The 57,671-nt window shown below is 39.2% G+C and carries 39 protein-coding genes and 1 tRNA gene (2 of these 40 cut by a window edge); 16 read left to right on the forward strand and 24 right to left on the reverse strand.

The annotated features are described in order from the left end of the window. The 3 genes from Q0954_RS00250 to Q0954_RS00260 all read left to right on the forward strand — a co-directional run. On the forward strand, positions 1-376 hold the 3' portion of the coding sequence (locus Q0954_RS00250; RefSeq protein ID WP_299452138.1) for a DNA starvation/stationary phase protection protein. 110 nt of this gene lie to the left of the window's left edge; 376 of the gene's 486 nt are visible here — the last part of the coding sequence; its start codon lies beyond the left edge, outside the window; its stop codon occupies positions 374-376. A gap of 133 nt (positions 377-509) precedes the next feature. Then, positions 510-914: a VOC family protein gene (locus Q0954_RS00255; protein WP_299452140.1), complete on the forward strand. Its 405-nt coding sequence runs from the start codon at positions 510-512 to the stop codon at positions 912-914. 176 nt (positions 915-1,090) lie between these two features. Beyond that, positions 1,091-1,894: an arylamine N-acetyltransferase gene (locus Q0954_RS00260; RefSeq protein ID WP_299452142.1), complete on the forward strand. Its 804-nt coding sequence runs from the start codon at positions 1,091-1,093 to the stop codon at positions 1,892-1,894. 80 nt (positions 1,895-1,974) lie between these two features. On the opposite strand, the gene Q0954_RS00265 is transcribed toward Q0954_RS00260, so the two are convergent. Then, entirely contained in the window at positions 1,975-2,403 is a 429-nt protein-coding gene (locus Q0954_RS00265; RefSeq protein WP_002697598.1) for a DUF1987 domain-containing protein, read from the reverse strand. A gap of 203 nt (positions 2,404-2,606) precedes the next feature. Beyond that, positions 2,607-3,158: a SiaB family protein kinase gene (locus tag Q0954_RS00270; protein ID WP_299452146.1), complete on the reverse strand. Its 552-nt coding sequence runs from the start codon at positions 3,156-3,158 to the stop codon at positions 2,607-2,609. Between the two features lie 319 nt (positions 3,159-3,477). Here Q0954_RS00270 and Q0954_RS00275 point away from each other — a divergent pair, with 319 nt between their 5' ends. Together Q0954_RS00275 and porV are read left to right on the forward strand one after the other, a co-directional pair. Next, a complete protein-coding gene (locus Q0954_RS00275; protein ID WP_299452148.1) occupies positions 3,478-4,704 on the forward strand; it encodes an oligosaccharide flippase family protein in 1,227 nt (408 codons plus the stop codon). A gap of 896 nt (positions 4,705-5,600) precedes the next feature. Further along, the gene (gene porV, locus Q0954_RS00280) at positions 5,601-6,803 is read left to right on the forward strand and encodes a type IX secretion system outer membrane channel protein PorV (RefSeq protein WP_299452150.1); all 1,203 of its coding nucleotides are present in this window, start codon (positions 5,601-5,603) and stop codon (positions 6,801-6,803) included. A gap of 63 nt (positions 6,804-6,866) precedes the next feature. On the opposite strand, the gene Q0954_RS00285 is transcribed toward porV, so the two are convergent. From Q0954_RS00285 to Q0954_RS00305, 5 genes are all read right to left on the reverse strand, one after another. Beyond that, the gene (locus Q0954_RS00285) at positions 6,867-7,340 is read right to left on the reverse strand and encodes a hypothetical protein (protein ID WP_299452153.1); all 474 of its coding nucleotides are present in this window, start codon (positions 7,338-7,340) and stop codon (positions 6,867-6,869) included. 306 nt (positions 7,341-7,646) lie between these two features. After that, positions 7,647-8,303 carry a TetR/AcrR family transcriptional regulator gene (locus Q0954_RS00290; RefSeq protein WP_299452156.1) on the reverse strand — a complete coding sequence of 219 codons (657 nt, stop codon included), beginning with the start codon at positions 8,301-8,303 and terminating at the stop codon, positions 7,647-7,649. 158 nt (positions 8,304-8,461) lie between these two features. Then, positions 8,462-10,180, reverse strand: a complete 1,719-nt coding sequence (locus Q0954_RS00295; RefSeq protein WP_299452157.1) for a glycosyltransferase family 39 protein — start codon at positions 10,178-10,180, stop codon at positions 8,462-8,464. A 117-nt stretch (positions 10,181-10,297) separates the two neighbouring features. Next, entirely contained in the window at positions 10,298-11,155 is an 858-nt protein-coding gene (locus Q0954_RS00300; RefSeq protein WP_299452159.1) for a cyclopropane-fatty-acyl-phospholipid synthase family protein, read from the reverse strand. Between the two features lie 211 nt (positions 11,156-11,366). Further along, positions 11,367-12,092 carry a glycosyltransferase family 2 protein gene (locus Q0954_RS00305; RefSeq protein WP_299452161.1) on the reverse strand — a complete coding sequence of 242 codons (726 nt, stop codon included), beginning with the start codon at positions 12,090-12,092 and terminating at the stop codon, positions 11,367-11,369. A gap of 839 nt (positions 12,093-12,931) precedes the next feature. On the opposite strand from Q0954_RS00305, the gene Q0954_RS00310 reads away from it, so the two are divergent. After that, positions 12,932-15,331: a GAF domain-containing protein gene (locus Q0954_RS00310; protein ID WP_299452164.1), complete on the forward strand. Its 2,400-nt coding sequence runs from the start codon at positions 12,932-12,934 to the stop codon at positions 15,329-15,331. 90 nt (positions 15,332-15,421) lie between these two features. Here Q0954_RS00310 and Q0954_RS00315 read toward each other — a convergent pair whose 3' ends face one another. From Q0954_RS00315 to Q0954_RS00325, 3 genes are all read right to left on the reverse strand, one after another. After that, a complete protein-coding gene (locus tag Q0954_RS00315; RefSeq protein ID WP_299452168.1) occupies positions 15,422-15,928 on the reverse strand; it encodes a DUF6702 family protein in 507 nt (168 codons plus the stop codon). Positions 15,929-16,034: 106 nt separating this feature from the next. After that, complete coding sequence (rseP, locus tag Q0954_RS00320; RefSeq protein WP_299452171.1) at positions 16,035-17,345, reverse strand: RIP metalloprotease RseP; 1,311 nt, start codon at positions 17,343-17,345, stop codon at positions 16,035-16,037. 177 nt (positions 17,346-17,522) lie between these two features. After that, entirely contained in the window at positions 17,523-18,677 is a 1,155-nt protein-coding gene (locus Q0954_RS00325) for a 1-deoxy-D-xylulose-5-phosphate reductoisomerase (RefSeq protein ID WP_299452174.1), read from the reverse strand. Between the two features lie 467 nt (positions 18,678-19,144). Between Q0954_RS00325 and Q0954_RS00330 the strand changes: the two genes are divergently transcribed. Then, positions 19,145-19,786 (forward strand): SAVMC3_10250 family protein, encoded by a 642-nt coding sequence (locus Q0954_RS00330; RefSeq protein ID WP_299452176.1) that lies wholly within the window; start codon positions 19,145-19,147, stop codon positions 19,784-19,786. A 41-nt stretch (positions 19,787-19,827) separates the two neighbouring features. After that, positions 19,828-20,445 (forward strand): hypothetical protein, encoded by a 618-nt coding sequence (locus tag Q0954_RS00335; protein WP_299452179.1) that lies wholly within the window; start codon positions 19,828-19,830, stop codon positions 20,443-20,445. A gap of 67 nt (positions 20,446-20,512) precedes the next feature. Here Q0954_RS00335 and Q0954_RS00340 read toward each other — a convergent pair whose 3' ends face one another. Further along, the gene (locus tag Q0954_RS00340) at positions 20,513-21,004 is read right to left on the reverse strand and encodes a septum formation initiator family protein (protein WP_299452182.1); all 492 of its coding nucleotides are present in this window, start codon (positions 21,002-21,004) and stop codon (positions 20,513-20,515) included. A gap of 65 nt (positions 21,005-21,069) precedes the next feature. Continuing rightward, a complete protein-coding gene (locus tag Q0954_RS00345) occupies positions 21,070-23,541 on the reverse strand; it encodes a M1 family metallopeptidase (RefSeq protein WP_299452184.1) in 2,472 nt (823 codons plus the stop codon). A 257-nt stretch (positions 23,542-23,798) separates the two neighbouring features. Between Q0954_RS00345 and Q0954_RS00350 the strand changes: the two genes are divergently transcribed. Then, the gene (locus tag Q0954_RS00350; protein ID WP_299452187.1) at positions 23,799-24,320 is read left to right on the forward strand and encodes a biotin/lipoyl-containing protein; all 522 of its coding nucleotides are present in this window, start codon (positions 23,799-23,801) and stop codon (positions 24,318-24,320) included. A gap of 76 nt (positions 24,321-24,396) precedes the next feature. On the opposite strand, the gene Q0954_RS00355 is transcribed toward Q0954_RS00350, so the two are convergent. The 3 genes from Q0954_RS00355 to Q0954_RS00365 all read right to left on the reverse strand — a co-directional run bounded on the left by Q0954_RS00355 (position 24,397) and on the right by Q0954_RS00365 (position 33,101). After that, a complete protein-coding gene (locus Q0954_RS00355) occupies positions 24,397-27,261 on the reverse strand; it encodes a S8/S53 family peptidase (RefSeq protein ID WP_299452190.1) in 2,865 nt (954 codons plus the stop codon). A 152-nt stretch (positions 27,262-27,413) separates the two neighbouring features. Further along, positions 27,414-32,315 carry a PKD domain-containing protein gene (locus tag Q0954_RS00360; RefSeq protein ID WP_299452193.1) on the reverse strand — a complete coding sequence of 1,634 codons (4,902 nt, stop codon included), beginning with the start codon at positions 32,313-32,315 and terminating at the stop codon, positions 27,414-27,416. A 336-nt stretch (positions 32,316-32,651) separates the two neighbouring features. Next, positions 32,652-33,101, reverse strand: coding sequence for a hypothetical protein (locus tag Q0954_RS00365; protein ID WP_299452196.1), 450 nt, complete (start codon positions 33,099-33,101; stop codon positions 32,652-32,654). Between the two features lie 512 nt (positions 33,102-33,613). On the opposite strand from Q0954_RS00365, the gene pyrH reads away from it, so the two are divergent. Further along, positions 33,614-34,324 carry a UMP kinase gene (pyrH, locus tag Q0954_RS00370; protein WP_002697640.1) on the forward strand — a complete coding sequence of 237 codons (711 nt, stop codon included), beginning with the start codon at positions 33,614-33,616 and terminating at the stop codon, positions 34,322-34,324. A gap of 73 nt (positions 34,325-34,397) precedes the next feature. Next, entirely contained in the window at positions 34,398-34,961 is a 564-nt protein-coding gene (gene frr, locus Q0954_RS00375; protein WP_299452200.1) for a ribosome recycling factor, read from the forward strand. 102 nt (positions 34,962-35,063) lie between these two features. On the opposite strand, the gene Q0954_RS00380 is transcribed toward frr, so the two are convergent. Genes Q0954_RS00380 through Q0954_RS00390 form a run of 3 tightly spaced genes read right to left on the reverse strand, consistent with a single transcriptional unit; the run spans position 35,064 to position 38,314 of the window. Further along, a complete protein-coding gene (locus Q0954_RS00380; protein ID WP_299452203.1) occupies positions 35,064-35,831 on the reverse strand; it encodes a hypothetical protein in 768 nt (255 codons plus the stop codon). Between the two features lie 52 nt (positions 35,832-35,883). Then, entirely contained in the window at positions 35,884-36,282 is a 399-nt protein-coding gene (locus tag Q0954_RS00385) for a hypothetical protein (protein WP_299452206.1), read from the reverse strand. 43 nt (positions 36,283-36,325) lie between these two features. Then, positions 36,326-38,314, reverse strand: a complete 1,989-nt coding sequence (locus tag Q0954_RS00390) for a dehydrogenase E1 component subunit alpha/beta (protein ID WP_299452208.1) — start codon at positions 38,312-38,314, stop codon at positions 36,326-36,328. A gap of 965 nt (positions 38,315-39,279) precedes the next feature. Between Q0954_RS00390 and Q0954_RS00395 the strand changes: the two genes are divergently transcribed. Continuing rightward, positions 39,280-39,810 carry a ferritin gene (locus Q0954_RS00395; RefSeq protein WP_299452210.1) on the forward strand — a complete coding sequence of 177 codons (531 nt, stop codon included), beginning with the start codon at positions 39,280-39,282 and terminating at the stop codon, positions 39,808-39,810. Between the two features lie 62 nt (positions 39,811-39,872). Here Q0954_RS00395 and Q0954_RS00400 read toward each other — a convergent pair whose 3' ends face one another. Continuing rightward, positions 39,873-40,184, reverse strand: a complete 312-nt coding sequence (locus Q0954_RS00400; protein WP_299452213.1) for a (2Fe-2S) ferredoxin domain-containing protein — start codon at positions 40,182-40,184, stop codon at positions 39,873-39,875. A gap of 304 nt (positions 40,185-40,488) precedes the next feature. Here Q0954_RS00400 and Q0954_RS00405 point away from each other — a divergent pair, with 304 nt between their 5' ends. Together Q0954_RS00405 and Q0954_RS00410 are read left to right on the forward strand one after the other, a co-directional pair. Further along, a complete protein-coding gene (locus tag Q0954_RS00405) occupies positions 40,489-41,382 on the forward strand; it encodes a hypothetical protein (RefSeq protein WP_299452215.1) in 894 nt (297 codons plus the stop codon). Between the two features lie 219 nt (positions 41,383-41,601). Next, entirely contained in the window at positions 41,602-42,504 is a 903-nt protein-coding gene (locus tag Q0954_RS00410; protein WP_299452217.1) for an OmpA family protein, read from the forward strand. A gap of 161 nt (positions 42,505-42,665) precedes the next feature. On the opposite strand, the gene Q0954_RS00415 is transcribed toward Q0954_RS00410, so the two are convergent. From Q0954_RS00415 to Q0954_RS00435, 5 genes are all read right to left on the reverse strand, one after another. Then, positions 42,666-42,750 (reverse strand) — tRNA-Ser (locus tag Q0954_RS00415). Positions 42,751-42,911: 161 nt separating this feature from the next. After that, positions 42,912-46,784, reverse strand: coding sequence for a PAS domain-containing protein (locus Q0954_RS00420; protein ID WP_299452219.1), 3,873 nt, complete (start codon positions 46,782-46,784; stop codon positions 42,912-42,914). 118 nt (positions 46,785-46,902) lie between these two features. Then, positions 46,903-47,916 carry a DUF6089 family protein gene (locus Q0954_RS00425; RefSeq protein ID WP_299452221.1) on the reverse strand — a complete coding sequence of 338 codons (1,014 nt, stop codon included), beginning with the start codon at positions 47,914-47,916 and terminating at the stop codon, positions 46,903-46,905. A 242-nt stretch (positions 47,917-48,158) separates the two neighbouring features. After that, a complete protein-coding gene (locus Q0954_RS00430; protein ID WP_299452223.1) occupies positions 48,159-53,105 on the reverse strand; it encodes a gliding motility-associated C-terminal domain-containing protein in 4,947 nt (1,648 codons plus the stop codon). 35 nt (positions 53,106-53,140) lie between these two features. Then, positions 53,141-55,684, reverse strand: a complete 2,544-nt coding sequence (locus tag Q0954_RS00435; protein WP_299452225.1) for a TonB-dependent siderophore receptor — start codon at positions 55,682-55,684, stop codon at positions 53,141-53,143. A gap of 744 nt (positions 55,685-56,428) precedes the next feature. Between Q0954_RS00435 and Q0954_RS00440 the strand changes: the two genes are divergently transcribed. Then, complete coding sequence (locus Q0954_RS00440) at positions 56,429-57,427, forward strand: hypothetical protein (RefSeq protein ID WP_299452227.1); 999 nt, start codon at positions 56,429-56,431, stop codon at positions 57,425-57,427. A gap of 63 nt (positions 57,428-57,490) precedes the next feature. After that, positions 57,491-57,671, forward strand: partial view of a hypothetical protein gene (locus tag Q0954_RS00445; protein ID WP_299452229.1) — the 5' end (the start) only. Its footprint extends 923 nt past the window's final position; only the first 181 of its 1,104 coding nucleotides appear in the window; its start codon is at positions 57,491-57,493; its stop codon lies beyond the right edge, outside the window.

Raw genomic sequence — 57,671 nt, forward strand, 5'->3', positions numbered from 1 at the left:
GCGTGGTTTTCACTGGAATATCAAAGGAAAAAACTTTTTTGAGTTACATACTAAATTTGAAGAGTTGTATACCGATGCCCAGGAAAAGATAGACCAAGTTGCCGAGCGTATACTTACTTTGGGTTTTACTCCTCTACATGCTTTTTCTGATTATTTGGAGCATGCCCAAATCGTTGAAGGCAAAAACGTACTGGAAGACCAAGAAGCAGTAAACATGTTAATACAAAGCATGCAAACACTTATTACCATAGAGCGTCAAGCATTAGAGCATGCTGCCAATTTACACGATGAAGAAACCGTGGCCATGCTGAGTGACTTTATTGCCACTCAAGAAAAAACAGTTTGGATGTTTTCTGCCTGGTTAAATAATAGCTGATATGGTGTCATTGCCATTCAATAGAATACAAGCCGACAATGCCTTGACAAAGACAGTTTAAACTGTTTAGGTTGGATTTTTTTAAAACAAATCACACGCTTGATGTGAGCCATGATAATAAACATTGATAACTATGAACCTAAATCAAATTACAGTATCGAGTACTAATATTGCAAAGTCAGTTGATTTTTATACTACATTGGGGCTTGAACTTATAGTAGATACTCCCCACTATGCCCGCTTTTTAGTGCACCAGGGGCAGGCTACTTTTTCGGTAGCCCTCCGCAATGAAGCGATCCCACAAAATGGTACGAAGGTATATTTTGAATGTGACAATTTAGATGCTAAGGTAGCCAAGTTACAAACTGAGGGGCTAGAGTTTACCGAGTTGCCCACCAACAAGCGCTACCTTTGGCGCGAAGCCCATATCAACGACCCTGATGGCAATGTCATATGTCTTTATTATGCAGGCGAAAACCGAATTAACCCACCTTGGCGGGTACAAAATAATGAAAGTAACCTGACCAAAAATATATAAGGAATTGTTCAAAAATAAATTTACACTCTAAGGGGTGATTTTTCGCCTTGATACTTCGTTATTTTTATTGCCCGTAGCGCTGCTATGGGCGCAAAAAATAGCCTCGTCTCAAAACAAAACCTCTACCTCAAGAATGGTAATTTAATTTCTCACCATTCCTAAGGCAAACCAACGCAATGGATTTACACAAATACCTTTATAGAATAGGTTTTAAAGGAAGCAAAATGCCTTTGGCTAATTTAGAAACTTTAAGGTTACTTCATTATGCCCACATGAACCAAGTACCCTTCGAAAATCTCGACATTCATTACAACCGTTACATAGAGGTAGACATAGAAATGTTTTACCAAAAAATAGTAAATGAGAATAGAGGAGGTTTTTGTTTTGAGTTAAATGGTCTGTTCAATTGGGCACTTAGGCAACTAGGGTTTGATGTTATTATATTGGCAGCTGCTGTCATCAACGATCAGGGCGACTATGGTATACCACTAGGGCATTTGACTAATTTGGTGACGTTAGAGGGTAAAAGATGGTTGGTAGATGTAGGGTTTGGTGATAACTTCGTTTATCCGATTGAGTTTGTACCAGACAAAGTCCAAGTGCAAAAAGGGCGGTATTATTGCCTAAAGCAACTAGATGAGACATATTATCAATATGCTGTATCGGACGATGAAGGTGCGAATTATAAGCATTGGTGGAAGTTTACCTTAATCCCTCGCCAACTAGATGATTTTAAAGATGCTTGTCATTATATGCAAACATCACCTGATACCCATTTTACACACAATCGGGTTTGTTCTGTTTCTACCCCAAAAGGACGAATCACTTTGAGTGATTTGAACTTTAAAACCCGCGTGGGCAAAGAACAAACCGTAGTTGCACTAGCCGACGAGCAAGAGTTTTTGAGGGTTTTACAAAAGCAGTTTAGCATTGTCTTGCATCAGCCATATCAACCACCTTTTGGTATCAAAGCAAAATAAAACAGTATCTTTGATAACATAACAGCCCCATCAATAAAAATACTGATGGGGCTGTTTTAACTTTGTTCTTTGATAAACGTTTAATCCAGGGTAAATTCATCCTCTTCTTCGTCTTCATCTTCAAGTATATAAGGAATCAAGTTAATTTGCAAACCACTATCTTCTATAAAATCTTCACCTTCGGCAAGCAAATCATCGTTATCGTCAGGATAATACCAGTTGATTACTACTTTGCCTCCTTGTTTTTCATAGTTTTTAAGTGTTTGCAAAAGATTCAATATAGTTTTAGAAGAGCTTGTATTGAAATATACCAGACGAAAGTCCCACGTAAGTGTCCCCTTAACCTCTTTGACATAAGTATCAATCCAGTTAAGGATAGGCTCATAAAATTGAGGTGCATCCTCAATGTATGACTCACCTAGAATCTCACACTTGCCCGTTTTGGCGTTCAAACGTATAGTTGGTGTGAAAAACACTCCCTTGGTCCCTTCTATATACAAATCTTTCATGATCTAACCTTTATTTATTCTTTTATATACATTATCCATCTTACTTTAATTGGTGAGGTATAATAATCAATGAATAATCATTTTATTATTTATGATAATGTAAGGTTTAGATCATAAATATAAAAAAAATAGCTTTAAAAATAGAAAATGGGAAGGAACTTTCTTTTGAGGCATATGATTGCAAGGTGATAGTCTGATGAAGCTTATTTCATCACTTTTACACAAAACCCAAGATAGGTAAATTCATCGTTTATTCTCTCTGCTATTACCTGTAGTCCGTGTCCAGAGAGCAGCGCCATTTGTACTAATCCAATACCTGCCCTTTTATTTTTCTGATCCTTGTCTTTCTTGCGTAAGTCTCGTTTAAACTTTCTGAGTCCATCTCTGTCCAAAGAATTAATGTATTCGCAACGTTCGAGAAGTGTTTCTACAGAGGAGTTGCTTACAGTATTGCCTGTAATAAGTAAGTAGCAATCATCTCGTTCGTCTATAATAAGGGTGCCTACCGATTCGTTGCCAATAAATGTGTTTTGTTCCTCTGAGTAAACAATTACATTTTGAGCTAACTCTATAAATATTGCTAATAGCTTGTAGTGGGCTTTGGTTTTTTTAAAGGTGCGTTGAATATAACCCTTAATTTTGGCAATTAATTCATGCGTAATAGGCCCCTTGTAGGTAATAATAGGTGCCTGTACCTGGAAGTCAGTATGATACATAAAAGAATTAGCCATGCAAATATCAATGGTCGCCAACATTAGTATAACTAGTTTGAATAGTTTTTCTGCATATTCATCAGCTTGAGCTACGTAAATTGAACATACATAAAAAAATATGAATATATAAAGTTAAAACTACGCTTTTTGGTTTTTAAACATAATCACTCCCATAAAAGTAACCTAGTGGTAGATATTGAAGGGTTTTATCAAAAATTGTGCGAAATTCAGGCCATCATTTTGTTTTTAAAGTGAAGTGCTCGGTGTTTTATTAAGCGTTTTTTAGTAGATATAGTACAGGTAGTATAATCACAATGATAGTTTGAGATATATAGGTAAAATATTGTTTTTTGATAAAAAGATGATTGAAAATTTCGCTTCAATGTCTTTTCTGAAATTAAGTAACCTTGTCCTTGGCTGGCTACTTTATCCTTATATCATACGTTTGATAGGTACCGACAACTTTGGTTTACTCATTTTTGCTCAAAGCCTGATGCTTTACCTGGTGGTATTTACCAACTACGGTTTTTCATTGTCTGCCCCGCGTGAAATAGCCCGTTTATATAAAACCAAACCTAAAGAGTGTCTTCAAAAAGTAAGTGATTTTTTTTATACACAAATCTTTTTGGGGTTGGTATCTTTTTTTTTATTGTTTCTATTAGTGCAAGCGATCCCATTTTTGGGTAATAATAGCCGACTGATTTATGGCAGTTTTGCCATTGTATTAGGGCAAATTTTATTACCTGTATGGTTTTTTCAAGGGATTGAAAAAATGCCCTACCTTGTTTACTTTAACTTATTTGCCAAAATCCTTTTAATTGTAGGGGTTGTACTGTTTGTACGCCAAAAGTCAGACTATATTTTCATCAATTTGTTTTGGGGTTTGGGTAGTATGATTGCTGGTTTGGGAGCGTGGGGAATAATGATTGTTCGTTTCAACGTTCGTTTCTATAAGCCTTCTTATCAATCTATTTATCATATACTGAGACAAGACTTCCACTTGTTTGTGGCAAATATTACCAACATTATTACCTTTAATTCTACGGTGATTATTATGGGTTTGTTTGCTACTAAAGAAACTTTAGGTTTATATAGTATTGTTGATCGTATATTTATGATTGTACGGCAAGTAGTAGTGGTGATTCATCAAAGTATTTACCCTAGAGTAGCACAGCTTGCCAACGAGTCGTTATGGGAGTTGAAGCGTTTTTTTAAAAGATTTTTGCAGTTAATGTTGGTATTTGTGGTGCCATCTACAGGCATACTTTATTTTTTCGCCCCTGAAGTAGTGTATCTTTTTGCTGGTAAAGCATTGTCTGAGGTATCATCTTTTGTGCAAATATTGAGTTTTACTCCATTGTTGGCAATAGCTAATTTACCTGCTTGCCAGGTTTTGTTAGTTATGAACAAAGAGTTTACATATACTGTTTTGTCAATGATAGGGGCAGTTTTTCACATTATATTAAGTTTGATATTGATTTATAACTTTGCTGGGTATGGGGCAGTTTTGGGTTTGTTTTGCACTGAATTGTTTTTGTGGCTTATATTTAACTTTAAGCTTTATCAATTAAACAGCAAACTAGAATGACTTTTATTTATGCAGTGGTTGTAGGGGAGAGTGTTGCTCAAACAACTCTATACTATTATAGCACATCAATTAGTGTTGTTTTGGGTAAACTTCAAGTAATTAAACTTGGATTAAAGAGTGATTTGATGATATAAACACTTGTATTTTTTGCTTATAAGAAATATTTATGGCAAATATATTATATAATTGAATTTATCGTATTTATATTTGCACTCAGTAGGGTATTTGTAGTTGTTTTTATGAATATGCCACAAAATACTTTATCTTTAAGAACAATATATTTGAAACGAACTTACATACGTAATTATATTTTAACTTTGAATATCATAGTGAAAAGCATATATCTGTTTTTCTTCTAACCACATACAAAAACATAATACAACTGTTTAAATAGGCTTGGTAGCAATACTTGTTATCCTATTTCAGAATATGTATTATCTACAAAAAGCTTATCTGAATATCATTTTAGGTGATATTAGGCTGGAACCTGATTTCATCCTTTAAAGTTTTTCCAAATCTCTAAAACCTTACTCTATAGATATACACCTCTACTGTTAATTAATATTCGGAACACAGGTAATCATTAAAAACCAATTGTATCCATCGCTAAGTAATTTGTTCAAAGTAAGCGTTCAGGTTTTAGAAAAAATTTCGAAGTTAGACAAGGCAAAGAAATTTGAAGCTAAACCAGATGGCTATTGCTAAGGTTTACTAAACCCCTCTATGGGTAGACATGTTACTAAAAGCATTGATGGTATTGAAGAAACTTTAGTTTTATCAATGCTTCAGTAATAGCCATCAACCAACGGGTATAATAGGCTGGATGTGATTACTAAAGCAGTTGGCTATAAAAATTGTTTGTAGGAAACTGTTTTGTAAAATTAAACATTGTGATAATGCTGCATAAATCTGCCACATTATTTGTATGGGCATTGGTTATGATCACTCAGGCTTATGGTCAGGTTCAAAGGCAAAACTTTACCACCCTCATTGGGCAAAATACTTCACAAAGAGCAGTAAGAAGCGCAGTACCTTTTCTCACTATAGCACCTGATGCGCGAAGTACAGGAATGGGAGAAGTAGGAGTGGCTACCAAGTCAGATGTAAATGACATATATTGGAACCCTGCCAAACTAGCTTTTATAGACAACAAAGCCTCGTTTTCGTTTGCTCAAACCCCTTGGTTACAGGTGATGACAGAAGGGCTTTATCTCTACCACCTAACGGGTAACTATAAGATTTCGCCGAATCAAAGCATGGGCATTGCAGTACGTTATTTTGATTTAGGAGATTTGGACTTTGTAAACGCCTCTGGACAAATCAGCCAGCAAGTCTCTCCCCGTGAATTTGCCGTTACCTTTGCCTACTCTCGTAAATTATCTAATCATTTTAGTGCGGCGGTTAGTGGTCGCTTTATCCATTCTAATGTTAGTGCTGATGTATTGAGTGCCACTCAACTTCAGAACCAGGCAGGAGCCACTGGATCAGGGGATATTTCGGTCTTTTATAAAAATGAAGGAAATTTTGGCACCGTTCCGGTAGATTGGGCTGTAGGTGCGCATATTTCTAACATAGGACCTAAAATTTCGTATGATAATAAAGCAATCAGAGGAGTAATACCCACCAACTTTCGGTTAGGCACCTCTGTTGGTTTGCATTTAGACGCTCTTCAGTTATTAACGGTTGGGGTAGATTTCAATAAGTTGTTGGTACCTTCTCCTCCAGTAGTTACCCCAGAAGGTGTAATTATTAAAGGAAGCACTCAAGATAAACCTGTGATTAGAGGCATTGTCGAATCTTTTGCTGATGCTCCAGAAGGCTGGCGCGAAGAATTGCAGGAAATTACTTGGGCAGTAGGTCTAGAATATTGGTATGACAATACAGTGGCTGCTCGTTTAGGTTATTTTTCTGAAAACCCCACCAAAGGTGATCGTCGCTTTTTTACCTTAGGTATGGGAGTAAAATATAAAGCTGTGCAGGTAGATGTTTCTTATGTTTTAACTGCGCAGCATCAACACCCGTTGTCAGATACTTTCAGAATAGGAATGATTGTGAATTTTGGTGAACCTGAAGTCACCATTGATGAGAGTGATGATTAAAAAAAGTAGTGATATATGTTATTCTATAAAGAAAGCCCTGACTGCTAACAGTCAGGGCTTTCTTTATAGAGTTTTCAAATAAGGAAACAATTGTTTGGATTGGATGGTGTGTGGGTTATTGTACTGTTTCTGAAGCACCAATTTGTGTTGTTTGTCAACAATAAATAGTTGCATAGGTGGAATATCATTACCAATTTTTATACCTGCCTTTCTAAAAAAACGATTGTTTATATGCATCCCTTGTTGGCTGTTCAAAGATGCATGGGTAGCCGATTTTTGTTGGTGTTCTGCTACAAAAAAAACTGTTTTTATTTTCTTCCCTTTAAATATTTTGGTCAAAACCTCTTGGTATTGATTTGCATTATCATTTATAAAAGCAATGGCTGTATATTGGTCAGTTCCATTTTTTGACAGTTGGCTGACAAATTGTTGTTTTACCTTTTGTTGCTTACTTGGCGTATGTGCCGAAGAAATAAAGTATACAATAGGAGCTACGATTAGGTAAATAACAAATAAGATTTTTGTTTTTTTGTTCATGTGTTTACTTGTGGTGTATGGTTATTTAATTTGTACTATTTTATTAAAAACATCCTTAATACGTTCTGAAGGGTGTTTTATTATATGATAAATCAAAGAAGACCCTCATGCGTTCTTAGTCCGTATGTCTTAACGGTAACTTTGGTATAAAGTTCTTGTTTTTTTAATAAAAAAGTTTAAGGAAATGTAGGATGCAAGTTTCACTACAAAAAAGTAGTACTATAGGAGAGAAAAAATGATAGAAGGGTGATATAACTGGCAGAAGGAGTAGTACAGTGTAGGTTTGGTATAAAATGGAAGTAGTTTTCAAGCTATTCCTTCGTTTACCAACAAGGTCAGTTGTGAGGCAAAAATATGTGCGACTTCCCGCAAACTAGTTCCTGTTTTGCTTTTAGAATTTTCATTTTCAATAAAAGCTGATGGGTGGTTGTTCAAAAAATAATCTCTAATACCCCAGCCAAGTTGTACTACCAAAAATGTCAGCATTTCCAATGGAATGTCTGACCTAACATTGCCTTTTTGTTGTTGATCATGCAAGATTGCCCGATAATGGTTACAAGCTTGTTTCTTTAACAACTGGGGGAGGTTGCCTAGCTCATGGTGAGGATGTTCGCGGTGTACACAATACAAAAAACGACTCAATACTGGAAAATCAACTTCAAATCGTGCTGTACTTGTGTAGATTTGTAACAAAACCTCAGATAGTTCATCATCACTGGACTGTTGTAATAGCCGATCGATGGTTTGATATTTCTTTGTAATGGCATATTCGACCAAAAACAAGTACAAGTCTTTTTTGTTTTCGAAATACTTGTAAAGAGTACCTTTGGCTATTCCAATTTGTTGGCTGATGTACTTGACTGAAACGTTCTCATAGCTCTGGTTTGAAAATTCTTCGATAGAAGTTTCAATGAAGTGATTTTGCTTCGCAAAGGGTAGTTTCCAAAATGCTGTTTTTGGCATAGCTACTAAATAAATTTAAGAACATGTGAAATAATAAAACTCCTATTTTTTATACGGTGTATACTTAGTGGAGTTAGGCTTATGTCATATATTTGTTAAATTCGTAATATTAGCCAGGCCTTAGTGATTGTTGTTAATATATTAGTTTAGACAAAATATTATTTAGCTAAAGAGAACTTCACCAAAAATACTTTTGTCACCTCTTTGTCTCTTAATTTGGGGTTTAAGAAGGGAAGCGTGATCATAGATACGGGAAATTTCTCAAGTTTTTTGATCACTACTGCCTTTTGTCGTAGGTTTTTAATTTCTGCCAAACCTTTCTCGTTGGTATAAATCCAGCATGTACCTTCTTGTGCCAAATCTAATAAATCTTTTGAGTTTACCAAGTCTTTGGTAAACCCTGGACGGTAAAAGTCAAGCGAACCAAAGTGTAAGTCTTGCCCAAATACATAAAAACGGTGGAGCTTGATTTCTCTTGTTTGTGCCACATATTTAGATATAACCGAGCCTGTTTGATACTCAAATAGATTGCGGTATACATGGGTATTCATTAAAAAGTTAACTCCCATGATAGTCATCAGTGAGGGCATGATAAGGGCCTGAAATGCATTTTTTTGGGTAATAAGAAAATACACACTGGCAGCCAGGGCTACAATAGCTACCCCCCATATTAGTATATTTTGTAAAGGAAAAGCCCAAGTTGAAAGAATAATTGCCAGTGCCCAAAGGATAACGATAGTAAAAATCTGTAGCCCCATATTTAACCGCATCCATTTACTCCTGTAGGCTGGTTCGTACAATACCTTATGTAAATAACGAGCTTGTATAATAGCGGCCAGTGGAAATACAACAAAAGTGTAGTGAGGCAACTGATATGAGGATAATGACAAAGCTAGAAACGGCAACACAAACCCCCCAGTAGTAATGCCTTCTGGCAATTGTTTATGCTTATCAGTATGCGATATTTTGAATTTTTGTCGGAATAATTGGCGAATATTTTGAAATAGGGCAGGTACAAATATCAATACCCAAGGTAGAAAACTCCATAAAAAATTTTGAGCTAAAAAGTATATAGGAGGATTTTGGGCATCATTGGAAGCAAAAGTGTTTTCGCCGGTAAGCCTGCCAAAACTTTGTTTCCAGAAATAAAAATAGAGACCAGAGCTTTTGTCTGGATGGTTTACATAAGCAGGGTTAGCATCAAATTGCATGTATAAACCAATGCTCATAAGGAGTAACATCAATGCCACAATAACGAGCCCTACCAACCATTGCCAACGAAAAAAGCTTATCCAGCTACGTTTGAGAATAAAATGCACCGAAAAAGCCAGCACAGGTACCATCAGTCCTATAGGACCTTTGGCAAGCATAGCTATACCAATGCCTACAAAGCCAAGAATAAGATTGCGCCATTTTTTATACTCATTAAACTCTGCAATTTGCCAAATAGCAAATATAGTAGCTGCAGTGAGCATAGTGTCAGTGCGAATGTCATGGTTCATTAAAAACATTGCCTGGCAAGAGGCTAGCACCAGTGCTGCCAAATAACCTATTCTGGTATTGTAATAAAGTTTGCCTAAGCGATAAGTAGCATAAAAGCCTATAAAAGAAGCGATAATAGGAACAATTCGGAATACAAAGTTTGATACGCCAAATAACTTAAAGAACAAAGCAGAAACCCAAAATAATAGAGGGGGTTTGTCGAGGTAGTCTTGTGAGCGCTCTTTTACCTGTAGGTATTCGCCAGTTTCCATCATTTCCTTTGACATAGCAGCATATTGAGAGGCGTCAATATCCATTACATCTAAAAAAGCACCAGCAATATATACGATGCCAATGCCTACAAAAGGTAAATAATTTATATACTTCTTTATCATTTATTCTTTTCGTCTCTTTGTTGTGTAGCAGCGTGCGCCAAATACAATTTTTTTGATATAAGTACCAATACCTGTAACATAAGTTTACAGGTACTGACCATATTATATATACACTGACTAATTAGCGCGCTTTTGTAACAATATCAATCGGTAAGTTTTAAACTTCTTAAAATTGGCCTCGTTACGTTCGCCTTTAAAATGTTTTTCTCTTGTTCCTGCTAGTTTTTTCTTAAACTTCCAGTTTACAAAACGATGTATTCTTGGGAAACGATCTTGGAATAAATCCATGCCCAGTTCAAACGAAGGGCGAATGGCTTCCATCGTAAAAGTGTTTACTACAGTCATTGTAGGGGCAATTTTGTCAGTAATATCCTCATCTTTGATTATATCAAATGGATGTTTGGCTAAAATTTCCTTGTATTGGTCTAGCCAATGTCCTCCTCCCAATGGACGATGGTTGTGCTCTTGATACCTGAAAAAATCACAAATTAGAATATGCCCACCTTCTTTGAGGTACTGTGCTGACTTCTCAAAGTTGGTTTGCATGTCAATATACTGAAAGCTTTCGCTGAAAAGGATCATGTCATATTTCTTATCAATTTTTACATCCTCATAGCGTCCATGAAAAACTTCTGCTTTGTTGCCCAGTAATTCTTTAATCCGGGCAGTCAAACGTTTGGAGGGTGATACACAATCTACCTTATAGCCTTTCTCTATCAGTTGCTCTGCTACTTTGCCTGTACCACTACCTACATCCAAAATTGTTTTTACTCCTTCGGGAATGTGACTGAACAAATGATTGGTATAGTTGATTTGAGCAGCACGCAAGTTTTTTACTTCAGGCTCAAGCCCATTTTCCCAAAACCCATAGTGAAGGTATTCTGTATCTAAGAAAAACTTGAGAAAAATCATACCTATGTCCAAGCCTACTTCCTGTGAATCAAGTTTTTTTTGTCTTTTTTTGAATAAACCCATGATAGTTGTGAGTAAAATATAATTGTTTAGAGTGTCTAATTTTAGAGCTTGTTTAAATTTTCGGTCATAGGAGATTCTATGATGAGTTTTCGGATTAGATGCATCAAATTTTGAAGAACCGACGGCACAGCTAAATTTGACAAAATATAATCATAAAAGTCGCATAAAAGATCTAATTAATGAATTTTAAACAAGCTCTTAAAGCGTAATATTATTTTCTTGAAAAGATGTTATATTTAAGGATACAGTAAATTGCTCTGAAACCATCTTTCCAGTTAATTTTTTTGCCTTCAGCATAAGTCCGCCCATAATAAGAAATACCTACTTCGTAAATTCTCACATCTTTTATTCTGGATACTTTGGCCGTTACTTCAGGCTCAAACCCAAACCTTTTCTCTTTTAGATTGATATTTTGAATCATATCAGTTTTGAACAACTTATAGCAAGTCTCCATGTCTGACAGGTTAAGGTTTGTAAACATGTTAGATAGAAAGGTCAGGAATTTATTACCGATGGTATGCCAAAAGAAGAGAATTCGGTGAGGGTTGTGCCCCATAAACCTTGAACCATATACTACATCGGCAAAACCCTCAAGCACAGGTTTAAGCAACATATTATACTCGCGGGGGTCATACTCCAGGTCGGCATCCTGAATAATCAGGTATTCTCCGCTGGCTTTTTGGATTCCTGTGTGCAAGGCAGCACCTTTTCCCTGGTTTTTTTCGTGTTTAAAATAACTAATATGAAGCTCAGGATTTGCCTCTATATATTTCTGAATAGCCTCTTCAGTGCCATCTTTAGAGCAGTCGTTAACAATTACAATTTCTTTCTTGATATTATCTAACAGCTGAACATCTTTTACCTTGTTAAGAATAAGGTGAATTGTTTTCTCCTCATTATAAGCTGGAATAATGACTGATAGCTTATTAATTTTCATTTGTATAAAAATTTTCCCGTTAAAATGGGGATGATAAAAAGCCAGCAAACCTTCATTACTTTGTGGTTTTTCAACAAAGAGTAGAAGAGAAAGGGAACCCCAAACTAATTTTGCTTATTTTTTGTATCTAAGTACACCGTTAAACTAAATTTCTTATGCTTTACTCCCCCTGACTTCTTTTAAAAAAGATCGTGTAGTTAAGGTTTTGATATACACCAGAATAGGAACTTTGGCTAAAAGCGCGCAGTCCCGACGGAACTGCCAGAGCAATAAAATACCAGGAGGAAAAATCACCTTTAAATATGAAAAGTTATTTCTTATCCATTCCTAAAAGAACCTTATGATTATTTAGAAGAAAGTTGAGCAATAAGTAGTGCTTTGGATCTTTCTTCCAAAAGACTTGCAAAGTTATACATTAGTTTGTAATTTATAAGTTATTCTTTTTTTTTTAGCCAATAAGCGCAACTTAAATCTTTCATTATTTACACTTATATATATAAGGTTGTCTTTTGAATCATTGAACCGTCAAAGTCTTTCATTATTTAATGGTAGAGATGTTTGGGAAGAACAACCAAGGCTTACAAACATAATGTAAGAAGCCAACAAGCATATCATTACCTTATAGCTGGCTAAGCCTGTAAAGTAAAATTATTGATTCTTATATTAAGTTTGGCGTGATTTTCACTATATTACCTAATCAAAAATAATCTCCTGTTTACTGCGAAAAAGCTACTTAAAGAATAGCAGTACTGATTTTTTTTTTTGAAATTAGCGCAGACTAAGACTCGACTAACAACACCCTTTTACAAGACGGAAAGCAATTGAAAAAGAAATGAAATATGCTTAAGAGGATAAAAAACATACAAAACCTATCTATTCGTTTAAAGTTAACCTTATTTGTTATTTTCTTAACAGGCATTATTACAGGAAACTTTTTGTATGTGCAATACTACAATAACTCTTTGATTGAAATTTCGGAAAAAACCATAAATATTGCCGGAAAAAATGGAGCATTGTCGCAGCAAATAGCATTGTATGCTTTAGAAATCAAAAACCGAAGAGACAACCTCCCTGAGTTAAAAACAAAATTGAAGCAGGCTGTCGATAAACATAATAGCTATTTGATGGCGCTTGAAAAAGGGGGATATGTTGATGTAGATAATGAACAAGTGCATATTGACAAGCCAGCCCCTAAAGCTGTGCAAATTACGCTTGGCGTAGTAAAAGAAACCTGGAAACTCTACAAAAAAAATGCTGAGATTGTAGCAAATCTCAAAACCATTGATAATAAAACCCAAACGCTCAACTCAAACGTCAGAAAAGCCATAGAATACTTGCTTGAGAACTCAGCAGATATGTACGAAAAGGATAGCAAGCTGGTACAGGCTGATTTAAAGTATTTTACTGATAAACACGACAAGCGTCGAAACATTCTCATTGCTCTTTTTAGTGCCAATATTGTTTTATTGTTTTTAGGTTATCTCTACATAGATTATGTAGTAATAGGACCGGTATCAAAAATTGCCAAAATTGATGATATTATTAGCGAAGGCGACTTTGAACAACGTGTACCTTACAAAAGAGAAGATGAACTGGGTAAGGTAGCCCACGCGATTAATACATTATTTGAAAACCTCCAGAATGCAACTGACTTTATTACTGCTATAGGTGAGGGTAAACTAGATGTAGAGTATCAACTAGGCGTTGATAATGGGTTACAGAGAGCTGACCGACTGACAGGAGCGTTGCTTGAAATGCGTGACAAAATGAGTCAGGTGGCGGAAAGCGACCGACAGCGTAACTGGATATCTGAAGGTTTGGCCAAGTTTGCCAATATTTTGCGTGAAGATAAAGATCGGGCAGTAGAAGAGTTTACGTATGATATTATTGCCAACCTGGTAAAATATACTAATGCCAACCAAGGTGGTTTGTTTATTGTAAACGATCGACAGGGCGACTCTCCATACCTTGAACTACTATCAAGTTATGCTTTCGAAAAGCGTAAGTATGTAGACAAAGTCATTCATAAAGGAGAAGGGCTGGTTGGGGAGGTTTTCCAAGAAGGCAGCTCTGTGTATATTACTGATGTACCCAATGACTATGTAAACATTACTTCTGGTTTAGGTGACTCGAACCCTCGTTGTATTTTGATTGTGCCACTTAAATTGAACGATGAGATTTTTGGAGTAGTAGAGTTAGCGTCGTTTTATCAGTTCCAGCCTTTTCAAATTGATTTTGTTGAAAAACTTGGAGAAAGTATTGCTTCTACATTCGCTTCTATCAAAACAAGTAAACGTACAGAGCAACTATTATTAGAGTCGGTACAACTGGGTGAACAAATGAAAACTCAGGAAGAAGAAATGCGCCAGAATCTTGAAGAATTGGTGGCTACTCAAAACGAGGTAGAAAGGCAAAACCAAAAGATTACCAAACAAAAAACAGAACTGGAGAAGGCACTCGAAGATGAAAAAAGAAAACGTGAGAGTGTAGAAAAACGTGAAGAAACATTGCGTAAAAACCTGGAAGAGCTTAAGCAGGTGCAGCGTGAAATGGACATGAAAACAGTGGTTTATCAACGTCACCGTGATGCCATCTGGTTGATGGAGAACAACCTGATTATAGACTGTAATGATGCGGCCTTGCGTATGTTTGGGGTAAAAGATAAAGTAGACATGATAGATCGTATGCCTGACTCTTACTCTCCCAATGAACAAGCTGATGGACAAAGGTCTAGTGAATTATTGAAAGCACATGTCAAGAAAACTCTTGATACAGGGGCCACTATTTTTGAGTGGCAATATGAAACTATTCAAGGTGAAACTATCAATGCAGAAGTTCAAATGAACGCTTTTGATTTGGGTAAAAAACGTATGATTATGGTGGTAAACCGAAACGTTAACTTACTCAAGTCTCAGGAACTGGAACTGAAAAATAAAGCAGATGAACTGAGAAAAGCAGAACGTGACCTACAGAAAAGTATAGACCAGCTGGTGGTTACCCAAGAAAAACTACGAACCAAAGATCAGGAAGTAGAAGAAATTAAATTGCAAGAAGAAGAAAAAGCCAAAGAGATAAGAGAAAGCCAAAAGAAGTTATTGCATAACATGTTGGCAAAATCGAAGCGTGCAGAGATGGATTTAAAGCGAGAACTTGTAAAAAGAGAGGCATCAATAGAAGCCTATAAGCAACGACTGACACAGCTTCAAAACGGAGGTAAGAGGCGGCGAAAGAAAAAATAATTATGCTTGACATAAGCATAAAAAAAGCTCAACAGAGAATTTAAACTGTTGAGCTTTTTTTATGGGCAAAGGGCATGAAGCCGAGGTGGTTTAGTTTCCTATGCTAATAGCTTGTACTGGATTGGTTTTGCGAAACAGAAAAGATTCTTTTTTACCTTTGTATTGCAGGTTTACAATATTTACCTGATCGTCAAAATGCTCCATTAATATCGAGTTTGTAAACTTTGCTTTACGCAGCGATTCCCTAAAAGGTATTTCTATATAAAGCCATACTGCATCGGTTTTAAATTCTTTGCCTATCAAGGTCATCTCCTTTTTTTTACCCCGACGATTTGTAATAAAAAAGCGTTGACGAATATATTTCATTATTAATTGGTGGTGTTTGCCCGACTTGTCGAGTGTTTCTTTTTTGCCCGATACGCTGCCCAGTGCTTTTTCAAAGTCATCAATAAAAATTCTGAGGCTGACCTCAAATGCCCTTGATTGCTTGTTGTATTCTATTTCGGCTATACTGGTGTGAAACTCATGTTTGTTGGGGTGTATTGGTGCATGACTTGCCAAATTAATACTTATGAGTAAAGTAGTGAGTATATTCATTGTGATAGATAATGGTTTACAGAAAGGTAACGCACATAAAAAAACTTCCGATAAACCTTTTGCAAAAGATTTTACCGGAAGTTTCGAATATTTTTTATAAGCGTTGTTAAAACAGTTTTATAACATCATTGATAATGGCAAATGCCATCAAGCCTAGCAATAGTACCATCCCAATGTTTTGTGCTATAATCAGAAAGCGTTCTGAGGGAGCACGGCCAGAGATGATCTCATAAGTAATAAACATCACATGCCCACCGTCTAAGGCTGGAATAGGCAAGAAATTCATAAAAGCCAATACCATAGACAGTAGTCCTACCAATGTCCAAAAGCGTTGAGCAATCCACTCGGTGCCAAAAAACTTGGCAATACCAATAGGCCCGCTTAACGATTTACTTGCAGAGGCATCATTTTTAAAAATACGCCCAAAAACCTTGATTTGCTGATAGATTACATCAAAAGCTTTGAAAGTACCTAAACTTATGGAAGCTCCCAGTGAATACTGCACTTGTTTTTCTTCCAATAAACTTTCAGGGTAAAACCCTAGAGTACCTGTGCTGTCTAATTTAGCCGTAAGCGTTTTTTGTTCTCCGTTGCGTTCAACCTGAATGCGTACCTCTTTGCCCTTATTTTCTTTGAGTACTGGACTCAACTGATCAAACAGCAGGGTAGTTTGGTCATTGACGGTCAATATTTTGTCTCCTTTTTTCAAACCAGCTTTTGCGGCAGGAGTTTTCTTTTTTACTTTGTTTACTTCATAAGGAAAACGAGGTGAAAACAGCGGGTTTACTCCTTTCATGCTGACCAATTTGTTGAGCATGCTGTTGGGTACCTTCACTGTCATTTCTTTGCCATCGCGTTTGATAGTATAAAAACAGTCGCGTTCAGTAATAATTTTACTGCGAAACTCGCTAAATTTTTCTACCGACTCTCCGTTGACTTTAAGTATTTTATCTCCATCTTTCAGCCCTATTTCTTTACCAATGCTTCCTACGGTTACTCCATATTTTTGGGTGGCTTTTGCCGGAGTGTAAGTATCTCCATAATAAAAGGTAAGACAAATAAATACAATAATTCCGGTAATGACATTGACAATGATGCCCCCCATCATAACAATGAGGCGTTGCCAGGCGGGTTTGGCGCGGTACTCCCAGGGTTCTGGTTCTTTTTTAAGGTGATCGGTATCCATTGATTCATCAATGATTCCAGTAATTTTTACGTAGCCTCCCAAAAATATAGGAGCAATAATATATTCGGTGCCTTTGTAAGTAAAACCAACAATTCGGGGACCAAACCCAATAGAAAATTTTTCTACTCTGATTCCAAACATTTTGGCAGCCAACAAGTGCCCCATTTCGTGCAAACCCACTAAAATAGACAACCCAACCAGAAGCTGGGCAATCATTATGAATGTATCCATATTTTTTGTTTTTCTTGTGAATGTAACTGATTGTGCTTACTGGTTATATGTTTTGTGCAGGCAATCAGCCATTGTTTTTCAACAGTTTATGTTTTGGGCTACAAGATACTCAACAATAAGTTTTTCATGCAGCGATTAATGAAGTTTTAGTAAACCATTATATCCAACGGGTGTTACTTAACGATCGCATATAGCTTCGGCCATTTTTCTGGTTTCAGTGTCTGTATATACAAAATCGTCATAAGTAGGCGTAGCAACATAAGGTACTTTTGCCATACAATTGGCAATTACATCCGACATTTCTAAAAACTTGACCCGATCTTTCAAAAACCTGTCTACAGCTATTTCGTTGGCAGCATTGAGTATACAAGGCATATTACCTGCTTGATGCAGTGCGTCAAATGCCAACCCTAAGTTACGAAAGGTTTTCACATCAGGTTGTTCAAAGGTTAAGTTAGGATAGTTGGCAAAGTTAAACCTTTCGAAGTCAGATTTCAACCTTTGAGGATAACTTAAGGCAAATTGTATGGGTAGTTTCATATCAGGTAAACCCATTTGTGCCTTTATAGAGCCATCTTCGAACTGAACGAGTGAGTGAATGATAGATTGTGGGTGAACAATGACTTCTACCTGGCTGGCTTCTAGTCCAAACAACCATTTGGCTTCTATTACTTCTAACCCTTTGTTCATGAGGCTTGCCGAATCAATGGTTATTTTGGCACCCATTGTCCAGTTGGGGTGTTTAAGTGCCTGTGCTTTGGTAACATTGACTAAGTCATTGATTTTTTTTCCCCGAAAGGGACCACCAGAGGCAGTTAAAATGATTTTCTCAATAGGGTTTTGTTCTTCTCCTGTCAAACATTGAAAAATAGCCGAATGCTCAGAGTCTACCGGGTAGATGTTTACCTTGTGTTGTTTGGCCAATGCTGTTACCAATTCACCTGCTACTACTAAAGTTTCTTTATTAGCCAGTGCAATGTGTTTTTTTGCCCTAATAGCGCTCAAGGTGGGCCTAAGCCCCGAATAGCCCACCAATGCAGTAAGTACAACATTGATTTCGGGGGCGGTTACTACCTCACTTAAGGCATCTTCCCCTGCCATTGCCTTGGTTTGAGTATGAGCCAGGGCCTCTTTTAACTTACTGTAATGGGCTTGGTTAGTGATAACCGCAGCTACTGGGGCATATTGCAGACACTGCTCTATTAGTAAGTCTACGTTGTTGTGGGCGGTTAATACCGACGCTGTAAATTTATCAGGGTGGGCGGTTATCACCTCTAAGGTTTGTGTGCCTATAGAGCCGGTAGAGCCCAAAATAGCTATGTGCTTTTTCATAATGAAAAGGGGATGAGTTTATCACTCAGGAGTTTGAGAATAGCAATGACAGTACAATGGTTATTAAAAGAATGGGGTTATGAGCTGATACTTTTGTGCTTTTTCTTACCCTTGCGTTTTTTGCGATCCCGGTAGTCTAAATAATAACCAACTGCCGGAAAGAAAATACTTCCGGCCACGATAAGAATGATTTTAAGGAACATGTATCAAGTATTTGAGTTATTTCTGCAAAAATAACAATTCAAATTGGAAAGAGTTTGCAAAAAAGTGGCAAAGTTGACGAAAGCTTTGAGTAACCAACGAAAAAGAAGGCAAAATAAGAACGAAATTTTTATATTGAGAGAGAAGTAATGGACAATATAGTTTTAAACAAGTCTGGTATATCCGGAAAAGTAAACCCCAGGGACTGGATTGTTTTATCTGTGGGAACAATCACTAAAACAATCTGTTAATTTTTTTTAAAAAACATGAATTTTTATTGGTATATCTCTAGTCAGGAGGTGGATATGTTGCACCAAAATCTGGCAAAAAACTGGTGGGATAGTTTTCCGCTTAAGTTGAATTTAAAGACGCCTTGGTTTGACCTTGAGGGGAGCAACACTGATGCCAGCGTCCAAACGCTCAAAAACTTGCCAAAAGTGATCAGAAAAATAGAAAAAAAAGGAGACTTAAAAGCCTTTGAAGATATTGGCCAAGAGGCTCCCTTATTTTTTGGCTTTCAAGGGGCAGGCATCAAGCTGATAGAAGATGATACCGTATTGGTGGCAGTTGTGAGGCAACATCAGGTGTTGTTATTGACAGGAGCCACAGCCAACCTGATAGGAGGGAAGGTAGAAACTCTTAGGCTGCAAAGTTCTAGTAATGCTTTGGTAAAATCACTAAAAATTGCTTGGAATGAATCCGGAGGCATAGCCAATGGTACAGTAAACCAAATAGTAATAGAGTTGCTCCGGCAAGCCAGTGACCATGTATTTCCGGTAGTAAAAGGCATTGCTACTTTTACTTCTAAACTAAAAACAGATGAATCGGCATTTAAGAAAATAAAAAGACCTGAAATAGAGTCGATTATAGTAGGGAGCCCCCTTTATATAGAACAAGTGGCCATTTAAGGCGTTTGAGTAGGTGTATCAATCACTAAAAAAATAAGATTATGAAAATACAACTTACCCGAAATGTCGTTTTATGGCTTATGGTATTCACACTGGGGTGCCAAACCAGTTTTGCCCAAAAGATCGTGACCTTGTACAAGCTGCCTGCATCACCTGAAGAGTTTGTAAAAATGCGCAACAAAATGTCGAGAAGCCCTGAAGGAGGAGCTGCCATGTTTTTGGCGGCATTGCTCAATATGGGTAAAAACGAAAAGTTGGGCATGCAATGCCTCACCATTGCTATAGACCAGTCGCAGGTAGTAAACGGTAACGTGTATAAAGGCTATAAACCAGGTCGTAGTGTAATGTATCACTTAAACCGTCTGAAAAGAGGAGGTAGTAGAGGTAATTTTTGGGCGTATGCTCCTAAAGCGTATCTAAAAGGAGCTACTTTAAAGAATGGCTATACTCCCAGCAAACCCTATAAAGTAGTAACCTCACGAAACAAATACAGTGGTAAAGAATCTAGTGGCAGAGTTAAAGTATTTGTCGATGTAGCAGGTTTTAGACCTCGCCCAGTTACAATGAAACGCAATGATAAAGGGATTTGGAAAGCCTATGAGTTCTCATCTTTTTTCTTAGATGTGCCTAAAGCATCCAAGAAAAAAGATGATCTTTAGGCGAAAAGCGACAGGATGTAAATACGGAAGCCCCAAGACTTTACAAATAGGAAAGTCCTGGGGTTTTTTATTGGTTTTTTTGGGTCGTATCCTGTTTTATGGGAGCAGGTGGAGGTGTTGCATTGGTTTTGGGATTGAGCACTTTGGCTTCTACTTTTTCTTCTTTGTCCTTTTCTTCTACCACTACATATACATCCTCTCCCTTCTTTTTCATATAATATTTTTCACGGGCAAACTTCTCTAGTTTTTTGGGGTCAGTAGAAAGCCTGGCGCGTTCATCTTTTATCTTCTTGATGCCATTGGCATAAAAAACCTTGTCTTTCTGCAGTTGCTTTAGTTTTTCACGACGTTGGTACTGAGTATACAAGTCGTTGATATCGAAAAACAACATCCATATCAAAAAAATGCTTCCTGTGATAAAGTAAAAGCTGCGAAAGAATTTAGGGATTTTGAATTTCTTTTTTTGCACCTCTCCCCGATTTTTCAACATATTGCCCAATCGTTTGCCTGCGTTGGTTTTGGGGGCATTGATCAATTCTTCTTCTTCGTCTTCGTGCATTTTACTGTGCGTTTTAATTCTTGAATGTAACTCTTTGTATCGTGTGTTTTAAACGAAAAACGTGATTATTCCTGAAAAACCAGTTCGTACATCTTCTTCAATTCAGGATTGACTTCTTCTCTTTTTAATTTTTTGAGTAAATCTTCTACCCCTGGCATATCGGTTAGGTAGCTCAGCGATTGATAAGCTAAAAACTTGACCGAATCGGACGCCTGCCCTTGAATGAGTTGGGTAAGTAGATCGATGCCCTTTTTTTTGTTGGTTGCAGTACTATTCATTAAATACAAACCAAATGATTGTAAAAGCTGGTGGCGGGTAAACAATGAGGTTTGCCACAGCTTTTGTTCAAACCATTGATATGCTTTGATAGGTTGGGTATTGGCATAATAGTTTGCTACTACACTTACTACCTCTAATGCCTTATAATGCTCAAATTTAACAATTTTTTCTGGGATGTCAGGAGCATTTGTCTGAATATACGCTTCTAGCGAAGCCCCTACCACTGCATAAGATTTTGCGCTGAGCCCTTTGGCAAATAGTGACTGATACTGATTTTTGTCTAAAGCCGCCAAAGCACGAATAGCTGACGCCCTTACCAGTGTCTTAGGATCGCTCATGGCAAGTTTTTCAAGTAGGTTTTTTACCAAAGTTTTTTGAGGGTACACATCATTGGCAAGTTTTTCTATGGCACGTTGACGAATAGCCCAAAACTTGTCTTTAAGTGCTGTAATGAGCGTTTTTTCTAAAATAGGGCTTAGTTGCTTCTTGTCATAAATTTTATCTATCACTTCCATCCGGGCTTTATAGGTAGGTTCATGGGTGTATTGATAAGCCATCGCTGTATCGGTCTTAGAGTGGGCTATGAGCCCCAATAGTTGTTGTTCTGCATCAAATACTACCAAGTCGGGGGCTTGGGCAAGCTTAAACCGGAAAGTTTGGGTGGCTTGAGTAATATCAATTGTGTGCAATTGCCTTTTACCTTTGCTCCATAAGGCTACTTTGAGAGGCAAACGAAAGACTCCCAAAGAATCGTTTATTTGCTTGGTGTACAGCGTAAGCACGCCATTGTCAAACTGATGGTTAACCCTTACTTTGGGGTGCCCGGAACGAAAAAACCATTGATCAAAAAACCACTGTAAGTCTTGACCTGTTACTTGTTCAAAAGCCAGGCGTAAATGATGAACCTCCACTGCTTTGTATTTGTTTTGAGTCAGGTATACATTCAGTGCCCGCCAAAAGGCTTGCTCACCCACATACTTGCGTAACATATGCAATACTCTTCCTCCTTTATTATAAGAGTGGGCGTCAAACATATCTTCGCGGTGTTTATAACGGTACCTGATCAAGGGTACTTGTTTGGTTTCGGCTTCTGCCAAATAGCCCCTTAATTCTTGTTGTGCCAAATATGCTGCTTCATCATTGCCATACTTGTGGGCTGCCCAAAGGTATTCACCATAGTTGGCAAATGCCTCGTTCAAAGGTAGGTTGCTCCACGACTCGCAGGTAACCAAGTTGCCAAACCATTGGTGAAACAGTTCGTGGGCAATGATACCATCCCAGTGGGCATCCAGCAAAGCCCGATCGTCAATTTGTAGTCCTTCATTAAATACTGATGCAGTGGTGTTCTCCATTGCGCCCGATACAAACTTCCTTACTACTACCTGGGCGTATTTGTTCCAGGGAAACGGATAGCGGAGCTTTTTTGAAAAAAAACTCAACATTTCAGGGGTTCGCCCAAAAATGCTTTTGGCATATTTCAAATAAGGTTTTTCTACGTAGTAGTATACTTTTTTGTCCTGCCACTGGTCTTTATAAACAGCAAAATCACCCACCGCCATCATAAACAAATAAGGGGCATGAGGTTGTTCCATGCGCCAATAATCAGTACGAGTACCATTGGCATTTTCGCGTGAATACACCAACTCTCCATTCGACAACGTCTTGAATTTATTGGCTACTGTAATGTACATTTCCTGAGTACACCGTTCATTGGGGCTGTCTATAGTAGGAAACCAGCACGAATTAGCCTCAGCTTCTCCCTGCGTCCATATTTGTTGAGGCAAATAAGGAGTTTTGCCGTCTGCGTTTATAAAATACAAGCCAATATCAGCCGTAATTGCCTGGCTTCCTCCTTTAGGCAAATCATAAGGTTTGGCTGTATAGACTACTTCAAGTGTATAGGTTTGTTGGCTGGTATAAGTGGCCCCCAGCTTTATAGTAAGCTTACGCTGATCATATTGATACTTAAGATCTTCTTCAAATTCTTGTTGTCCATTGCTGGTAATAATTTTTATCGAGTGCAGGTCAAAGCCTTTAGCATCTAAAACTACACTATCTTGTGGGTAAAAATAAGGACGAAGTATCAGTGTTGCCTTTCCTAACAAATGCCTTTTTTGCCAGTCAAATCGTACTTCAAGCTTAGTATGTAGCAAGTCGTGAGTGCGGGGTGTAGCGGGGCGATAGGGGAGAGGCTCCGCTTTAACCGTATCTTTTACCTTTGGCAATGGTACAATGCTGCTATCTGTTGTTTGTTTCATTTGCTGGTTGGCAACTACTTTTTTCGAAGATTTGCAACCAACAAAACTACAGGTAACACCCAAGACTGCCATGAGCCATACAATACCTTGCAGATTTATTGCTTTGGTTTTCAGCTTTTTTGTTTTTAAAAGTAATATATTTTCCGACATTTATAACTTGAATAAGGTAAACTTATTTATGAATTTTCAGGTTGCATACAATATTTGCAGCTATTGCCCAATATTAATGAATTAAAAAATATTATTTGATAGATAATATGTTAAAGATAACAGTTACTCCCGCCCAGGCATCAAAAGAAGCCACCAAAACCTATGAAGTACTCACTGACCAAGAGGGTTTGAAACTCAATGGAGAAGAATTTTCGTGGGACTTGTTACAGTTGCAAGACAACAGCTATCATATTATTCACAATAACAAAACCTTTCAGGTAGAAATACTCAAGGCCGACTACATCACCAAAACTTTTACTTTACAGATCAATGGACACTTATATACAGTAAACTCTGAAGATAAGATGGACTTGTTGCTCAAGCGTCTTGGAATGGACAACGTGAACCAAAACAAAGTAAATGATGTAAAAGCGCCTATGCCTGGATTAATTCTTAGTGTAAATGTAAACGAAGGGGATGAGGTGAAAAAAGGCGATATTTTAATGATTCTGGAGGCAATGAAAATGGAAAATGCTCTCAAGTGCCCGGCAGATGGTAAAGTCAAAGCCGTTAAAGTAAAACAAGGGCAAAACGTAGAAAAAAATCAATTACTCATTTTGTTTGAGTAAAAACCAACTGGTACAAACATACGCTAATTGACAAGTACCTGTTGGGGCTATACATCCAATAGGTATTTTTCAACCATTACTTAATGATTAGTTTTTTAGTAAAATACCCATCTGTAGTATACATTCGGATAAAATAAACCCCTTTGGTAATTGCTCCCAATGAAAGCTTAAGTTTAGAATCATTGACCAAAAACTGTTGCTTTACTAGCTTGCCTTTTACATCAAATATTGCCACACTTTTAATTTGTCCCCCTCCAGTTTTGACCCAAAACTCGCCATTGTTTGGGTTAGGCAATATTTTTAAATTGTTCTTGAATTGGGTGGGTGGTGCCAATGTACTTTTGCCATTATATAGTTGTTGTACTTTTTTAGCTTGTGCTATCAAATCTTCGAGATGATCACCTACAACAAAGGCAAAAGCAACGGTAGTACTTTGGTTGGGGGCAAGGCTCAAAGGTCCTGCACCCACTACATGACTCACGTCTGATGCACCTGTAAGTGGGGCTATATTATGAGAGGTACCTGATGATAAAGCTTTGAACTTATCGGCACTGCTAAATCCATCTGAGAGTATTTCTTCTGGTCGGGCAAACCTACGGTTGACCATGGCATAATAAGTAGCTTGTTGATCAGGCGTAAGCAGCATAATACCAGCAAATTCTTGTTCATCACTTTCGGCACTTCTAACATACCCCATTTTATTTACTTCATCCCAGCGTGCCTGGTTGCGAGGGTAAATGCTATGAAGTGTAGGGATGTCCCAATCGGCAAACCAGCCAGCGTATAAGTTTTGGTGAGGTATGTTACTTGTATTGGTAACTGTATGTTCCACTACCATAAACTTGTCGTAAGGAGGCTTATTCCAAAAATAATACCTTGTCTTTACTTGCAACCCCAGTTGATGATCGCCCGCCTGAGTATCTGTAACTACCCCTTCATATTCAAAATCGGCAAGACGAGGCAAAATTACTTGTTTAATTTTTTGGGTTGGCATAAAATGATCGTGATAACCCACAGGAGAATCATTTGCCCATACTGCGTCAACCACTTGCTTACTATTTTTACCTATGATCAAACCCGCAGACAGTAATAGGCGCTTACCCTTATAAACCAAACCCTCTCCCTGTAGGTGATTCCAGTTTTCATCCGTTCCTATCCGTCCATAATCGCTCAGGGTGACCTTCAATTGGTTTTTTTCTACTGTAATATAATCGTTAGACCGGAGTTTGACTGTTACATGTTCGGTAGCGGTGTAACTCCCCGAGCTATAGGTAAAAGTCAAGGTTGTAATCCAATGGCGTGGGGCATAAGGTTTAAGTGTGAGCCGCAAAGGTTGGTTTACGTTATCGAAACTTTCCAGAGTCGCCAACTTGTTAGGTGTAGTTATTTGATCTGTATCTACCTCAAAAAACCTGCTATCTCCAGTTACTTTTATTTTCACTACATCATTGGTAGCCGTGAGTAAATTAGTAAATACAGAGCGGATATTGAGTACCTGATCTTGCTCATCCAGCTGCACAATTTTGGTGGTTCTAATCGATGGTGAAGGATGTGCAGTAAGTGCTCTTAGAATATTCAGCCTGCCAGCCCCCAATTGTTGCCGATACGCAGGTTTGTTCAAGTGGTCTATATTGTCGCTGGTTACTCTCAACAATTCGCCAATTTGCAGCCCGGTCAGGTGTGGCTTTTTTGATTTGATCAACGCTGCTGCGCCTGCTACTACTGCTGAAGACATAGAAGTACCCCTTTTGGTATCAAAGCGACCATTGGCTGCAGTACTTATAATTTGTTCGCCAGGCGCACTTATGTCTGTATTCAAACCATAATTACTTATAGGAGACTTTATATCTTGGGTGTCTACACTGGCCACGCTTAGTACAAACTGATAAGTAGAAGGAGCTTGTAATGAGCTATTGCTACTGTTATTACCTGCCGATGTTACCACTAGAGCTCCTTTCTGTGTAGCATAATCGATGATTTCTTGTTCAAACTTGGAGTGTAGGTTAGTGGTTCTGCCCCAGGAAACATTAATTATATCTGCCCCTTGGTCTGCGGCATACTTGATGGCTTCATACCCTCTTGCAATGGTGTCAGAAGGAGTGTCATCACTGACCTTAAAAATCATTAGTTTGCACTGAGGAGCTATTCCAGCAATGCCAAAGTGGTTGTTCATAATGGCTCCGGCAATGCCTGCTACATGGGTGCCGTGTTCGTGCCCATTGTTGCCAATGTCAGGGTTATTGTCTGGCTTAGGCGAAGCCAGTGAACTACCTATTAAGTCCCACCCCTTGTAATTATCCACCAACCCATCGTGATCATCGTCTATTTTATTGCCAGGAATTTCACCTTTATTGATATAAATGTTGCCTGCCAAATCAGGGTGATCTATATCTATGCCCGTATCTATAATAGCAATCACTACATCAGCAGAGCCTTTGGTAATGCCCCACGCCAAATCAGCTTGTACTTTCTTGATATATGCTTCTTGTTTATGATAAGAAGGGTCATTGGGAGTGTGATCAATTGTATGTAGATAGCTTGGTTCGCCATATTCAACAAGACCAGAATTTTTTACCTGATGAATTGCTTCCATTACTGTAAGAGTAGATTGGTAGCGAACGCGATAAAACAGGTTGATATCATTGGTTTGAGTGTACCTTGCTTGATTGGTTTGAGTCACCACCGACTTAGAAGCAACAGAGGGAGAGAATATAGGCTGTATTTGCCCTTTTATTTGGGAAAGGCATTGCTGAAAACCGCCAGAATAAATAGACTGGATGCGTACCACTTGATGAGCGGTAGGTTTGAGTTTCACCACAAAAGTACGTGCTTCATAAGCTTGCCCCTCAATAAGTTTTTTACTGGTTTGAGCTTGGGCAATAAGCTGTGTTACAACCGTGAGAATGAAAACTATAAAACAGCGCAAAAATATTGTGTTCATAAGGGGGAATGACTTGTTTTTGTAAATATAGAGTTCAAATAATGTAAAAATAAAGTTTTTGGTATGAATAGGTAAAATAAAAAGAGATACGCCCAGGTAGACATATCTCTTTATAAAGAAGTTATCTCAAATTTTACAAATAATAGAAGTGTTTAATCTATTACAATTCTTCTGATTCCTTTATTTTTAGGGGTAACTATCTCTAATAAATAAACCCCTTTACCCAAGCCTGATAAATCAAGCGACTCCTTGAATGTCAAGCCTTTTTTATCAAAACTTGTTTGGAATACCATCTTTCCGCTTAGGTCGGTCACATTTACCTGCACATTCCCAATATCCGAAGTGTTTAACTCGACTGTTATTTTGCCAAGACTTGGCACTGGGTAAGCCTTGATACTTTTTGAGAAATCGGTGCTGTGCAGGCTGGTAGGTATCCTGTTTGAAAGTGCAGTACAGCCCCCAATGGTAACTGCTACGCTGTAAGTACCTCTAACTGTGGCCGTATAGGTTTGACTGGTGGCTCCATTAATTACTACATCATCTTTATACCATTGATAAGTATCGCCTGCTGAGGCATTCAGTATCACTGTATTTTGATCTACCACAGTTGTGCTCAGCGATGGAGAATGTTTGGGATTAATACTGACAAGGTCAACCTTTTGCTCTACAATAGAACCATTAGCGGTTAGCTTTACTGTATTCTTTGTGGCAGATTGGGCAAGGTAGACTACTTGGTGAGGACCTACCCCCACAGCAGTTTTAGGTGATGCATTGGCGCCAAAATCCCAGGTAAGACTTGTAATACTACCAGTAGATGTATTGGTAAAAGTGACTAATTGTCCTGCACACCCAGTAATATTGGTAGCTGTGAACCCCGCTACTGGAGGACCAGCCGCTGGTCCTGTCATGACAAAATCGTCTAATGCTACGCCTGCATCTGTAGTAGCAGCATCACTCAAAAACACAAACCTAAACGCTACTCCATCAGCATTGCCACCCAAAAATGAAAGATCGGTAGAGTAAGTTACAAACTCGCCGCTGGTGCTTCCACTAAACAAAGGAGTCTGAATGCCAAATATAGACTCAGGATGCGAAATTTGATTATACCAACCTTCTTCTTGTTTGTTGTTTAGTTTAAACCAGGTTTGTCCTTTATCAGTGCTATACTCTACAATAAAACCATCCCAGTTGTCTTCAAATTTATGTTTGGCTTTAAATTCAAGCTTATAGGTGCCTAAATAAGTAAAATCAAACAGGGGTGTATACAAATGTGCTCTAGAGTCATTAATATAGTTGCCCGACAAACCCGTTACCCAGGCAGATTCGCCAGAGGCAGTGCCATCTTTACCTGTAACGGTAGATTTACCTCTTTCAAACTTAGTTCCCGCGATATTTTTAGCGGCAAAATCCTGGGTATTTACATCAAAGTTTCCTCCATCAGTCAAACCATAATTAGATGGCTTGGAGGGTAAAACAGTCACATACCCTGTTTTTGTCGTGGTTTTTGCGCCACCCGATCCATTAATACTTAATTTGACATTATACACTCCTGGGGTGGTATATTTATGACTAGGATTTTCGGCAGCAGCAGTTCCTCCATCGCCAAACTCCCAGCTAAATGAAGTAGCTCCACTTGAACGGTAATTGAACTGAACACTTTCATTGACATAACTCACAGTATTGTTTGCCTCAAACTCTGCAATTGGATCAGTAAACGCAATCTCAAAATCATCAATCATAAATCCGTCTTCATAATCTTCCGGACTACTTCCTGCACTCACTCCTACCACAAATCGGAATGCTACCCCTGCATTGCCTTTTAAAAAAGATACATCATACTCTGTTTGTTCATTAATAGTACCATCAACCGTTGCCGCGGTCCACCCATCCTGACTCAACGAAGGAAATATATCTCTATTAATATTACAGCCCGTAAATGTCCCTCGGTTGTACCAGTTTACAGCTCCAAATGTAGGTTTGCTCGACCCCAGTATGTCCCAGGTTTTGCCCCCATCGGTACTATATTGTACTTGCATAGCAATTGGTGCATTGCAATACTTTGTTTTAATGCTTTTTTTGAATTTTAATTTATAAGCGCCAGCAGTACTTGCAAAATTAAAACTTGGGGTATAAAGCGCTGATGCATAACTAAAGGCTTCATTTTTTACGTTGGCAGTGAGCCCTGTTTTCCAGGCGTTGCTACCAGAGGCGGTGGTGTTGAGTGTGCCAGTAGGTGTACCCAGTTCCCAGTTATTGACCCCATGAAGTAAAGGCTTGCCAATAAAGTCGGCCTGGTTTGTTTCAAAGTTGCCCCCATTAGCCAAGGTATAAGGAGTATTTCTGGCGGGCAGCACCGTAATATAATTTGTCTTAGTTTTGGTCTTGTCACCACCACCACCATCTATGCTCAGACTTACGGTATAGGTTCCGGCTGTTGCATAAGTATGGGTAGGGTTGCGTGAAGTAGAGGTTTGAGCATCGCCAAAATTCCAAGCCCAAGTAGAACCATTGAGTGAGTTATTGGCAAACTCTACTGGCATGCCAGCATAAGCTACCGTTTGTTTGGTAGAAAAATCTGCACTGGTAATGGTTGAAAAAATATTGGTAGTAAAAACGCCTCTTCCAAAAGTAGCCACTGCCACTGTTCCATCTGCACTACGGTAAGTAATCATGTCACAGCGTACATTGGCCAAACCAGTGTTGGTAGGCTCCCATACTGGGCTACTTGCCGTAAAGTTGTCGGCAGACCATACCCCTACTTCAGTTGCTAAAAGCACCTCTGCTCTGTTGTTTGGGTTGTATAGCCCCCACCTTACTGGCATATCGGGCAAGTTCCCGTTTTTGTTAGACCAGTTAGTACCTCCGTCCAGAGTTTCATAGACAGAGTTTACACCATAGTTGCTAAAAGTGGCCAACAACTGATTGTCACTGGCGCCCACATCTATGCTTGAAATCCACCCACCGTGACTACCAGCATAAGTACCTGTGATTTCGGTCACACTTGGATTGGCAGTATGCGCATTGTCAATTCTGTATATCTTGCCTTCACCGTCAAATATGCGTACTCCCACAAACAAACGGTTTGCAGTATAAGGAGAGGCTTTGATATGAGTGATTTGGCGGTTGTTCATACTTAAGGTAAGCGTTTCGAGGTTGCCTGGGGTGCCACTTATATTTTGGATTCGGGTAAGCTCATTTAAACCACCTGCAGCGTATAAAATATCAGTATTGCTGTCGTATTCGGTTGGATTGATAAACCTACCCTTAGATGTTTCGTCCGAAATACTTTTAAAAGATTTTCCCCCGTCCTGAGATAACCTATAGCTATTGTATACATAACTGGTGATTTGTATATCTGAGTTGTTTTGATCTATAAAACAGTAAGCCCCATCTCCACCAGTTACTTCATAGCCAGCGCCTATACCTAAGTCGGTTGTTCTCAAAGAACCATTATCTTGAGCCCCTGCTATAATGTAATTAGAGTTTTTCTCATTTTTCATAGTTACACTATAAAAAGTAGTGACATTATAGTTTCTGTTTCTTTCAAAAAAAGTAGGGCTTGATGCTGTCACATCTTGAGATAAAAATACACCTCCATCGGTACCAATCAAAAGTTCGTTGTTAAAGCCAGGTCTGAACATCATCGCATGCTGATCAGCGTGAGCATAAGAGTCGGCCAGTGCTCCCACCCAATTAGTGATTCGTTCCCAGGTAACTCCACCATCTACCGATCGGTTTACATCTATGCCACCCGCAAACACTACATTTGGGTTGGTTGGATGTACTGCCAAAATAAGGTCAAAAAAGGCTTGACCACGTGTAAAATGAGCGTTTTGCTCGTTACCAAGAGGGTCACGGTATTTAGGAATAGTAATATCTTTCCAGTTGTCCCCACCATTTACCGACTTAACAAACCAAGCTACATCATTACTGCCAGCGCCTCCCTCTGCTACAGCATACACAATATGAGGGTTAGAAGGAGATACAGCAAGCTCTACCCTTACCCCTCCATTTTTTGGGGTAATTTTAGTCCAATTGATTCCATCATCAATTGATTTATATATTTGCCCGTTTTGGGTAGCAGCAAACAAATGGTTATTTGAAGCAAGTTCTACATCTGTACTAAATTCACTTAGAACACTCGTCCAAGAGTTTCCCCCGTCGGTCGACCTCATCAAACCTTTACCAGTGCTTGCCATAATGGTAGAGGTGGAGGTTACTACAATTTTTTGTACGTTGTAAAAGTTTTCAACTTTTGTGCTGGCTAGTTGAGTCCAATTGCTTCCTCCATCGGTCGATTTCCAAATACCAGCACCTCTAAACCTTCCTGTAAAACCAGGTCCTGTACCTACATAAAAAGTAGATTTGTTTTGAGGGTCGTATGCAAGGGTTCCAATAGATAAGTTTGCCATAAAATTGTTGATGGCAGTCCACGACGAAGTAGGGCTCGTAATGTCATTGTTTACCCACAATCCACCAGCTACACTTCCTGCCCACGCTTTTTTGCCTGTAGCATCATTAGGGTCAAACATAATCGCACGGGTACGCCCTGCAATATTATTTGGGCCTCTTTCCTGCCATTTCACCCCAGTAATGGCTTTTTGACGGGCTTTTCTACGCAATAATTTTTTTGCATAGTTATAGGCGGCTATCTTTCTATGGTTAGGCGGGTAACCTAACTTAGGGTCTTCAGTCATTTCAAAGTTTTGCAAGGCAGCTAAGTCAGGTCTGTCACGCTTGGGCAGTTTTTTTATTTCTGCATAAGTCAAGTGTTTTACCTTTGCATATTTGACGTGGTTAAGTGACAAGTACCCAGGCTTTTTTTGTGTTTTTGCCAACTTTGTTATTGAGGCAATCGCCTGTTTTTGTAAAGTTTTTTTGGGAGTGTTTGCTGAGTTTTCTAACCCAGGTTTTTTCGTTGTAGATTGTTTTTGAGCAAGAGTTGTTTTCGTCTTGTCTGTAGTATCTTCAGTGGTATCCGACTGAAACCTGACATTATACAACACGACAAACGATAGGATTATAAGTGTGAATGTGAGTATGTACTTTTTCATAAAAGAATGTTAAATGTGATATGCATATATGAGCCGAGCAGTGTTTTGAGGATGACTTGAATATACAAAAATATAAAATATTTTTTTGGATATATTTTTATCTGCCATACAGGGTAGGTGAAATGCTGTATTGGTCAATAGATAATACTAAAGTGAAGCCTGTTTAAGTACTTGACTATAAGTATATTGTATTGGGTAGTTTTGTTTTGGACTGTTCTTATAAATTTTCAGGTTGTGTATTGCAACTAATACCATTGAAATCTTAAAAAGAGTAGTAAACCAATCAGACAGCCGATAGAACAATGAGGCACCTCAGGTGATATAGGTAGTGTAGTATTAATCTTTGTTGCCGCCTGTAATTGTACTTTTTTTGATGCTTGTGTTATTTTTTAGGTTATAAATAGTAATAAAATCATCCTTACTTTTATTAGCAGGCATAATACCTGGTACTAAAAATATTTCAAGTTGATAATCACTAAACCATTTTACATACCCGTTTTGCAAGTTGTTTTTATAAACGGTTTTATTGCTTTGGGGCTCAAAAACAAAAAAATCAACAGCCTTTTGGGTTGGTTTGACATTCTTCCCCTTCTCTTTTTTGTAGCAAAGCACATAACTTTTACCAGGACTGGTTATGTAGTGAGCAGATGTGCCGTATTTTTCTTCTCCTAATTTCTTCAAAGTAGCATTTTTTGGATGATCGTTTTTATTGGCAGAAGTACTTTTACATTGAAAAAAGAAGAAACCAAGTAAAGTCGTCAATGTGAGCAATAAATAAATACGCATAAGATAGATAAAAATTTAAACTGATAATTGAGTCTTAGAGCTTGCATAGCCAGCCCCTTGTAGAGTATATAAGTAAAGTTAGTTAAAAAAAATATCCCTGATGGTATAGATTTGAAAAGACTTGATCTATAAAATATGCTGTCCAATAATTGTAAAAGATGGCAAAAAATAGCGTTGAATTCACTAGAGAATCTGAACGTATATAACGACTGTTATTATGTGGTAGTTTTAATAGTTGCTGCGGTAATAAAGTAGGTCTGGATTGCTTCAGGGGGCTGTTTGTCCAAAGAATAGATTATCTGTGAGCAATTCGAGTATTTATATTATATTTGTACAATGTTTTGTAAAAAGCATTAGTAATAGCAGACACACCTGTTTTCTTTTTCCTGACAAAACCCATTGCAGGCTTTAACACCATTGTTGGGAAATAGACTGGGTAAATCTTAACTTTATTCTCTCTTGGTTGTGAAATTATAGGGAGGTTGTCAACATTTTTGAAACTTTTTATACGGATGAAATACAAACGCATACTTCTAAAACTAAGTGGGGAAGCATTGGCAGGTGAAAATCAAACCGGTATCGATGCCCAACGTCTTGAACAATACGCTCAGGAAATAGAAAAGGTAGTGCAGGAAGGCATCGAAGTTGCCATTGTGATCGGAGGAGGAAATATCTTTCGTGGCGTTGAAACTGTAGGTACCGGTATTGACCGTGTACAAGGTGACTACATGGGAATGTTGGCAACTGTAATCAATGGAATGGCTTTGCAGAGTTCTCTCGAAAGCCATGGGCTATTCACCCGATTAATGTCAGGAATTAAAATGGAGCAGGTATGTGAACCATTTATCAAGCGTAGAGCTGTACGGCACCTGGAAAAAGGCAGGGTAGTGATATTTGGTGCGGGTATTGGTAGCCCGTATTTTACAACCGACTCAGCCGCCAGTTTACGCGCAATTGAGATTGAGGCTGATGTAGTACTAAAAGGTACTAAAGTAGATGGGGTGTATACTGCAGACCCTGAAACAGACTTGAATGCTACTCGTTTTTCTAACATTTCTTTTGAAGAAGTTTATAGCAAAGGACTCAATGTAATGGATATGACCGCATTTACCCTGTGTAAAGAAAACGGTTTGCCTATCATTGTTTTTGATATGAATACACCCGGCAATCTCTTGAAAGTTGTCAAAGGAGAGGAAGTCGGAACGCTTATTTCGGTAGATTAATAAAACAAACACTGGTATTGAAAAGTATCAGTGTTTGTTTCTATAGATCAGTGTAAACAAAAATAACTTTAAAATGGAAGAAGAGATACAAATGTATTTGGCAGAAGCCAAAGAGCTGATGGACAAAGCAGTGCAACACACCAACAACGAGCTAAATAAAATTAGAGCTGGTAAAGCAATGCCTAACATGCTTGATTCTATTCAGGTAGATTATTATGGGGCGCCTACTCCCTTAAACCAGGTAGCTTCTGTAACTGCACCCGATGCTCGTACATTAATGATTAGGCCTTTCGAAAAAAGTGTGATTGCTGGTATTGAAAAGGCTATTCGTGACAGCGACTTGGGTTTGAATCCTCAAAACGATGGCGAAAACGTTCGCATCAATATTCCTGCACTTACCGAAGAACGCAGAAAACAACTGGTAAAGCAGGTAAAACAAGAAATTGAAAGCGGTAAAGTAAGCATTCGTAATGTGCGCAAAGATACCAACAACTCTTTGAAAGACTTGCAAAAAGAAGGCGCTTCAGAAGATGAAGTAAAACGCGCCGAAGAAGCTGTACAAAAACTTACCAATGATTTTACAGACAAGGTAGATGGTCTGTACGAAAAGAAAGAAGCTGAACTCATGACTGTATAATTGCAAAGGTTGTTATGACGTATCAAATAAAAAAAACCTGCAGAGTTTGAATTAAACCTGCAGGTTTTTTTATGTAATAGAATTTCTTGTCAAAGCATAATCTTATTCGTCGTCTGAGCCTTTGCTGCGTTTTTTGTCTACTTTACGCGGCTTGGGCATCATCCATTTGGTTTCTCGTGAGTTATACTGTAACTTGTTAGAGCGGTTTCTTTTATAAGCTGGTGGGTTGGCATTTCGTCTGCTAAACCCTCGCTTGAGTCGTCGTTTGCTGTAATTGGCAGTTCTACGGAAACTACGTGAGCGAGGAGCCCGGTAAGAAGTTACTGAAGAACTACGGGGTGTATGAGGTCCTCTGCGACGCAAACGATGGGTAGTCTTACCCATAAAAGACGATATTTTACGGGCTTTTCGTGCCCGATGAGCCTTTACATTGACATAACGCATCCTTCCTCTAAAAGAACTTGCGTTGCCACGTCGAGATACAATAGAACTCCTTTTAGCCCTATAACTCATTACTCCGGATAGGCGTTTACTACGTGCTGACATCTTTTTTCTTGACGATTTGCGCACAGTATAATTGCCTGTAAATTGGCTGAATTTTTTAGGATTATTTTTTCCACGGGCCTTTAGACGGTGTATGGCAAGAGAACGTTTGTTTCTTCTACTTTTACTTACCCGTATATTACCCGTATAATTGGTCGCTTTTCGATGGTTTTGTTTTTTTACCTTTGTCCGAAAGCGAGAACGGTTTGGGTTTTTAAGTGTACGGTTATCTTCTTGCGCTATGCCCGAAAACCACCCACCAGCCATCAGACTGAGAGTAACCAGGAGCTGTACGCTTCGTTTAAAAAAAATTTCTTGGACAGACATCGTTAATTTGGGTTAGATTACCCCAAACCACTAGGGGTGGGGTATGTTTTTGTTAGTAACCTCGCAAGCCACGGTTAGATCTAGGATCTTTTTTAAAACCACGATGAGTACGTGTTTTATTCTTTTTGCCTTTTCTTCTCATTACCCTTTTGCTTTTCTTTACCAAGCCCGTTCTTTTATCTCTTTTTACGCGTATGTAGGCTTGTTGTTTATCTAGTATTTTAAGGCTTTGTTTGCGTAGCTCAGCTGGAGTTTTTCCTCCGCTTTCAAACACTCTTACAGTTCCTCCGGCGGGACGTTCATAAGCAGGACATTGCGACCTTTGTGAACAAGAGGATATAAGTATACCTAATGTAATGATGAAGAAGTAAGTTCGTAGAAGTTTTTGAGCTAACATGACGGGGTATTGTTTTAAAATAATGTATTGTTCTAATAACGTTACATTATTCATGAACGTATATAATCCCCGCCAAGTTAGTGATTTTCACTGATTATTAAAAATTTAACAACGTGTTCACCTTATCTTTTATACGCTCTTTAGGCAAGTATATTTGTTCAAGAGGGGCAGCAAAAGGCACCGGAATATCAAGACTTCCTTCACGCATTACAGGGGCATCTAGGTATTGAAAACAATGCTCTGCGATCCAGGCGGCAATCTCTGCTCCAATACCCCCTGTTATGTTGTCTTCGTGAGCAACAATCACTTTACCAGTTTTCTTTACAGTAGCTTCTACTGCCTCCTTGTCCCAGGGGAGCAGGGTACGCAAGTCCAAAATCTCTACTGTTTCGGGGTTGTCAGGAAACAACTCAGCGGCAATTTGTTTTGCCCAATGTACTCCCATTCCATAAGTAATGATAGACACGTCTTCACCTTTTTGTACTACCCGTGCTTTGCCTATAGGCAAGGTATAATAATCGTCTGGAATGTCCTCAGTAATAGAACGATACAAGGCTTTGTGCTCAAAGTACATCACTGGATTAGGCTCTTCAATAGAGGCGGTAAGCAGACCTTTGGCATCGTAAGGGGTAGATGGGTACACAATTTTGAGCCCCGGAGTGTGAAAAAACCAAGCCTCGTTTGACTGAGAGTGAAACGGACCTGCCCCTACGCCAGCACCAGTAGGCATGCGCACTACTACGTCAGCGTTTTGTCCCCAGCGGTAATGTACTTTGGCAAGGTTGTTTACGATTTGGTTAAATCCACAAGTTACAAAATCTGCAAACTGCATTTCTACAATTGCTTTGTATTTTTTGACCGAAAGCCCCAAGCCAATTCCTACAATGGCCGACTCGCATAAAGGCGTATTACGTACCCGTCCTTTGCCAAACTGTTCGACAAAGCCTTGGGTAATTTTAAATACTCCTCCATACTCTGCAATGTCTTGCCCCATAATGACTGAGTTGGGGTACTGTTCCATGGCTTGTCGCAAACCGTCAGATACCGCATCTACAAAGCGTTTTGGGTTCATCACTTTGTTTTTTGGGGGAGTAGGGGTAAACTCATAAGGTGCATACAAGTCGGTTTCTTCAGTGGCAATAGATGCCTCTGGTAACGGTTCAGCATACGCAGTGGCAAGTCCTTCGTCAATCTCTTTTTTGATATACTCTCTGATTTCTTCAATGATATGATCGTTAAGCACCCCCTGACGTTTCAAAAAGGTTTCGAAGTTGACCACTGGGTCTTTTTTCGCCCACGCATCCATGAGGTGTTTAGGCACATATTTGGTGCCTGAAGCTTCTTCGTGTCCACGCATTCTAAAAGTAAGGGCTTCGATAAGAATAGGACGAGGGTCTTGACGCAACTCGTTGGCATAATGGCGTACTGTGCTGTATACCTCTAATAAGTTGTTGCCATCTACCTGTACTGCTTCCATTCCATAACCTATGCCCTTGTCTTTGAGCCATTCGCACTTGTATTGTTCATTTACAGGGGTTGATAAACCATATCCGTTATTTTCTATCATAAAAATAATGGGAAGGTTCCAAACCGCCGCCACATTCAATGCTTCATGAAACTCACCTTCGCTGGTACCACCATCACCACTGAAGGCAATGGTTACTTTTTTATCGTTGTTGAGCAAATCTGCCAGCGCCAAACCGCTTCCTACCGATAGTTGTGGACCCAAGTGCGAAATCATACCAATGATATGGTGCTCGTTGCTACCAAAGTGAAACGAACGGTCACGCCCTTTGGTAAAGCCTAAGTCTTTGCCCTGAAATTGAGCAAAAAGACGTTCTAAAGGAATACCACGAGAAGTAAACACACCTAAGTTGCGGTGCATAGGTAATATGTAGTCGTTAGGCTCTAGCGCAAGTGTGCTACCTACAGCTATGGCTTCCTGACCAATGCCTGAAAACCATTTGCTGATTTTACCCTGGCGCAGCAAAATCAGCATTTTCTCCTCGATCATGCGAGGTTTTAAAATGTATTTATAAAAATCTAAAAGTAAGTCGTCTTTGTATTTCTTTCGGTCAAATTTCATTTTCTGATAAATTTTCAAAAGTTTTGATAGACCTTCTGACGCTACCCCTACTAAATAGAGGTGCTGAAGAAGCTTTGTTGACTAAAATTTGGGTTTGCTATTAAGCAACTTAAACATATTTGTAGCTTGTGCCACCATTTAAGTTTTGAAAACCAGTACAAAATAGATTATAAAAAAGACCATATACAAACTTTTGTAATTGGTATTTTTTGGGGAGGTGCAAATGTCTTGTATTTAGGTAAAGTGATATTAATCAAGGAAATTGTTTAATTAAGAGGAGAGGGGTATGCTTAGGAACATGTTCAAAATAAGTGTCGAGATTGAGGGCGTATAATCGAGGCTGGCTGAGGCACTTTTTGTAGGCAAGGCAACATCTGGGGGATGTTGAGCCAGACCGTGGGACGGTGCTACGGCGAAAAAAGCTAGTAGTCCCTGCGGAACTGCCGGGGTAATGAAAGTCAGGAAAGAGAGCCACAGAACGAAGTTCAAGCTCTGCAAAGCTAATATGTTCTAAACCGGACAGCTTCAAAGTCCCGATTTCTTATCGGGGTTATTGTTGAGGGTTATGCCCGAAATCCCGTTCACGGGGCGATCACGTTCCTTAGTAGTAAGCTTATGTTGGCAATGAGAAGCTTTGGTAATGCATACCCTTATACAAGATGGTTATCAAGGCTGCTTTCTTAAGTTAGCTTAGCTGGCCTTACCCAAATTGTGTGTCAAATACAGGCAACAGGCAAACATTCACTATTTCTATTTCATTTTACCTATACTTAGACTGATTATATATAGGCATTGTCTATGGTTTGTTTCAAACCTATTGTCTAAATTTGAGTTATAATATCATATAAAGCTAAGGCAATTAGCCAAGCATAAGTAAAGGGTATATGATCCTGCATTAATTGAGGGCATTTACACACTCCCTTAAACAATTGTATTATTTTTTTGACACTAAACCTTATACCAATATGAAAGATTTAGTAAGACTAAAAACCTCTTTAACAGAGGACATGGAAGCGATTCTAAACGACCAAATAAAAATAGAAAGCAACTCTTCAGCTAAGTATTTGGCAATGGCCTCTTGGTGTGCTGAGAAAGGCTTCGAAAAAGCCACTACTTTTTTTATGACTCAAGCCGACGAAGAGCGTTCGCATATGTTAAGAATTTTTAACTATATCATTGAACGTGGAGGCAAAGCAATATCGCCAGAAGTGAGCAACGTGCGCCATGAGTTTGACTCATTGCGTGAACTTTGCGAAGCAGCCTTAGAGCAAGAAATTAGTGTAAGCAATGCCATTAATCGCATTGTAGAAGCAGCCCGTAAAAACAACGACTATGCTACAGACAATTTTATGCAGTGGTTTGTAAACGAGCAGATAGAGGAAGAAGCCATTGCTCGTCGCATTGTAGAGTTGTTTGAGATTATTGGTGAAGACGGCGTTGGTCTGTTTACCATCGACAAACAAATTGGTCAGGTACGTGAACAGCACGGTAACTAATAAGACCAATTGATAAGATAAATGAAGAAGCCCCTGACAACTCAGGGGCTTTTTTTGTGAAGTCACGCTTTGGGTATTTTAAAAGGTTTCTTCTTTTCCTTGCTTTTAGGCTTTATTAATTTACTGAACAATTTGACTATCTTGTCGTTGTTTACTTGCCCATACCATTTGTTTTTGGGCATAATTCCTACCAATGGTGCCATTTTACAATTGCCCGAACAAGCTGTTCTTATGATTTGTACCTCGTCTTTTTTGCCTGCGCTTCGGGTCATTGCCCGCAGACTTTTATAGTGATTGTTTCCGCCCTTACTACCACATTTGCTTCCTGTGCAAACCAAAACAGTTTTAGGGGGAAGGTTTAATTTATTGCTCATATCAATAGAAGTTGTTATGCCGATTTGTGTGAAATGCTATGTTGTTTTTTGAAGTGGGCAAAGCTTTTACCTTACCTGGTTTCGTTCTTTATAGCATCAGCATTGTGTTTAAACTTATTCCTCATACAGCATTTATAAACTTTAATGAGTACTTGTTATCCTATGATGGTTGTATATAGAGTATATTACAAAAGTAATAGGTACAGGTTAAAAACAAATTGAGGGTGTATAAAATGACTACAAAACTATATTTTTTATTACTACTAGCGGGCTTCTATATGGCTAGTGCACTGGTTTGCCTGCATTGGCTCAGAAAAACGACAATGAGGAAAACGATTTTGCTCGAGAACCAAACGATAACGACTTTGGAGAGTTTAGGGTGATAGCCACCAATAACAAAAGGAGGGGAGTATATTTTTTTCAACGGTTTACCTTATCTGATCAAATAAATGTTATCCCCAGAAGCTATGTGGTGTTGTTACACAAAAACGGAGCTACTATCGAAATCAACCAGGCAAGTACTTATGCTGTAAAATCTCTAAAGGCACAATTACTTGCTTATGTCAAAGCTCATCCCCAGTACCCAATTAATCTCAAAGTTGAAAACCCTCAAAAAAGCTCTTATAAGCATCACTATTACTATCATTGGGGCAAACGTTGTCCTGAGCCTGAAGTAGGGGTATTGCTGCCATCAAAATTGAAGGTTTTGTCTCGGGAGTTGAGTTTTGCCTGGTATGATGAACACACCAAAGACAGCTCCAAGGTAAGGTATGAGTTGGTAAGCACGAATATAATGGATGAGGAATTGTTAAAGGTGAAATCTTCTAAAAGGCACATTGCTTTGACTCTAAGCCAAGCTGTTTATAAGTATCATATTATAAAGTTGAAGCTATTAGGGAGCGATGGGAAGGGGGGCTGTCAGGAAGCCGCAGTGATGGCAGAGCATGTAAATGATGAAAGTATTAGTACTGCCTATCGGCAGTTTAAACTAAAAAACCAGTCAATCAAGTCTCCGCTTATTGCCGTGTTCAACGAAATGTTTTTCTGGAATAGTAGACGTTTTTATTTAGAAGTGAATAAGCTTTGGCGTAAGCTTGTGAAAAAATACCCCAAACACCCAGTTTTAGCAATAGCTTATCGACATTTTAAAGTAACTTATCACTTGCAAAGAGTACCGAGGTCTAAAGCAAAAAAATAAATACAACAATCAAACAAAAAACAAGTTGATACTTGTCAGAGGTTGCTAAGAATTGGTATTTTGGCTTCAGCGAAGGCTTTACCTAAAAACAAACCAGGTGTACAAGCACTTGTTAAACAAACATCCAGACAATCGTGTATAAACTCATGCCTACCAACATTTTAAAATATTGTATGCTTTTGAAAGCATCCCACTTTAAAAAACTAAAACATTGATTGTATGGATAGCCAAAATATAGAAGCGTATTTTGAAAAAATACTTCAGATAAAAAACCAGCGTAAAGGCTTGAGTCAGGCAGCACTCAAAGAAATAGCCCTAGAGCTGGGAATGTCGGAAACCGAGTGGCGCGAAGTGCAAAATGTGGCACGGGGGCACATAGAGCGAGGCTATAATTTTTTGGAGCACCAAAACGAAGAGGATGCCCAAAAAGAATTTGAGCAAGCATTACTGGTGTTTCCTGATAATGCCCGCGCATTGTATGGCTTGGGGCATATACACGAACGGTGGTTTATGGCAAAGGGCAGGGCTGCCGACAAAGAAACTGCCCTGAAGTATGCCCATGCAGCTTTGCAAACTGACCCAGCACATACCGAAGCGGCGCGGTTGATTAGCCACCTCAAAGACCAAAAGCCGATTACGACCTGGCACAGGGTGCGCAAACCAGTATTTTTATTGTTGGTGTTGGCTGTGTTGGCAGGGGGAGTATACAAGTATCAAGGCCAGATTAAAACCGAAATAGACCACATCAAAGAAGCTTTTCAGGCACGCAAAGGAGCACAGTTTGTATTGCATGAGGTGTATTTCGAATCGGGTAGCACCGAATTACACGATGCCAAGTCGGAGGAAGAATTGATGCGATTGGTCAGTTTTTTAAAGAAACACCCCAAACTCAAGGGTGAAATAGCTGGGCATACCGACAATATCGGGCGGGCGGCTGCCAACTTACAAATTTCTACCCAGCGGGCTTATTCGGTATACAAATACCTGACAAAAAACGGGGTGAAATCTGCGCAATTGGTTTATAGAGGTTATGGGGCTACTCGCCCAAAGTTTCCGAATAACAACCCGGTAAATCGCCGAAAAAACCGTAGAATTGAGTTTAAGATTTTAAGAGTGAAATAGACAGTGTTTTTTACTGTAAGAAAAAGATGATTTTCGTGAGTAAGAAATAGTGAGTAAGTGTTTTGAAAATCAAGCAACTAACAAAGGTGATATTTTTGACACTATTGTATAAAAACAAAACCCTGCAAATCATTGATTTACAGGGTTTTTGCTTATGAATGCGGAGAGGGAGGGATTCGAACCCCCGGTACCTCGCGGTACAACGGTTTTCAAGACCGCCGCATTCGACCACTCTGCCACCTCTCCATTTCCCGTTTGGGAGTGCAAATATGCATCAAGGTTTATTAATTTACAACACTTGCAGAAAAAAAATAGAAAAAAAATGACTGGCTAAAGGTTTTTATGTATTTAAGGTGTTGATTATGAGGTGTTTAGTTGTAACGTGTTTTTTGGAAAATTATTCTGCCTTAGCCCATAGGAGGTGCTTCTCCATCTATTTGGATATGGCGAATAATTTTGTTGTATAATTCATTAGGACTAAATGGTTTGGTAAGATAATCATTTACCCCAGACTCAAACGCTCGTTCGCGTTCTTCTACCAGTGCCGAGGCAGTCAGGGCAATTATAGGGGTGTTTTTATGGGCAGGCAACAACCTTATTTTACGGGTAGCTTCATAACCATCCATTTCGGGCATTTGCAAATCCATCAATATCAAGTCATAATGATTGTTTTTGGCTTGTTCTACGGCTTCTACACCATTGAGGGCATATTCTATGGTCAGTTGCCAGGTTTTGAGAAACTTAGCCACTACCAATTGATTTATTTTTGTGTCTTCTACCAGCAATATTTTGCCTCCGCTGGCTTTGTTTGATGTAGCAGCATCCACAGTATTTTTATTTTTATCTAATGTAGGCATATACTTATCTAATTTTAAGTCAAAATAAAACTTAGCACCCTTATTTTCTTCACTTTCAAGGTGTATTTGGCTGTCTTGCAGCTCTAGCAGACGTTTTACTATGGCAAGTCCCAAACCTGTTCCTCCAAACTTTCTGATAGTTTCGGGGTTTGCCTGAGTAAATCGATCAAATATAATTTGCTGTTTTTCTTTAGGAATCCCCACCCCAGTATCTTTCACTGTAAACCTTACTTGTACTTGTCGGTTGTTTTGCGCGATGAATTGCAACATAAGTTTTACTTCTCCTTTGAGAGTAAACTTAATGGCGTTGTTCATCAGGTTGGTCAGCACTTGGGTAAGTCTTACCGGGTCTCCGATTACCTTGTGAGGAATATTCGTGTCAGTTGAAAAGCGTAGTCGAATGTTTTTTTCTTGCGCGGTAAAAGCAAATGATTTTTGAATACTTTCAATGAGCTCAGGCAGGTCAAATAGTACTTCTTCAAATTCTACCTTACCCGAATCTATTTTAGTAAAGTCTAAAATATCGTTGATCAAAGACAGGAGAGTTTGTGCCGAAAACTTGAGTATTTTAAGGTTTTCTAGTTGGTCAACTCTGGGCTTGTTTTCTAATAAAACATGGGTCATTCCAATGACTGCATTCATTGGGGTTCTTATTTCGTGGCTCATAGTCGACAAAAACTGTTCTTTGGCAAGGGCTGCTTCTTCGGCTTTTTGTTTGGCGGTGATTAGTTCACGTTCAAAGCGTTTCCGGGCTGTAATATCTAACGAGTATCCCAGGATATAAGGTGCCTTATTTTTTTCAAAAGAGATAAGTTTTTTGCCTACCAGTAGGTCTATGTTTAGGTGTTGCCAGCTAATTTGTTCTTCCCAAGTATCAGGTTTAGCCCCTGCTCTTACCAGCATATCATCCTTTACAAAGGCTTTTGCCAAATATTCAGGAAAAATCTCGGCATCGGTTTTACCCAGTGTTTCTTTAGTAACTCTATAAGTTTGACAAGTGGCTTTGTTCAAAAACACCAAACGCCCTTCATCATCTTTAATATAAATATTAATAGGTAATGTATCAAGAATTTGTTCTAGTATTCTTTTTTGATTGGTCAAATCTTCTTCGGCCCTTTTTTGGGTAGTAATGTCCCAATTGATACCAATCATACGAATAGGTTGTGCATAGTCATCAAACACTACCTTGCCAAATCCCTTGATGTGGCGTATGTTGCCATTGGGGTGGCAAACCCTAAATTCTGTATTATATTCGGCTTTGCCTTCACGTGCCAGTAATGAATCAAGGTATGCTTGTTTTTTATCATCCGGGTGTAAATGTTTTTCCCAGGCATCATAAGCATTCGGAAAGTTTTCTGGCTTACAACCGTAGAGCTCAAACATTTGTTGGTCCCATACCAAATGATTATTCAACAAATCCCAGTCCCATATTCCCATTTTTGCCGATAGCGTAGCAAGCGACAGGCGTTGTTCGCTTTCGCGGAGTTGCTCCATTGTAGAAGACAACACTTCATTGGTTTGACGAAGCTCTTCATTGGTTGCCTGTAGCTCCTGGTTTTGCATTTCAATCTGAAGATACTGAAGCTTAACTGTTTCTTCGGCTTTTTTATGATCAGTAATATCCATGCAAATGATCATATATTGAAAAGGGAGCTTTCTGTCGTTCAAAAAGGGAATAATGGTAGTTTTAAGCCAGTATTGCTTACCACTTTTGTGTATATTGTTGGTTTCTCCCTGCCACACCTTGCCCGATTGTACCATGCTAAGCACCTCATCTGACAATACTTGCCTTTGGGGAATAAGTACATCGTAGTGGCGTCCAATCAACTCGTGGGTGGTATAACCACTGATGGTGGCAAAGTTGTCGTTGGCATAGGTAATATTGCCTTGCAAGTCTATAATAGCAACAATGGTAGCCTCATCGAGCGCCATCTTAAAATCAGCTAAAGTTTTGTGTGACGACTTTAGTTTATTTTCATCTACTTTGCGTTGGGTGATATTTTGTATTACTCCCAACATCTTCATTACATTACCATACTGATCCCTTTGTACATTTCCTTGGCTTTTTACCCAATATATTGTGCCATCTTCCCATATTACCCGGTGTTCCAGCTCATATTTTTTCGCTGTATTTACTGAGTGTTGCATCTTTGCCTGTACTGTTGCCTGGTCGTCAGGGTGTACCGCTTTCATAAATACTTCGTAGGAGGGTTTACCTACCTGATGATACAACCCCAGTAAATAATTGGTTTGAGGCGACCACAGCATTTCGTTGTTGGTGGGTGTCCACTCCCATATACCTATATTGGCAAAGTTTTGTGCCAGCCTGAACCGTTCTTCATTTGCCTGGAGTTTTTTCTCTGCCTCCATTCTTTCGCTCACATCGCGTGTACTACTTATAGCCCCCTCATATTGTCCGTTTGAGTCAAAAAAGGCATTCGCTACCACTTCGAGCCAAATGTAATGCCCTTGTTTATGACGGGCACGAAAAACGTAAGTGCTATATTTCTGTTTTTTTGTGGTGTTTTCCTGTATCTTTTGTAGCAACCAATGCGCATCGTCAGGATGAGCAATTTTTGGCAGTTTTATTTTTTTCCGCTCCTGTAGGGTGTACCCTAATATTCGTTCTATCGAAGGACTGGTATAAATAAGTTGATGGTTACGATCAAATCTTTCGATCAGGTCACTGGAGTTTTCAGTGAGAATCTGATAAAGTATTACGTTTTTTTTGAGCTCTTTTTGAGTGTTTTTTAAAGCCTCTTTTTGTTCGGCATTTTTAGACAGCAACAATAAGTTTTTGTTGTTGTATTTATGGTTGAGATGTTGCATAAACTGAAACCCTATCACTAAAAATAAAATAGTAATGAGTATGACCAGGTTCATAAAGGGGACATGTTTCATTACAGGTAGAGCCTTGTCATAACCTACCCCCATTATGAAGTGCACTGGGTCAAATAGCATAAGGCAGGTAATATGCAGTAAAATACAGCTCCAGTACAAGGCTTTTTTTTGCAGGTCTATCAATAACATAGGTAGCAGCAAAAAAGCAATGGGTATAAACCTGGGAACAAATTGATAGGCTATAGGCAGGGGCTGCCCATGCAATACCTTGATAAGTGGTACCTCAAACAATACAATGATTGGAGGAAGGACAGATAGTAGAGTGTGCCCAATGGTGAAGTATTGTTTCTTATTGAGAAAAACTACCAGAAAAAGCAACGATGCCTCCAATATGCTTAGCCATAGAGTAGAGTAAACTTGTAAAAACCATACCCGGCTAAAGGCTACAAACCCAATCATTGCCATCATCATATAACTCATCTGATTTGATAGAATGATGCGTTTTTGTAGGGTGTATTCCTGTTGGTTGTTGACTCCCAAATGGATAAGTTGTTCTAAAAACCTCTTGATTTTGTTTGCCATTACAGCTCTTAAGAGTTGGATGTTATAATAGAGTGAACCAAAATGTTGGATTGCTTGGCTGAATGCTCAAATATACGAAAAAAAGGCATTGTATGCGGCTTTCCTGTTTTGCAAGGGTTTAGTTAGGGAGTAGCCGGGGTATTTTACCAAAGTAAGTACTAATAGTAAGCTGAAAAAGAAAATACCTGTCATTTCCGGCCACTCGTCCCCGGCTTGTACCAGGTTCAAAGCCTTTGAGCGTAGTGTATACATTGCTGTCACTACCAGTATAAGTAACCACCCCCTGGCTGGCTATGAGTTGGTCTAAACCGGGGCGGCTTTCCATAGAACGGTTGGCATATTGGATAGAGAAAGCATTAGGTAGCGCATCTGCCGAAGGGTAAGCTCCTTTGCCTACATCATCTATATAATCTGTTAGTGTAAACCTTATACCTGCTTGTAACGACACAGTCCAACGTTTGGCAAAATGATAACGCCCCCCAATGCCTATAGGAATAGCAAAAGAAGTCAGCGAGTAGTTAGATGGAATTTGCCCTTCTGTATGCAAATTCCGCAAGTTTAAATAGGTACCCGAAAACGCATTGAACGATTGGGGATTGTGTTTGAAAAAGGTAAGCCCGGTAAAGATAAATGCGGCAACTTTGCTGGGCTTTTCGGGCAGCCAGGGAAAAAAATCCCATTCAGCCAGTAAGCTTAATTCTTGAATACGATTGCGAAAATTAAGGTTTTGGGCTTGTTGGTCTAGGTCAGCACTTTCGCTGTCGTTGCCACTTATAGAGCCTATGGTTACACTTGCCCTGGCCTTGAGCCAAGGGGTAAAGTGCAGGTAGAGGCTTGCCCCGTAGCTCAGACCAGGTCCCACCTTAAGTTTAGAGTAAACATCTCCTTTGTAATGCATAAACCCGGTAGAAATGCCAATACTAAAATGAGGACGAAACGGCTTATTGAGCAAAGCTTTTGCCGACTCTTGGTCAAGCGATTGGTGGGCATACATAATATACGCCGGATAGTTTGATAGAGAAGAGGAGGTTTGGCTTACGGGGTGTAAGCCAATGATTTGCCCATAAACAGTAGTGACGCTTATCATTGTGCACCACACCGAAATCCATAGTTTTTGCATCAATTTCATCATTAATTGTGTAAGTCAGCGATACTAAAATACTCAATATTCTTGTGAAGTGTTAGTGGTTAGGGCATTTTTGTGTGATTATATAATAATACAAATACTGATATAACTAATCAGTGATTGTATTCCTTTTATCTAACGAAACTTGTTTGGGGGGGGAGTTGCTTGTTTTGTCCTTTAGTAACGATTGTTTTTATAAAAAATAAAACCCCTTGTTTTTTTAACAAGGGGGTAAGTGAAAAAATGACTTAGCGCAAAATTTTTACCCAGCCTTTGTAGCGTTTATCTGTTTTTTGGGGGTGTTTTAGGTGGTAATAATACATGCCCGATGGAAGACCACCGCCACTCCAGTTATTTGTATAGTTACCCGTTTGGTATACCAGGCTTCCCCAGCGATTATAAATCTCAAGTGCCCAGCCTTTGTTACTAATCCCTTCTATTACAAATTGATCGTTTTTACCATCATTGTTAGGCGTAATAATATTAGGGATAAATAAGTTATCAGTTTCAGGGTCACACTCACGTACAGTTATCTTCACCCTGTCGCGGAATGTACAGCCTGCCATATTTACTTCTAAGAAATAATCACCAGCTTTAGTTACTGTAATCATAGAGGTAGTGGCTCCTGTACTCCATTGGTAAGTGAGCCCATCTACTGGAAGGTTGCCTAAGACCCGCTCAGTACCAGCACAAATAGTGGTGTCACCACCCAGACTAAGGTATACGCTTGGTAAAAAAACAAAAACAGAATCTCGGTTTTTACAGGTGTTTCTGATAGCATCTACCCAGTACCAGCCCGATTTGTTTATGGGTAAGGAGTCATCCGTAGAACCGTTGTTCCATACATAGCTTACGCCAGCTTCTTTAGGGCTAACGTGTAGGGTATATTCAGTAGCATTACATACTATAGTATCAGCCCCCAGGCTAATAGAAGGTTGAGGCACATACTCTATATATACCGAGTCGCGTGCATTACAGGTACCATTGCTTATCTCTACCCAATAAGTACCTGTTTGAGTAACTTGGTAGTAAGGCTGAGTACTGCCGTCCTGCCATAAATAACGCGTAGCTCCTTGTACAAAAGCATTGAGTAGTATCGTTTGTTGCCCACATACCACACGGTCTCCTCCTAAGCTAAAATCATTGCTGTATACTACCTTTACTGAATCAGTGGTCATGCACCCATTGTGGTCTACTTTTACCCAATAAGTGCCTGAACGAGTTACAGTATAAGTAGCTGATTGGCTACCATCTTGCCACAAATAATTTACATTGGCTAATGACGAGGTAGCGTTCAGGCGAAGAGTTTCGCCTGGACACAAGAAACGATCCTTGCCCAGGTTTACATTCGGCGAAGTGCCAAAAGATACGTATACCGAGTCGGTGATCTCAAAACTACAGGCAGCGTTAAAACTGACCTTTACTTTATACCAGCCATCTTGCGTTACATGCTTAAACGATTTATTGCTATTGTCGTCTGCCCAAAGGTAGCTTACCATAGACCGATCTATGCCAGGGTGAAGCCCTTTTGTAGCATCTATTACATAGCTGCTTTGATCACATATTGTTTGGTTTGCCCCCAGGTCAAAAGCAGATTCATTGAGGTAAGTTACCTGAATACTATCGGTGACGATGCACCCCCCTGATGCGATGGTGGCAGTATAAGTGCCAGTAGCATCTACTGTAATGCTGCTTCCAATGACCCCCGTTGACCATACAGTGGCAGGATTGCCCGATGTGAGCACTAAGGGTTGATTGTCACAAATTACGGTATCTTGCCCCAGGCTTAAGCCAGGAGCTGTTACCAGGTTTACCTTCACTGTATCTCTGCGGCTACAGTTACCCATGGTAATGTCTACCCAATAAATACCTGCATTTTGAGCAAAGAATATAGGGAAAGTAGAACCATCTTGCCACCTATAAGTAGCAGGCAAAGGCTGGCTGGCATCCAATACTACAGGTTGATTTTGACAAACAGTAGTGTCTTTTGGGAACTTAATTTCCAGGTAGTTTATCGTAATGGTGTCGTATACTGGGCAATCTCCCTGGCGAACCTCTACCCAATATACTCCACTTGTGTCAGCGGTAAGGGTAGGGGTAGTGCTGCCGTTACTCCATAGGTAACGAATGCCAGTACCTGTCACTCCTGTACTCAATACCAATGGTTGAGTGGGGTCACATAAGGTTGTGTCTTTGCCCAAGTCAATGGTTGGTTTGGGCACCATTGTAATGTTTACAGTATCAGTCAAAGTACACCCCTGATAAGTCATTGTGGCAATGATTTGCCCACCTGGAGGCAATACCCTGATAGAGTCACCTGTTTGCAGGGTATTCCAGGTATAAGTAGCCCCTGGAATAATGACTTGTGGGCTTACATAAACTACAGCATCATCGCATACTGTTCTATCTTTGCCCAAATTAAGGGCAGGAATAGTTACTTGAATAGACTTTACAGTTGTACAGGTATCGTTAGACACAGTTACAGTGTATACGCCTGAGGTTTTTATTTCAATAAAAGAAGTGTTAGCTCCAGTGTTCCATTCATAAGTGTAGTTTTTGCCAACAACAAAAGCATCGACAATAAATGGTTTGCCACTACATACCACAGTGTCTTTGCCAATATCTACTATGGGAGCATTGCTAAAGTCTAAAAAGGTAGAATCGGTTTGCACACAACCTTTATAACTAGCAGTTACTTTATACCATCCTTTTTGTTTGACTACAATTACTGAGTCGGTACTACCATTGCTCCAGGCATAAGTAGCCCCTGGCACGCCTACATAGGCGTCAAGTGCAGTGATGCTGTCTGCTGCACACGAAAACAAGGTATCAGGCAGGTCTATAGGGCGTACAATATTTACATCTATTGAGTCTCGCCTTTTGCATTTACCTTTGGTAATATCTACCCAATAAGTCCCTGTGTTTTGAATAAGGTTATAAGCGGTAGTATCGCCTGTAGACCAAAGATAAGTAACCGTACTATCAGACTGTGAGGCATCTAAAAAGACCATATCTCGCGGGGGACAGATGGTGGTATCTCTTGGAAGCCCCGAACTGGGTGGCACTACCACTTCTACTTTTACCGAGGCAGTGGCAGTACAGCCTGCTCTCGAGGCAGTCAGCGTGTAACGACCAGTGGTTTTGGCAACAAATATAGAGTCGGTAGAGCCATCGTGCCATAAGTAAGACTCCCAGGGACCATTTGCCCTGAGTATGACAGAGTCTCCCGGACAAATTTGTTGGTCGGGACCAAGTGTCAAAAAGTCACCCAAAAACCAAACGGTGTCTGTGGTAGCACAAGGTTCTTCTCCTATAGTTAAAGCCACAAAACTATCGGTTGGTTTTACAAAGTAATAACATTTGTCTGAGCCATCGTGCCATTTGTACTTGTCGCGGTGGGGACTAAACTGGAACTGACAGGCTTGATAAAAAGTGGGTATTTTATCACCATTGCAAGTATTAATATCAGGTCCTAAATTAAACTTGGGAGTATCATAAATGGTGATAAGTCTTTTATAGGTATTTCTATAGCCCGATTTATATACTACCTGAACCGATACTTCATAAGAGCCAGGTTGACGATATTTATGTTTAGGGTTTACCAAAGTAGACGTATTGTGTACACCAGAGGCAGGGTCACCAAAATCCCAAACAATAGACTGAACCACGCTTGAGTCTACGATGGAAAACCTGGTTGAATCACTATTGATACAAAGCGGGTAGGCACTGATCGCCGCACAGTCTCTTACATAAATGCTTCTGATGGCTACCAATAGCTCTTTGCCAAAACATTTGCGGTATAATTTGACCGTATACACTCCAGGAAACTGATAAATATGGAAGGCAGGGTTTTTAATGCTTGCATTGCCCAGTGAATCTTTACGGGGGTCGCCAAAATCCCAGCGAACATCATCACTAATAAGTCCACTATATCCTTCTATAGTGGTTTCTTTGCCATTGAACTGAATGCTTGAGTTGATACAAAGAGACCGGGGAGGGTCTTCTATGTCGACCTGAGGGATTTCTATTTTACTAATGCCCATGTCGCATTCGCAAATAAACTGAGGAATATTGGGTAAGCCAAACCTGCTTTTCTTGCCGCCCAAGCTCACTATATTATCTTGGTATAACCCAAACTCATTGATGACCCCTAAAAAGCCCGAATTATTTTTTGCCACATATATTTTTCGATCAGGACCCATCATCAAAGCCCCAAAACTATTGTTTTCGCCCAGAGTGCCATAGGTGTTGCTGGTGGCTATGCGCAATACAGCGGTAGGGTTTAAGGGTGTTTTGCTCAAGTCAATTCTAAACAAATTGCCACCGTGCCAGCCTGATACAAATAAATATTTGGCAGTGGTAGAAAACTCTACCCCATAAGCGTTGGGTATTTTGTAAGTTCGGTCATGGCGGGTTACCCGTCCATTGCTGTTATTAAAGTTAAATACTTCTACCCGGTCGTTGGTAGTAGCAGTAGCACAATTGGTAATGGCTACAGCCAGCCTGTTGCAACGTACCTTCATATAACCTATGCTACCACAAGTGCCCACATGTTTAGAGCCTGCTATGCTTATGACAGGGTTGGCAACGTTTACCCCATTAGAGCCAAGCGCAAAAGCAAAAAAGCGATCACTATTGGCCTCGTGAGTCATTACCCAGTAATCGTCCCCATTGTTGTGAAGGGTAGCAGTTACTCGTTCAGTCATATTAGACTGCATGAGTACATTTTTTTGAATCACTTCCCCCAAACCATTGTGACGACTCATATCTACTACTGAGTAATACATGTCATTGCTCGACACCCCTTGTGCTATAGTAAAAACATAGTAGAGGTGGGTAGCCTTAGGCTTAGGTAAAATCATGACCGACTGAGACGCACTGTTGTTGCCTTTTAAGCCAGCTCCATTAATCATTACCTGGTGCAACTTGTTCCATACCTGAAGGCCATCAGTATAAAACTGTAAATTTCCAGCAGAATCTGCAATACTTGAGCAAGCCTCTATACTTTGCACTGCTCCATCCAGGCGCAGGGTTAGCCCTGAGTAATCGGTACTGTTTTTCTTATCGAAACTAAACCCTGCATTTTGCCCAAAATACCATACACTATACGGAGCGGGCTCCACTTGGGCGTGTGTCTGAAAAATACAGCACACAAGCAAGCATAAGGCGATGAAATAATTATGTAATGTTTTCATTTTCATGATGGTGAATGTGGCGTAATTGAAATAGTTTATAGGGTTAGGTTAAGTTTTAGTCCAAATACCAAAGGTTCTTCTATAAATTTAAGCCTCTGGGGAGAGTAGATAAAGCTGACTCTTTTATCTAGCGATACGCCAAACTGGGCAAGCTGTGGGTCAGTTTCATGCGCCTGCAGCCCATCATCATAAGTATAGCGGCGCCCGTTGTTGTTGCTCCACAAGTTGAGTACATAAGCTGAAATAACAATGTTGTCACTAATTTTTAAAGAAGCCGATATATCTAGCCTTGCATCCATGTTATAAGGGTCTTGTTGCAAAAAGACCTGTTTAAGTGCCCTGATTTCTTCCAGTTCTTTGGGTGACTCCGCCACAGTTTCGAGCTCATCAAATGCTGGGTACACCCTTTCATTCAAGTCTTTTTGAGCGTAGGCATAATCCCACATGGTTCTAAAATTAGCCTGTATAGTGGCGCGGTTGTTAAAGAACTTATACCTTACCCATAGCTTGGCTATTTGGTTGGGGTTATTATGAAAAAAAGTGGTTTGTACATGCAGTGAATCTGCATAGTTTCCTGGAAAGTAAGTAGGTTCTTCGATAGGTATTACTCTGGAATAGTTGGCACCTATGCTCAGACTTTTAGAAGTATAATTTGCTTCCAACTCTATACCTCGATAGGTGGTTTTGCCTATTGGTCTAAAATATTGCAGGCTTTGTCTGGTATGCAGGTTTGAGAGTTCTACCTGGTTTTGGTAGGCTTGCACCGCAAAACGCCAATGATAAGTAGGAGTAAACTGATAGTTGAACGATATGCCATCAAACCGCTCAGGTGAAGCCAGGTTGTCATAACTATAGGTGGCGTACAGTTGCTCTTCGGTTGCCAGGCGATGGGCGATTTGGCGGCTCAATTGTAGCGAGTGTTGGTGGTTAACCGGAAAATTCAAGGCAAAGCGATGATTCCAGGCAGTTTTGCTATAAGCATGGTTAGTCAAGCGCGATGTAGCAGTAAAGTTAACCCACCGGGCAGGCGAAAGGCTTAATTCAGAAAATGCATCAGTTTGGTAACTGTACCAGCCATTGCCTATAAAGCCTTCAGAAAAAGTGGAAGGGGTAAAGCCGCCTTGCTGTGCAGAAAACCCTAGGACTTTAGACTTATTTGAGTTTACAAAAGCCCCTTCTTCGCCTACTCTGAGTTCATTGGCAAAATCTCCCCAACCTATGCCAATAGTATGGTGAGTATATTCAGTACCCAAGGTGATTTGTCCAATCGGGAAAATATAGGTACCGCTTAGCCTTAAGTTAAGTGTGGTTTCACTAAAATTATGTTTTTTGTAGATAGGGTCATCAACATCGCTCAACCGTTTTCGAGTGTTTTCAGGTACCGAGGTGTTGAATGTAAACATTGTATCCCGACGATTTTCATAATCCTGGGTGTTCCAGCTTACCTGCGAGTTGATGATGTAACCTTTGTTCGACGATGAGTCTATATAGTTCCACTGCCGCCCCAATGATACCGTAAATTGTCGGGTTTGGAAAGCCTTCAGGTTCACCAATTCATCGGCGTACTCGCGTGAGTAAGCATACACCGGGAAACCATTGGCATCCGTAGTGACTGAGTCTATCACCATCCCGGTTTGTTGCAATGTTTGGGTAGCTGTGCCCCCTACTGTGCCTCCAGCAGAAGTGTATCTGAGTCTTAGGTTCCATTTTTTTCTAAACCTCAAGTGAGCTGCCAATTTCAATTGTGGGGTATTATTATAATCATTATAAAAAGCCAAAGGAGTTTTGTCAAATGGAGCCACGCTAAAGTCTTGTCCAAGATAACCAAACTCAGGTTTTTGACCGTTCAGGTTATTAGAAAAAGCCTTGGGAGAATAACCAGCAGTTTTGCGCCAGCTACCAAAAAAACTAAAGTCTAAATCATCGTTAGATACTCTGTGGCTAAAATTACCCCCCATGCTATTGTAGCTACTCATAAATGCACCATTGATATTTGTTTGTTTTTTGTCGCTATTGGCTGCTTTGGTGCTAATAAGAATTACCCCTGCTACAGCACCAGTACCATAACGTGCTGCCGCTGCCCCTCGAATAACCTCTATTTGGGCTATATCGTCCAGGTCCCAGTTTTCTAGTTCATTAATGGCACCACTGTGGGTATGCTGGTTTACATTTACCCCATCTACCAATACCTGGTAGCGTAAATTACGTGATGCTATCCAGCCTTGCATGCCTATTACCTTGCCGCTTTCGGCGTTGAGCCAGTAAGCGCCAGGAACATATACCTCCAGCAAGTCTAACAAATTGCGGGCAGGGGCAAGGGCTATGTCTTCAGCTGTAATGATAGTGGCTCCTAAGGAAATACGGTTTTTTTGAAAACCAAATGTGTGGCGGTTGTGACGGTTTCGGCTCCATTTTTTCCACATGTTGCTGTTAGGCAATACATATTTTGGTGGAGTGTAGGTAGTACTTTTACTATTTAAAAAATCCTCTTCATTGCAATCCTTTAATTCAGTGATAGTTTGTGCAAAACCGATGGCTGTTATAAAAATCAACCCTACAATGCCTAATACTTTCTTCATTATGTATGCGATTATTTATGGATAGTTTTAAAGTGGTAATGTCATGAAATTTCCTTTTCATGAATACCTAAATTTTGCCCGATGTTGGACATTTTACAGAAGGTATTTTTGTTTTTGCCTGTTTTTGATGATTTCCAATGGTGTTTTTGAGAGTGTAAAATGAGTGCTCAAGTGTTGCTTTGGGGTGATCATGTTTTTGAGCATAATATTTTTTATGACCTGATACTAAAGTGTTGAAGTGGCAAATTAAGGCATAAACAGTGATAAATGCTTGGACATATATTGAAAATAGTGAGCTATATCAATAGCTTATGCCTGGTGATAAAGGTATGTGTGTTTTTAACCGAAAAGCTTTATTGCATTATCAAAAGATTTGGTGTTGAAATAGTAGTTTTCGGTTGGTAAGATTATGCAAGTTTCTTCAGTATGAAGACACTATTTGCAAGCATATTTGCTTCTTTTTTGTTTTTGAAAGGCGAATAAATAAAGGTGCTAATTTTATGATCATTGGCAAGTTTTCGAGAGGTGTTTTTTGTAATAAATTTAAAAAATATTTTAAACCTTTTTTGTTAGTTAATTAATTGTAAGTCAGTGGTTTAATGTTTGTGTTTTTAACAAAAAAAACGATTCAAATACCTGCCAATATTACCTTAGCTTTGTCTCTGTTGTCTTCGTATATTTGTATATACACAATGAGTTAATCATTCATCAATTACTTCATTTTACTAATTTAAAAATAACCGTATGAATAACACGATTCAGTCAAAAGAAGAGGTAATGCGTTCTTTTGAAAATTTACTGGCAGAGCGTAAAGCATTGATGGCAAAAATTGTCACAAAGGAAGAAGCAGCCAAAAAAGAGGAAAACAAAGAGTTGGTAGCTGTAGCATCCAATTATACCCCAAATGCCATTGTTACCGGGCTGGCCGAACTCCAGTTGTCATTGGGTACTTCGGTTGAGAGTTTGGCATTACAACTCCAGCATGAGCTGACCAAACTAGAAGAACTGAAAGCTGCCATCAAGGTTGAGAAAGAAACCCTTAAAAATGTAAAAGATACCAAGGTAGCCGCTGATGCTTTGCACATTTTAAAGCAAGAGCAAGAGGCACAAAGTAAAGCTTTTGAGGAAAACTCTGCTTTGCAATACAAAAAACTGGAAGAGGACATTACAGAGCAAAACTACCTTTGGGAAAAAGAGCAAAGAACGTTTGAGTTGTCGGTAAAGGAGTATGCCGAAAGCTTGGAAAAAGCGCGACAAAAGGAATTGGCAGATTATGAATATGAACTGGAGCGAACCTATAAAATTGAAGCAGATGAGTTTGCCGATACCAAAAAATACCTTGAGAGAGACTTGACTGCACGACAAAAAGAAAAAGATAAAGACTGGGCAAGTCGCCGCAAGGTATTGAAAGAAAACGAAGGTAAACTTCAGAAGTATAAACAAAGGGTGGATAATTTTGAAACCGAATTGAAAGAAGAAGTAAATAAAGCGCGTGAAACTGCCATTAAAGAAGCTTCTCGCAAAGCAAAAGTTGCTGCAGCATTGAAAGCAAAAGAAGCCGAAGGAAGCAAAAAAGTATATGAAATGCAGGTTCAATCTTTGGAAAATACGATTGAGAAAAATAAGGAACAAATTGAAAAACTTGCGGCTGAATTGAAAGAAGCCTTAACTCAGGTACAAAGTTTATCTTTGACTGCATTGGAAAATACCGTGAAAAATGGCAAAAATAAATCAAATGCTTAATAGTCAGTGATTTGTAAAATTAAATTTGACCAATTAATAAACTTTCTAAAAAATAAATAACACATGGCAACTATTAATTCTAAGAGCACTAAAGCACAAATATTACAAGCTTACAAAGACCTGCAAAAAGAAAAACAAGAGGTAGAAAAAAAATTGCGCAGTTCTGAACAGGAAGTAACCAAACTTAAAAAACAACCCCCTACAGCTACCCCATCAGCTAAGCCCATGGTGAAGGAAAAAACGG

Source organism: uncultured Microscilla sp., from assembly GCF_947493425.1.
Taxonomy (GTDB): Bacteria; Bacteroidota; Bacteroidia; order Cytophagales; family Microscillaceae; genus Microscilla.

Bases quoted from the DNA above. Each gene is read 5' to 3' on its own strand.
- Q0954_RS00430 (WP_299452223.1), bottom strand. From the start codon at position 53,105: ATGAAAACATTACATAATTATTTCATCGCCTTATGCTTGCTTGTGTGC.
- porV (WP_299452150.1), top strand. From the start codon at position 5,601: ATGCTGCATAAATCTGCCACATTATTTGTATGGGCATTGGTTATGATC.
- Q0954_RS00360 (WP_299452193.1), bottom strand. From the start codon at position 32,315: ATGAAAAAGTACATACTCACATTCACACTTATAATCCTATCGTTTGTC.
- Q0954_RS00290 (WP_299452156.1), bottom strand. From the start codon at position 8,303: ATGCCAAAAACAGCATTTTGGAAACTACCCTTTGCGAAGCAAAATCAC.
- Q0954_RS00380 (WP_299452203.1), bottom strand. From the start codon at position 35,831: ATGTCTGTCCAAGAAATTTTTTTTAAACGAAGCGTACAGCTCCTGGTT.
- Q0954_RS00420 (WP_299452219.1), bottom strand. From the start codon at position 46,784: ATGGCAAACAAAATCAAGAGGTTTTTAGAACAACTTATCCATTTGGGA.
- Q0954_RS00295 (WP_299452157.1), bottom strand. From the start codon at position 10,180: ATGATAAAGAAGTATATAAATTATTTACCTTTTGTAGGCATTGGCATC.
- Q0954_RS00335 (WP_299452179.1), top strand. From the start codon at position 19,828: ATGAAAATACAACTTACCCGAAATGTCGTTTTATGGCTTATGGTATTC.
- Q0954_RS00435 (WP_299452225.1), bottom strand. From the start codon at position 55,684: ATGAAGAAAGTATTAGGCATTGTAGGGTTGATTTTTATAACAGCCATC.
- Q0954_RS00285 (WP_299452153.1), bottom strand. From the start codon at position 7,340: ATGAACAAAAAAACAAAAATCTTATTTGTTATTTACCTAATCGTAGCT.
- Q0954_RS00350 (WP_299452187.1), top strand. From the start codon at position 23,799: ATGTTAAAGATAACAGTTACTCCCGCCCAGGCATCAAAAGAAGCCACC.
- Q0954_RS00255 (WP_299452140.1), top strand. From the start codon at position 510: ATGAACCTAAATCAAATTACAGTATCGAGTACTAATATTGCAAAGTCA.
- Q0954_RS00425 (WP_299452221.1), bottom strand. From the start codon at position 47,916: ATGATGAAATTGATGCAAAAACTATGGATTTCGGTGTGGTGCACAATG.
- frr (WP_299452200.1), top strand. From the start codon at position 34,398: ATGGAAGAAGAGATACAAATGTATTTGGCAGAAGCCAAAGAGCTGATG.
- Q0954_RS00340 (WP_299452182.1), bottom strand. From the start codon at position 21,004: ATGCACGAAGACGAAGAAGAAGAATTGATCAATGCCCCCAAAACCAAC.
- Q0954_RS00300 (WP_299452159.1), bottom strand. From the start codon at position 11,155: ATGGGTTTATTCAAAAAAAGACAAAAAAAACTTGATTCACAGGAAGTA.
- rseP (WP_299452171.1), bottom strand. From the start codon at position 17,345: ATGGATACATTCATAATGATTGCCCAGCTTCTGGTTGGGTTGTCTATT.
- Q0954_RS00365 (WP_299452196.1), bottom strand. From the start codon at position 33,101: ATGCGTATTTATTTATTGCTCACATTGACGACTTTACTTGGTTTCTTC.
- pyrH (WP_002697640.1), top strand. From the start codon at position 33,614: ATGAAATACAAACGCATACTTCTAAAACTAAGTGGGGAAGCATTGGCA.
- Q0954_RS00260 (WP_299452142.1), top strand. From the start codon at position 1,091: ATGGATTTACACAAATACCTTTATAGAATAGGTTTTAAAGGAAGCAAA.
- Q0954_RS00325 (WP_299452174.1), bottom strand. From the start codon at position 18,677: ATGAAAAAGCACATAGCTATTTTGGGCTCTACCGGCTCTATAGGCACA.
- Q0954_RS00440 (WP_299452227.1), top strand. From the start codon at position 56,429: ATGAATAACACGATTCAGTCAAAAGAAGAGGTAATGCGTTCTTTTGAA.
- Q0954_RS00265 (WP_002697598.1), bottom strand. From the start codon at position 2,403: ATGAAAGATTTGTATATAGAAGGGACCAAGGGAGTGTTTTTCACACCA.
- Q0954_RS00395 (WP_299452210.1), top strand. From the start codon at position 39,280: ATGAAAGATTTAGTAAGACTAAAAACCTCTTTAACAGAGGACATGGAA.
- Q0954_RS00400 (WP_299452213.1), bottom strand. From the start codon at position 40,184: ATGAGCAATAAATTAAACCTTCCCCCTAAAACTGTTTTGGTTTGCACA.
- Q0954_RS00355 (WP_299452190.1), bottom strand. From the start codon at position 27,261: ATGAACACAATATTTTTGCGCTGTTTTATAGTTTTCATTCTCACGGTT.
- Q0954_RS00315 (WP_299452168.1), bottom strand. From the start codon at position 15,928: ATGAATATACTCACTACTTTACTCATAAGTATTAATTTGGCAAGTCAT.
- Q0954_RS00305 (WP_299452161.1), bottom strand. From the start codon at position 12,092: ATGAAAATTAATAAGCTATCAGTCATTATTCCAGCTTATAATGAGGAG.
- Q0954_RS00385 (WP_299452206.1), bottom strand. From the start codon at position 36,282: ATGAATAATGTAACGTTATTAGAACAATACATTATTTTAAAACAATAC.
- Q0954_RS00390 (WP_299452208.1), bottom strand. From the start codon at position 38,314: ATGAAATTTGACCGAAAGAAATACAAAGACGACTTACTTTTAGATTTT.
- Q0954_RS00275 (WP_299452148.1), top strand. From the start codon at position 3,478: ATGATTGAAAATTTCGCTTCAATGTCTTTTCTGAAATTAAGTAACCTT.
- Q0954_RS00410 (WP_299452217.1), top strand. From the start codon at position 41,602: ATGGATAGCCAAAATATAGAAGCGTATTTTGAAAAAATACTTCAGATA.
- Q0954_RS00345 (WP_299452184.1), bottom strand. From the start codon at position 23,541: ATGAAACAAACAACAGATAGCAGCATTGTACCATTGCCAAAGGTAAAA.
- Q0954_RS00270 (WP_299452146.1), bottom strand. From the start codon at position 3,158: ATGTTGGCGACCATTGATATTTGCATGGCTAATTCTTTTATGTATCAT.
- Q0954_RS00330 (WP_299452176.1), top strand. From the start codon at position 19,145: ATGAATTTTTATTGGTATATCTCTAGTCAGGAGGTGGATATGTTGCAC.
- Q0954_RS00310 (WP_299452164.1), top strand. From the start codon at position 12,932: ATGCTTAAGAGGATAAAAAACATACAAAACCTATCTATTCGTTTAAAG.